Origin of the sequence: Streptomyces sp. NPDC056527, assembly GCF_042794475.1 — a bacterium.
Classification (GTDB): domain Bacteria; phylum Actinomycetota; class Actinomycetes; order Streptomycetales; family Streptomycetaceae; genus Streptomyces.
Genome location: NZ_JBHTTQ010000009.1, coordinates 1 through 54618 on the forward strand (window position 1 = coordinate 1; position 54618 = coordinate 54618).

At 71.3% G+C, this 54618-nt stretch carries 58 protein-coding genes and 1 riboswitch (1 of these 59 only partly in view); of the genes, 30 read left to right on the forward strand and 28 right to left on the reverse strand.

All coding sequences use genetic code 11. The annotated features are described in order from the left end of the window. A partial coding sequence (locus ACFQ7Q_RS07375) for an FAD binding domain-containing protein (protein ID WP_383550928.1) occupies nt 1-293 on the reverse strand: 293 nt, incomplete at its 3' end. A gap of 368 nt (nt 294-661) precedes the next feature. On the opposite strand from ACFQ7Q_RS07375, the gene ACFQ7Q_RS07380 reads away from it, so the two are divergent. The 4 genes from ACFQ7Q_RS07380 (at nt 662) to ACFQ7Q_RS07395 (ending at nt 3654) form a co-directional block, all read left to right on the forward strand. Then, nucleotides 662-1498, forward strand: a complete 837-nt coding sequence (locus tag ACFQ7Q_RS07380; RefSeq protein ID WP_383550930.1) for a PucR family transcriptional regulator ligand-binding domain-containing protein — start codon at nt 662-664, stop codon at nt 1496-1498. After that, complete coding sequence (locus ACFQ7Q_RS07385; RefSeq protein ID WP_383550932.1) at nt 1489-2319, forward strand: PucR family transcriptional regulator; 831 nt, start codon at nt 1489-1491, stop codon at nt 2317-2319. The genes ACFQ7Q_RS07380 and ACFQ7Q_RS07385 overlap by 10 nt, the downstream gene beginning before the upstream one ends. Before the next feature lie 82 nt (nt 2320-2401). After that, the gene (locus ACFQ7Q_RS07390) at nt 2402-2950 is read left to right on the forward strand and encodes an isochorismatase family protein (RefSeq protein WP_383550934.1); all 549 of its coding nucleotides are present in this window, start codon (nt 2402-2404) and stop codon (nt 2948-2950) included. A gap of 80 nt (nt 2951-3030) precedes the next feature. Further along, nucleotides 3031-3654: a class I SAM-dependent methyltransferase gene (locus tag ACFQ7Q_RS07395; protein WP_383550936.1), complete on the forward strand. Its 624-nt coding sequence runs from the start codon at nt 3031-3033 to the stop codon at nt 3652-3654. On the opposite strand, the gene ACFQ7Q_RS07400 is transcribed toward ACFQ7Q_RS07395, so the two are convergent. Then, nucleotides 3651-5348, reverse strand: a complete 1698-nt coding sequence (locus ACFQ7Q_RS07400) for a hypothetical protein (protein ID WP_383550938.1) — start codon at nt 5346-5348, stop codon at nt 3651-3653. The genes ACFQ7Q_RS07395 and ACFQ7Q_RS07400 overlap by 4 nt on opposite strands. A gap of 275 nt (nt 5349-5623) precedes the next feature. Here ACFQ7Q_RS07400 and ACFQ7Q_RS07405 point away from each other — a divergent pair, with 275 nt between their 5' ends. The 3 genes from ACFQ7Q_RS07405 to ACFQ7Q_RS07415 all read left to right on the forward strand — a co-directional run bounded on the left by ACFQ7Q_RS07405 (nt 5624) and on the right by ACFQ7Q_RS07415 (nt 8521). Then, on the forward strand, nt 5624-6490 hold the full coding sequence (locus ACFQ7Q_RS07405; RefSeq protein ID WP_383550940.1) for an N-acetylmuramoyl-L-alanine amidase: 867 nt from the start codon (nt 5624-5626) through the stop codon (nt 6488-6490). A 90-nt stretch (nt 6491-6580) separates the two neighbouring features. Continuing rightward, the gene (locus ACFQ7Q_RS07410) at nt 6581-7411 is read left to right on the forward strand and encodes a DUF5336 domain-containing protein (RefSeq protein WP_383550942.1); all 831 of its coding nucleotides are present in this window, start codon (nt 6581-6583) and stop codon (nt 7409-7411) included. A gap of 99 nt (nt 7412-7510) precedes the next feature. Then, the gene (locus ACFQ7Q_RS07415; RefSeq protein WP_383550944.1) at nt 7511-8521 is read left to right on the forward strand and encodes an LLM class F420-dependent oxidoreductase; all 1011 of its coding nucleotides are present in this window, start codon (nt 7511-7513) and stop codon (nt 8519-8521) included. Nucleotides 8522-8568: 47 nt separating this feature from the next. Here ACFQ7Q_RS07415 and ACFQ7Q_RS07420 read toward each other — a convergent pair whose 3' ends face one another. The 6 genes from ACFQ7Q_RS07420 to ACFQ7Q_RS07445 all read right to left on the reverse strand — a co-directional run bounded on the left by ACFQ7Q_RS07420 (nt 8569) and on the right by ACFQ7Q_RS07445 (nt 14511). Further along, a complete protein-coding gene (locus ACFQ7Q_RS07420) occupies nt 8569-9111 on the reverse strand; it encodes a hypothetical protein (protein ID WP_383550946.1) in 543 nt (180 codons plus the stop codon). A gap of 253 nt (nt 9112-9364) precedes the next feature. After that, nucleotides 9365-10576: an MFS transporter gene (locus tag ACFQ7Q_RS07425; protein ID WP_383550948.1), complete on the reverse strand. Its 1212-nt coding sequence runs from the start codon at nt 10574-10576 to the stop codon at nt 9365-9367. A gap of 92 nt (nt 10577-10668) precedes the next feature. Then, nucleotides 10669-11151 (reverse strand): RrF2 family transcriptional regulator, encoded by a 483-nt coding sequence (locus ACFQ7Q_RS07430; RefSeq protein ID WP_383550950.1) that lies wholly within the window; start codon nt 11149-11151, stop codon nt 10669-10671. Nucleotides 11152-11283: 132 nt separating this feature from the next. Then, nucleotides 11284-12360, reverse strand: a complete 1077-nt coding sequence (locus ACFQ7Q_RS07435; protein WP_383550952.1) for a prenyltransferase — start codon at nt 12358-12360, stop codon at nt 11284-11286. After that, on the reverse strand, nt 12357-13106 hold the full coding sequence (locus ACFQ7Q_RS07440) for a class I SAM-dependent methyltransferase (RefSeq protein ID WP_383550954.1): 750 nt from the start codon (nt 13104-13106) through the stop codon (nt 12357-12359). Before ACFQ7Q_RS07440 ends, ACFQ7Q_RS07435 begins: the two co-directional genes overlap by 4 nt. A 61-nt stretch (nt 13107-13167) precedes the next feature. Further along, nucleotides 13168-14511 (reverse strand): glycosyltransferase family 4 protein, encoded by a 1344-nt coding sequence (locus tag ACFQ7Q_RS07445; RefSeq protein ID WP_383550956.1) that lies wholly within the window; start codon nt 14509-14511, stop codon nt 13168-13170. Nucleotides 14512-14718: 207 nt separating this feature from the next. Between ACFQ7Q_RS07445 and ACFQ7Q_RS07450 the strand changes: the two genes are divergently transcribed. Next, on the forward strand, nt 14719-15387 hold the full coding sequence (locus ACFQ7Q_RS07450) for a TetR family transcriptional regulator (protein ID WP_383550958.1): 669 nt from the start codon (nt 14719-14721) through the stop codon (nt 15385-15387). An 8-nt stretch (nt 15388-15395) separates the two neighbouring features. Here the strand turns inward: ACFQ7Q_RS07450 and ACFQ7Q_RS07455 are convergent, their stop codons facing one another. From ACFQ7Q_RS07455 to ACFQ7Q_RS07490, 8 genes are all read right to left on the reverse strand, one after another. Then, nucleotides 15396-15932, reverse strand: a complete 537-nt coding sequence (locus ACFQ7Q_RS07455; protein ID WP_383550960.1) for a hypothetical protein — start codon at nt 15930-15932, stop codon at nt 15396-15398. A gap of 102 nt (nt 15933-16034) precedes the next feature. Further along, nucleotides 16035-16625 (reverse strand): hypothetical protein, encoded by a 591-nt coding sequence (locus ACFQ7Q_RS07460; protein WP_383550962.1) that lies wholly within the window; start codon nt 16623-16625, stop codon nt 16035-16037. A gap of 63 nt (nt 16626-16688) precedes the next feature. Beyond that, nucleotides 16689-16925 (reverse strand): ferredoxin, encoded by a 237-nt coding sequence (locus tag ACFQ7Q_RS07465; RefSeq protein WP_383550964.1) that lies wholly within the window; start codon nt 16923-16925, stop codon nt 16689-16691. Further along, complete coding sequence (locus ACFQ7Q_RS07470; protein ID WP_383550966.1) at nt 16925-18394, reverse strand: aldehyde dehydrogenase; 1470 nt, start codon at nt 18392-18394, stop codon at nt 16925-16927. The genes ACFQ7Q_RS07465 and ACFQ7Q_RS07470 overlap by 1 nt, the downstream gene beginning before the upstream one ends. Nucleotides 18395-18553: 159 nt before the next feature. Further along, on the reverse strand, nt 18554-18700 hold the full coding sequence (locus tag ACFQ7Q_RS07475) for a hypothetical protein (protein WP_383550968.1): 147 nt from the start codon (nt 18698-18700) through the stop codon (nt 18554-18556). 10 nt (nt 18701-18710) lie between these two features. Continuing rightward, nucleotides 18711-19241 (reverse strand): hypothetical protein, encoded by a 531-nt coding sequence (locus ACFQ7Q_RS07480; RefSeq protein WP_383550970.1) that lies wholly within the window; start codon nt 19239-19241, stop codon nt 18711-18713. Beyond that, nucleotides 19238-20683, reverse strand: coding sequence for a hypothetical protein (locus ACFQ7Q_RS07485; RefSeq protein ID WP_383550972.1), 1446 nt, complete (start codon nt 20681-20683; stop codon nt 19238-19240). Before ACFQ7Q_RS07485 ends, ACFQ7Q_RS07480 begins: the two co-directional genes overlap by 4 nt. Before the next feature lie 12 nt (nt 20684-20695). Beyond that, on the reverse strand, nt 20696-21169 hold the full coding sequence (locus ACFQ7Q_RS07490) for a hypothetical protein (RefSeq protein ID WP_383550974.1): 474 nt from the start codon (nt 21167-21169) through the stop codon (nt 20696-20698). A gap of 412 nt (nt 21170-21581) precedes the next feature. Here ACFQ7Q_RS07490 and ACFQ7Q_RS07495 point away from each other — a divergent pair, with 412 nt between their 5' ends. After that, the gene (locus tag ACFQ7Q_RS07495) at nt 21582-22619 is read left to right on the forward strand and encodes an MBL fold metallo-hydrolase (protein ID WP_383550976.1); all 1038 of its coding nucleotides are present in this window, start codon (nt 21582-21584) and stop codon (nt 22617-22619) included. A 19-nt stretch (nt 22620-22638) separates the two neighbouring features. On the opposite strand, the gene ACFQ7Q_RS07500 is transcribed toward ACFQ7Q_RS07495, so the two are convergent. Next, nucleotides 22639-24225 (reverse strand): serine/threonine-protein kinase, encoded by a 1587-nt coding sequence (locus ACFQ7Q_RS07500; RefSeq protein WP_383550978.1) that lies wholly within the window; start codon nt 24223-24225, stop codon nt 22639-22641. 180 nt (nt 24226-24405) lie between these two features. Beyond that, nucleotides 24406-24485, forward strand: a riboswitch (cobalamin riboswitch). A 95-nt stretch (nt 24486-24580) separates the two neighbouring features. On the opposite strand from ACFQ7Q_RS07500, the gene ACFQ7Q_RS07505 reads away from it, so the two are divergent. The 6 genes from ACFQ7Q_RS07505 (at nt 24581) to ACFQ7Q_RS07530 (ending at nt 30966) form a co-directional block, all read left to right on the forward strand. Next, entirely contained in the window at nt 24581-25837 is a 1257-nt protein-coding gene (locus tag ACFQ7Q_RS07505) for a prenyltransferase/squalene oxidase repeat-containing protein (RefSeq protein WP_383550980.1), read from the forward strand. A 38-nt stretch (nt 25838-25875) separates the two neighbouring features. Further along, on the forward strand, nt 25876-26574 hold the full coding sequence (locus ACFQ7Q_RS07510; RefSeq protein ID WP_383550982.1) for an SCO2322 family protein: 699 nt from the start codon (nt 25876-25878) through the stop codon (nt 26572-26574). Then, nucleotides 26571-27662 (forward strand): energy-coupling factor transporter transmembrane component T, encoded by a 1092-nt coding sequence (locus tag ACFQ7Q_RS07515; protein ID WP_383550984.1) that lies wholly within the window; start codon nt 26571-26573, stop codon nt 27660-27662. The genes ACFQ7Q_RS07510 and ACFQ7Q_RS07515 overlap by 4 nt, the downstream gene beginning before the upstream one ends. Next, complete coding sequence (locus ACFQ7Q_RS07520) at nt 27659-29377, forward strand: ABC transporter ATP-binding protein (RefSeq protein ID WP_383550986.1); 1719 nt, start codon at nt 27659-27661, stop codon at nt 29375-29377. Before ACFQ7Q_RS07515 ends, ACFQ7Q_RS07520 begins: the two co-directional genes overlap by 4 nt. Further along, nucleotides 29341-30273, forward strand: coding sequence for an ECF transporter S component (locus ACFQ7Q_RS07525; RefSeq protein WP_383550988.1), 933 nt, complete (start codon nt 29341-29343; stop codon nt 30271-30273). The genes ACFQ7Q_RS07520 and ACFQ7Q_RS07525 overlap by 37 nt, the downstream gene beginning before the upstream one ends. A 285-nt stretch (nt 30274-30558) precedes the next feature. Further along, nucleotides 30559-30966 (forward strand): transglycosylase SLT domain-containing protein, encoded by a 408-nt coding sequence (locus tag ACFQ7Q_RS07530; protein ID WP_352188225.1) that lies wholly within the window; start codon nt 30559-30561, stop codon nt 30964-30966. Nucleotides 30967-31116: 150 nt separating this feature from the next. Here the strand turns inward: ACFQ7Q_RS07530 and ACFQ7Q_RS07535 are convergent, their stop codons facing one another. Beyond that, the gene (locus tag ACFQ7Q_RS07535; RefSeq protein ID WP_383550990.1) at nt 31117-32286 is read right to left on the reverse strand and encodes a steroid 3-ketoacyl-CoA thiolase; all 1170 of its coding nucleotides are present in this window, start codon (nt 32284-32286) and stop codon (nt 31117-31119) included. A 275-nt stretch (nt 32287-32561) separates the two neighbouring features. Here ACFQ7Q_RS07535 and ACFQ7Q_RS07540 point away from each other — a divergent pair, with 275 nt between their 5' ends. The 5 genes from ACFQ7Q_RS07540 to ACFQ7Q_RS07560 all read left to right on the forward strand — a co-directional run bounded on the left by ACFQ7Q_RS07540 (nt 32562) and on the right by ACFQ7Q_RS07560 (nt 36590). After that, nucleotides 32562-33809, forward strand: coding sequence for a cytochrome P450 (locus ACFQ7Q_RS07540; RefSeq protein WP_383550992.1), 1248 nt, complete (start codon nt 32562-32564; stop codon nt 33807-33809). A 154-nt stretch (nt 33810-33963) separates the two neighbouring features. Then, on the forward strand, nt 33964-35025 hold the full coding sequence (locus ACFQ7Q_RS07545) for a DUF2330 domain-containing protein (RefSeq protein WP_383550994.1): 1062 nt from the start codon (nt 33964-33966) through the stop codon (nt 35023-35025). After that, nucleotides 35022-35690 carry an O-methyltransferase gene (locus ACFQ7Q_RS07550; protein WP_383550996.1) on the forward strand — a complete coding sequence of 223 codons (669 nt, stop codon included), beginning with the start codon at nt 35022-35024 and terminating at the stop codon, nt 35688-35690. Before ACFQ7Q_RS07545 ends, ACFQ7Q_RS07550 begins: the two co-directional genes overlap by 4 nt. A 31-nt stretch (nt 35691-35721) precedes the next feature. After that, nucleotides 35722-36057: an antibiotic biosynthesis monooxygenase gene (locus ACFQ7Q_RS07555; RefSeq protein ID WP_329121071.1), complete on the forward strand. Its 336-nt coding sequence runs from the start codon at nt 35722-35724 to the stop codon at nt 36055-36057. 47 nt (nt 36058-36104) lie between these two features. After that, nucleotides 36105-36590, forward strand: coding sequence for a GNAT family N-acetyltransferase (locus ACFQ7Q_RS07560; RefSeq protein ID WP_383550999.1), 486 nt, complete (start codon nt 36105-36107; stop codon nt 36588-36590). Between the two features lie 165 nt (nt 36591-36755). On the opposite strand, the gene ACFQ7Q_RS07565 is transcribed toward ACFQ7Q_RS07560, so the two are convergent. Next, nucleotides 36756-38810: a DHA2 family efflux MFS transporter permease subunit gene (locus ACFQ7Q_RS07565; protein ID WP_383551001.1), complete on the reverse strand. Its 2055-nt coding sequence runs from the start codon at nt 38808-38810 to the stop codon at nt 36756-36758. Between the two features lie 150 nt (nt 38811-38960). Here ACFQ7Q_RS07565 and ACFQ7Q_RS07570 point away from each other — a divergent pair, with 150 nt between their 5' ends. Both ACFQ7Q_RS07570 and ACFQ7Q_RS07575 read left to right on the forward strand, forming a co-directional pair. Further along, nucleotides 38961-40037 (forward strand): peptidoglycan-binding protein, encoded by a 1077-nt coding sequence (locus ACFQ7Q_RS07570; protein ID WP_383551002.1) that lies wholly within the window; start codon nt 38961-38963, stop codon nt 40035-40037. A gap of 178 nt (nt 40038-40215) precedes the next feature. Beyond that, nucleotides 40216-40884 carry an HAD-IA family hydrolase gene (locus ACFQ7Q_RS07575; RefSeq protein ID WP_383551004.1) on the forward strand — a complete coding sequence of 223 codons (669 nt, stop codon included), beginning with the start codon at nt 40216-40218 and terminating at the stop codon, nt 40882-40884. A gap of 65 nt (nt 40885-40949) precedes the next feature. On the opposite strand, the gene ACFQ7Q_RS07580 is transcribed toward ACFQ7Q_RS07575, so the two are convergent. Beyond that, nucleotides 40950-41690, reverse strand: a complete 741-nt coding sequence (locus ACFQ7Q_RS07580; RefSeq protein WP_383551006.1) for an ABC transporter permease — start codon at nt 41688-41690, stop codon at nt 40950-40952. A gap of 185 nt (nt 41691-41875) precedes the next feature. On the opposite strand from ACFQ7Q_RS07580, the gene ACFQ7Q_RS07585 reads away from it, so the two are divergent. The 4 genes from ACFQ7Q_RS07585 to ACFQ7Q_RS07600 all read left to right on the forward strand — a co-directional run bounded on the left by ACFQ7Q_RS07585 (nt 41876) and on the right by ACFQ7Q_RS07600 (nt 45606). Next, the gene (locus tag ACFQ7Q_RS07585) at nt 41876-42538 is read left to right on the forward strand and encodes an HNH endonuclease family protein (protein ID WP_383551008.1); all 663 of its coding nucleotides are present in this window, start codon (nt 41876-41878) and stop codon (nt 42536-42538) included. Between the two features lie 63 nt (nt 42539-42601). After that, nucleotides 42602-44251, forward strand: a complete 1650-nt coding sequence (locus ACFQ7Q_RS07590; protein WP_383551010.1) for an alkaline phosphatase D family protein — start codon at nt 42602-42604, stop codon at nt 44249-44251. A gap of 182 nt (nt 44252-44433) precedes the next feature. Beyond that, complete coding sequence (locus tag ACFQ7Q_RS07595; protein ID WP_383551182.1) at nt 44434-44886, forward strand: DoxX family protein; 453 nt, start codon at nt 44434-44436, stop codon at nt 44884-44886. 96 nt (nt 44887-44982) lie between these two features. Then, nucleotides 44983-45606 carry a DedA family protein gene (locus tag ACFQ7Q_RS07600; RefSeq protein WP_383551184.1) on the forward strand — a complete coding sequence of 208 codons (624 nt, stop codon included), beginning with the start codon at nt 44983-44985 and terminating at the stop codon, nt 45604-45606. On the opposite strand, the gene ACFQ7Q_RS07605 is transcribed toward ACFQ7Q_RS07600, so the two are convergent. Beyond that, a complete protein-coding gene (locus ACFQ7Q_RS07605) occupies nt 45566-45814 on the reverse strand; it encodes a DUF2277 domain-containing protein (RefSeq protein ID WP_383551012.1) in 249 nt (82 codons plus the stop codon). The genes ACFQ7Q_RS07600 and ACFQ7Q_RS07605 overlap by 41 nt on opposite strands. Nucleotides 45815-45942: 128 nt before the next feature. After that, on the reverse strand, nt 45943-46167 hold the full coding sequence (locus ACFQ7Q_RS07610; protein WP_329121053.1) for a hypothetical protein: 225 nt from the start codon (nt 46165-46167) through the stop codon (nt 45943-45945). Between the two features lie 191 nt (nt 46168-46358). Here ACFQ7Q_RS07610 and ACFQ7Q_RS07615 point away from each other — a divergent pair, with 191 nt between their 5' ends. Beyond that, entirely contained in the window at nt 46359-47117 is a 759-nt protein-coding gene (locus tag ACFQ7Q_RS07615) for a GntR family transcriptional regulator (RefSeq protein WP_383551014.1), read from the forward strand. On the opposite strand, the gene ACFQ7Q_RS07620 is transcribed toward ACFQ7Q_RS07615, so the two are convergent. Then, the gene (locus ACFQ7Q_RS07620) at nt 47059-47868 is read right to left on the reverse strand and encodes an MBL fold metallo-hydrolase (RefSeq protein ID WP_383551016.1); all 810 of its coding nucleotides are present in this window, start codon (nt 47866-47868) and stop codon (nt 47059-47061) included. The two genes, ACFQ7Q_RS07615 and ACFQ7Q_RS07620, sit on opposite strands and share 59 nt — an antisense overlap. Then, complete coding sequence (locus ACFQ7Q_RS07625) at nt 47868-48365, reverse strand: DUF4231 domain-containing protein (protein ID WP_383551018.1); 498 nt, start codon at nt 48363-48365, stop codon at nt 47868-47870. The genes ACFQ7Q_RS07620 and ACFQ7Q_RS07625 overlap by 1 nt, the downstream gene beginning before the upstream one ends. A gap of 199 nt (nt 48366-48564) precedes the next feature. On the opposite strand from ACFQ7Q_RS07625, the gene ACFQ7Q_RS07630 reads away from it, so the two are divergent. Further along, the gene (locus ACFQ7Q_RS07630; protein ID WP_383551020.1) at nt 48565-49530 is read left to right on the forward strand and encodes a DNA adenine methylase; all 966 of its coding nucleotides are present in this window, start codon (nt 48565-48567) and stop codon (nt 49528-49530) included. A 32-nt stretch (nt 49531-49562) separates the two neighbouring features. Next, nucleotides 49563-50258, forward strand: a complete 696-nt coding sequence (locus ACFQ7Q_RS07635) for a hypothetical protein (protein WP_383551022.1) — start codon at nt 49563-49565, stop codon at nt 50256-50258. Nucleotides 50259-50595: 337 nt separating this feature from the next. On the opposite strand, the gene ACFQ7Q_RS07640 is transcribed toward ACFQ7Q_RS07635, so the two are convergent. The 4 genes from ACFQ7Q_RS07640 to ACFQ7Q_RS07655 all read right to left on the reverse strand — a co-directional run bounded on the left by ACFQ7Q_RS07640 (nt 50596) and on the right by ACFQ7Q_RS07655 (nt 53392). Beyond that, a complete protein-coding gene (locus ACFQ7Q_RS07640; protein WP_383551024.1) occupies nt 50596-51135 on the reverse strand; it encodes a flavoprotein in 540 nt (179 codons plus the stop codon). Between the two features lie 203 nt (nt 51136-51338). Continuing rightward, on the reverse strand, nt 51339-51518 hold the full coding sequence (locus ACFQ7Q_RS07645; RefSeq protein ID WP_383551026.1) for a hypothetical protein: 180 nt from the start codon (nt 51516-51518) through the stop codon (nt 51339-51341). A 311-nt stretch (nt 51519-51829) separates the two neighbouring features. Further along, the gene (locus ACFQ7Q_RS07650; protein ID WP_383551028.1) at nt 51830-52486 is read right to left on the reverse strand and encodes a hypothetical protein; all 657 of its coding nucleotides are present in this window, start codon (nt 52484-52486) and stop codon (nt 51830-51832) included. A 345-nt stretch (nt 52487-52831) separates the two neighbouring features. Continuing rightward, complete coding sequence (locus ACFQ7Q_RS07655; RefSeq protein ID WP_383551030.1) at nt 52832-53392, reverse strand: tyrosine-type recombinase/integrase; 561 nt, start codon at nt 53390-53392, stop codon at nt 52832-52834. A gap of 722 nt (nt 53393-54114) precedes the next feature. Here ACFQ7Q_RS07655 and ACFQ7Q_RS07660 point away from each other — a divergent pair. Continuing rightward, nucleotides 54115-54618, forward strand: the 5' portion of a protein-coding gene (locus ACFQ7Q_RS07660) for a hypothetical protein (protein WP_383551032.1). The gene runs 165 nt beyond the window's last position; 504 of the gene's 669 nt are visible here — the first part of the coding sequence; it begins with the start codon at nt 54115-54117; the stop codon falls past the right edge of the window.

Here is a 54618-nt window from a genome sequence, read left to right on the forward strand (position 1 = left end):
ATCTGCGGAGAGGCCACGGTGTGCGAGGCCAGCGCGAGACCCGGCAACTCGGCCCGCAGGCTCTCCATGATCTCGGTGTACGGAACGGACGCGCCCAGCTGGACGGTCTCCTCGCCGACGTGCCATTCCCGGAGTTCGGCGATGCGGTTCAGATCAAGGAGGTGACCGGGGCGCCGATGGTCGAAGTTGATCTCGACCATCACATCGGTGCCACCCGCGATCGGTACGGCAGTGGGGTGCTCGGCCTTGGCGGCGAGCGCCTCCTCCCAGCCGGCGGGGCGAAGGAAGTCCATGGATGGCGCTCTCCTCTTCGTGTCGGGTCGTTCATGGCGAGTGGTCTGTGGCGCGTGGTTCGTGGCGCGTGGTTCGTGGCGGGTCGTCCGTGGCGCGTGGTTCGTGGTGAGTCGCCCGTGGCGGGTCGTTCGTGAGGCGAGCGCCCCGGGGCCCGAAGCCCTCGATCGACTCGTTCACGCGCTGTCGGCCGGACCCGTAGAAGTAGACCGAGCGATCAAGCGGACGCGGCAGTCACCGATCCCCCAGAACCGGCTTCCGCATCGCCTGTGGACCACCGTGCTTTCCCACCGCGGCACGCCTTTGACCTGGGCGGACTCATGTCATGGAGAGTGAAGTGGCCACGTGAGGGCGTGAGAGGGTGGCGATCATGCGGATACGCGAACTCCTGGACGAACTGGGGCTGTTCCTGCTCGTGGACCAGGACGCCGGCGACAGCGCTCTCGATCGAGAGGTACGCGCCGTCCTGACCACCGACCTGGCCGACCCCGGTCGCTTCCTCGCCGGAGGCGAACTCGTCCTCACCGGGCTCGCCTGGTGGCGGGAGGACGGAGACGCCGAGTCGTTCGTGCGCATCCTCGACCGCGCGGGCGTCACGGTCCTCGCCGCCGGAGAAGCCGAACACGGGCTCGTCCCCGACGACCTCGTGCATGCCTGCCGACGCCACGGCCTCCCACTCGTCGCCGTGAAACCGGACATCTCATTCAGCTCGATCACCGAGCACGTCCTGCGTCGTCTGCAACCCCGGCACGTCGGCGGCCTCGCCGCCGTGGTCGAACGCCATCGACGGCTCCTCACCGGGCAAGGCGGCCCGGAAGCCGTACTGGAGCTCCTGCAGCACAGCCTCGGCCTCGACGCGCACGTCCTGTCCCCGACCGGGCGCCAGATCGCCGGGGCCCACCCACCGCTCCGCGCCAGGACGGCGGTGGCGCTGGCCGGGAGGTACCTCGCCGCGCGCCGGTCGGGCGAGGCGGCTCCCCACGGGGTCACGATCGGGGATCGGCACTACTCGCTCGTGCCGGTACGCGGCACCACGGACGCGTCGACGCCGTCCGCCGCGACGGAGGAGGCGGACGAGCTGGGCGACTGGCTTCTCGTCGTGGCGGCCGACACGTCGGACCGGCCCGCGGCGGACGGGGAACTCCTCGGCCGGTCGAACTGGCCGTCGACGCGCGATCCGCGCACGAGCGGACGAAGGTGGCGCTGAACGACCTGGCCCGGCAACTCCTCGACCTGCTGCACAGTCGCGTCCCACCCGCCGAGATCCCCGTCCGGCTGAGCAGCACCGCGCAGGCCGTCGTCAGCCGGAAGGACACCTGGCAGCGCTGCCAGTTCGTGGTCGCCGAGGGAGAGTGGCGCGGGACCGGCCCCATACCCGCCTCGGCCCTGCGCGTCCTGCTGGAGGAGGCCCTGATCCAGCAGGACGGCCCCGTGCCGGTCTCGCCGCAGGACATCGCCGCCACCGTCGACCACGATCGGGCCGTGCTCTTCGTCCTGGTGCCCGAGCCCGCGGAGGGACACCCCGAACCGGCCCTCGACCACGTCGCCCTGCAGCAGAGGATCGCCGCGGTACTCACGCGCTGGCTCGGCCCCACGGGCAGTGTCTCCATCGGTGTCAGCTCTCCGGTGGGAGCGCCCGAGCACGCACGCCGAGCGCTCGACACGGCCCGCACCGCGCTGCGGATCGCCCAGGACCACCCGGACCGAGTGGCCGTGCGCGGCCCTGACGACCTCACCTCGCACATCCTGACGCTGCTGCCACTCATCCCGGCCGAGACCCGGCGAGCCTTCTCCTCCCGTCTGCTCGGCCCCCTGCGTGATCACGACAGCCGCCACCGGACCGACCTGCTGCCCACGCTGGAGAAGTTCCTCGAGTGCGACGCGTCCTGGACCACCTGCGCCGCCCAACTCCGTCTGCACGTCAACTCGTTGCGCCATCGCATCGCCCGCATCGAGCAGATCACCGGCCGGGACCTGGCCAGACTGGAGACCCGACTGGACTTCCTCGCGGCCCTCAAGGCCGGCTGAGTCGCCGGCCGGTGCCCGCCCGCCTCCCGCCGGACGAGCCGCACCCCTTCGGACGGGCCGCCCGGGCCGCTACCGTTGCCGTATGCCGAACGCCACCGCGCTTCTCGTCATCGACATGCAGAACGCCCTGATGGCCATCGCCCACCGCCCCGCCGAGACCGTCGCCGCCATCGCGGGCCTCCGGGCCCGGGCCAGGGCAGCCGGGGCGCCGATCGTGACCGTCCAGCACCAGGACGACACCGAACTGCCGGCCGGTACCGAAGGATGGCGGATCGTCGCCGGCCTCGAACCCGGTCCCGACGAGACCGTCCTCCCGAAGAACAGCGCCGACAGCTTCCTCGACACCGGCCTCGACGCGGCCCTGCGGGAGCTGGGCGTCACCGAGGTCGTCGTCACCGGCTTCGCCACCGAGATGTGCGTCGACACGACGGCCCGGCAGGCGCTGAGCCACCGCTACGACCTGGTGCTCGTCGAGGACGGCCACACCACGTCCCTGCGCCCCGACGGCGGCGGCCCCTTCGTCCCGGCCGACCAGTCGATCGCCCACCACAACGAGATCTTCCGCAACATCCGCTTCGCCGGCCGCCGCACCCGCGTCCTGCGCGCGGCCGAGGTGGACTTCACCGCCTGACGGGAAGCGGGTGTGGTCCGTATGCGAGGCGTAGGGCACCATGGCTGCCCGTACGTGCGTACCGACCAGTAGGAGCATCCATGCCCGCGCCCGAGATCCTCGCCGCCTTCGAGGCCGCCAAGGGCTTCATGCCCCTCGACGAGGGGCGCGCGCTGCACGCGGCCGCCACCGAGGCCGCGAAGCTGGGGCTGCCGCTGCTCGAGGTCGGCACGTACTGCGGGCGCTCCACCATCCTGCTCGCGGACGTGGCCCGGGAGGCCGGGACCCTCGCGGTGACCGTGGACCACCACCGGGGCAGCGAGGAGCAGCAGCCGGGGTGGGAGTACCACGACCCGACCGTCGTGGACCCCGAGGTCGGCCTGATGGACACCCTGCCGACCTTCCGCCGGACGCTGCGCAAGGCAGGTCTGGAGGAGCACGTCATCGCGGTCGTCGGGCGGTCCCCCCAGGTGGCGAAGGTGTGGACCGGCGAGCTGGGGTTCGTCTTCATCGACGGCGGGCACACAGACGAGCACGCGACGGCGGACTACGAGGGGTGGGCACCGAAGGTCGCCGAGGGCGGCCTCCTCGTCATCCACGACGTCTTCCCGAACCCGGAGGACGGCGGCCAGGCGCCGTACCGCATCTACCTCCGGGCCCTGGAGTCCGGCGACTTCGAGGAGGTCTCGGTGACCGACTCCCTGCGTGTCCTGAGGCGCCGCTAGAAGCCGTATCCCGAGGTCACGTACAGGCAGTTCGTGTAGCTGTAGCCCGGTTCGACCTTGGCCGTGCTCGCCTTGTCCGCCGCGGACCCGGTGCCCGTCGCCGTGGACCGCTTCTGGAGGAAGTGGTAGGTGCCGGCGGGCAGCAGGAGCGTCGCCTTCGGGTACTTCGACGACGGTCCCGAACACGCCTTGGTCTTGGGCGGGTCGAGGGCGAGGCTGCCGGGATAGGCCGTGCAGGTGGCGCATGCCTTCAGGGTGACCCGGCCCGTGATCGGTCCGGTGTAGAGGAGTTCGACCTCTCCCGGGCCGTCGTTGCTGACGACCATGACCATCCTGGAGCCGCCGGGAGCCGCGGCCGGGGGCAGCTGCTTCCCGGCCGCCGGGGTCTCGCCCGCGATCTCGGCCGCGATGGCGATGCTCCGCGCGTGCCCGGCCTGCGGGCTGCTCGGGTGGTCCTTGGCGTACTGCGTCATCGTCTCGACGGCCCGCGTGTACTCCTTGTCCTTGAACTGGTCGACCCCGCAGGCGAAATCGCCCTTCTGCACCGCCTCTCCGTGCTGCCGCGAGACCGCGGCGAAGCTCGCCTTGGGCAGCAGGTCGACCGTGGTGCCGTAGCGTCGCAGTTCGGTCACTCCGGTGCACGGGTCGTCGGAGCCCGAGATCGCGGCGGAGCGGGTCCTGATGCCCTCCGCGACCTTGGGCTCGACCTGCCGCGCGTACGAGGACTCGGGGAAGGTCGACAGGAGCGCGTTCAGGTGCTCACCGGCCGCCGTCTCGACCCCCGCGACGCCGAGTCCGCCGATGCCGCACTCGTACCAGGAGTGGGCGAGCGGGTCGTCCGCCTTGCCGATCAGCCCGTCGAGCAGTCCGCGGTCCACCGCCTGCGGCAGCGCGCGCAGATGCTCGAGGGCCGGGACGGCCTCGCAGTACTTCTTCTGCTCGTACGGCGCGGACACCGACCGGTAGTACTCCCCGAGCCGGTCGGGGACGAGCCGGCCCGCCCGCGAGCCGGCGTGCTTGGTGCCGAGGTCCTGATAGACGGCGAGCGCCTTGCGGTAGGTGTGCTCGGCTCCGCCGAAGCTCTGGCCCGCCACGGACTTCACCTGGGTGTCGGCGGCGGCGAGGCGCTCCAGGAGCGACTGCTCCACGGCCTCGTCGCGCGCCACGCCGTAGGCGACCGAGCCGCCCACCGGCACGACGAGCAGGACGAGCGCCAGGGCAAGCGGGAGCGCGAGGCGCCGGGGCGCGGCGCCCGATCCGGCGCCGAGGGCGAGCGGGGCGCGCAGCCCGCGCCGCGCGCCGTCGGCGGCCGCGGCCAGCAGGAACACGCCGTATCCGGCGAGGAGGCCGGCGGGGACGCCGTCCACGTCGGCGGGCAGTGCGACAAGGAGCAGGACGGCCGTGGCGACCCAGCAGACGGCGGCGGGGACCCACTGCTTGAGCAGTGCGTACCCGAGCCCCAGGCAGGACAGATTGAGCAGCCCGGCCAGGACGGCCTGCGCCGGGTTCGATTCGGGCGGCGGCGCGGGCGGTCCGGTGTCCTGCACCGGCGCCCCGTAGGGCTGCGGCGGCATTCCGGGCGGCTGCGCGGGCGGCGGCGGTAACGCCGACCACGGCTCCTGTCCGGCCCCGGCGGGCGTGCCCGAGGAACCGGGCGTCCCCGGCGCCCCGTACGCCCAAGGCGTCTCCGACACCCCGGGCCTCGTCGGCTCCCCCGGAGGTCCCGGCCGGGTCGGCTCCGCGGGCCCGGCCGGCAACGTCGGCTCCCCCGGCCCTCCCGGCCAGGTCGGCTCCCCCGGCTCCCCCGACGGACGTGCGTCGTTCGGCTCTTCCCCCACCACAGTGCCCCCCGTGGTCCGTGCGCGATGCCCCTCACCACGCACTCGCCTTCCTCATACCCGCCACAGTCCCTTCACAGTCGCCCCGCGTCGGCGGACTGTCCGGCGGCGCCTCCCATTAGAGTCGCAAGGTGCCGTACGACCACCGGAAGATCCCCACTCGCGCGAGCGCCCTCGCCGGCGCCCTCGCCGCCTGCGCCGTGCTCGCCGGCTGCGGTGGGGCCTCGCAGCCCCCCAAGGCCGCCAACGCGAAGGCGACGAGCTCCCCCACGCCCGCTCCCACCGCCACCCCCGAGCCCACGCGGGACAAGCCCCGGGCCGCCCGCCTGCTCTCCGGGCGTACGGTGGTCATCGACCCCGGCCACAATCCCGACAATGTCCAGCACTCCCGGGAAATCAACCAAAAGGTTGATATCGGCACAACCCGCAAGGAATGCGACACCACCGGCACCTCCACGAACGCCGGATACACAGAAGCCGCGTTCACCCTCGATGTTTCACATCGACTGCGCGATCTCCTCAAGGCCCAGGGCGCGAAGGTCGTCCTCACCCATGACGCCGAGCGCCCCTACGGCCCCTGCATCGACGAGCGCGCCCGGATCGGCAACGCGGCCCGCGCCGACGCCGTCGTCTCGGTGCATGCCGACGGCTCCGGCACCGGCAACCGCGGATTCCATGTGATCCTGCCCGCACGCGTCGCCTCCGGCGCCGCAAACACCTCGAAGATCGTCGGCCCCTCCCGTACGCTCGGCGAGGCGATCGCCCGCCACTTCGCTCTCGCGACCGGCACCGCGCCCGCCAACTACCTCGGTTCCGGCAGCGGGTTGGACGTGCGCAAGGATCTCGGGGGACTCAATCTCTCAACCGTTCCCAAGGTCTTCGTCGAATGCGGCAATATGCGTGATCCGAAGGATGCCGCACTCCTCACCGATGCGGCGTGGCGGCAGAAAGCGGCGCAGGGGATCGCGGACGGCATCGGGACCTACCTCAAGGGGTAGAACCCGCGGGCGATAGATTCGCTCCGTACGATGGGGCCGCCCCCGTGCTTCGCGCCACCCCGACGAGACGACCCGACGAAGGACTCTTACGTGAATATCCGCTCCCTCACTCGAGGCGATGGCGTGCTGATCGGTGCAGCGGTGGTGCTGTTCATCGCCTCGTTCCTCAGCACCAGCAGCTGCGAGGGCAGCTTCTGTGCGAACGTCGACTCCCCGAACTCCTGGGAGTTCTCCCCGCTCGGCTGGGGCGCCTTCCTTCTCGGCATCGCGGGCGCCGCCCTGGTCGTCCTCTCCCGCGCGCTGCCGCAGCCGCGCAAGGTCGTCGGTCTCGAGCTGGGCCAGGTCGGTGTCGCGTTCACCGTGGCCACCGCCTGGAACCTGCTGATGTGGATCTTCGAGTCGGAGAACGCCGGCGCGGGCCTCATCCTCGGCCTGATCGCCTCGCTGGTCCTGGCCGGCGCCGCTGTCGCCGCGCCGCTGGTCCCGGCCCTGAAGGCACCGCTGGTCGGCGCCCCGCGTCCGCAGACTCCGCAGCCGTACGGCGTCCAGCCGGGCCAGCCCGGCCAGCCGGGCGTTCCCGGTGGCTACGGCTACCCGGGCGCCCAGCAGCAGCCGTTCGGCGCGCAGCCGCAGCCGTACCCCGGCCAGCAGCAGCCCGACCCGCAGGCCGCCGCCCCGGCCGCCCCGCAGCCGACGCAGGCGCAGGCGCAGCAGCCCGCGGGCGACTTCGCACCGTTCTGGTTCGCGGTCCCGGTGGCCCGCCCGCTGTACGCGGAGGACGGCTCGCCGACCCCGATCGCGGAACTGGCCCCCGGCACCTGGTACCTGGCCGTCGAGCAGCGCGGCCCGGGCCTGATCGCCCAGACCCAGGACGGCCGTCGCGGCGTCCTCCAGGACACCACCGGCATCCAGCGCGGCTGAGCGTTCCACCCCAGCGGCCCCTCGCCCTTCCGGGCGGGGGGCCGTTGTCGTACAGTCCCCGAGAAGTGATCTGACGGATCGTCAGGAAGGCATCGCGCCATGCGTCTCGGACTCGCCCTCGGTTACTGGGGACGCGGCCCCTCGCCCGCGCACCTCGAACTCGCCCGGGAGGCCGAGCGGCTCGGGTACGACTCCGTGTGGACCGCCGAGGCGTGGGGGTCCGACGCGTTCACCGCGCTGACCTGGATCGCCGCGCACACCTCGCGCATCGGGCTCGGGACCGCCGTGGCGCAGATGGCCGCCCGGACGCCCACCGCCACCGCGATGCACGCGCTCACGCTCGACCATCTCTCCGGCGGCCGGATGATGCTCGGGCTCGGGCTCTCCGGGCCGCAGGTCGTCGAGGGGTGGTACGGGCGGCCGTTCCCGCGCAGTCCGCTGACGGCGACCCGCGAGTACGTGGAGGTGATCCGCCAGGTGCTGCGGCGCGAGGGCCCCGTCGCGCTCGACGGGCGCTTCCACTCCCATCCGTACACCGGGGCGGACGGCACCGGGCTCGGGAAGCCCCTCAAGCCGATCACCCACCCCCTCCGGGCGGATCTGCCGGTGCTGCTCGGCGCCGAAGGGCCCAAGAACATCGCCCAGACGCTCCGGATCGCCGACGGCTGGCTTCCGCTCTACTGGTCACCGACCCGCTACGCGGAGGTCTACGCCCTCCCCGACCGGCTGCCGGAGTCCTTCCTCGTCGCCCCCATGGTCCGCGCCCAGCTCTGTGACGACCCGGCCGAGGGGCTGTTGCCGGTCAAGGCGATGCTCGGCTTCTACATCGGCGGCATGGGGCACACGGCCCGGAACTTCCACGCCGATCTGATGGCGCGGATGGGGTACGAGTCCGAGGCCCGGCACATCCAGGACCTGTTCGCCGCCGGGCGGCGCGAGGAGGCCGTGCTCGCCGTGCCGGACGCCTTCGCGGACGAGATCTCGCTCGTCGGGCCCAGGGAACGGATCGCCGAACGCCTGGAGGCATGGCGGAAGGGGCCGGTCACCCATCTGCTGGTCACAGCCCCGGACCTCGCCACGCTGAGGCTGCTCGCGGAGCTCAACTCGTAGTCCGCGGCACCCCTTTCAGCCTCCCGGGCCCGCAGCCGCCGAGGCGGTCAACCGCCCAGCTGGGACGTGCTGGGCACCTGGTCGGTCACCACGGCGCCCGCGCTCCTCCCGGCGTCCTTCACGTCGTTGATGACGTCCTCGAACGCCCCGACGTCCGCCTCGCTCGCCTCGCCCTTACGGAGCTTGGTACCGAGGTCCTTCAGCTTGTCGATGCCCGCCGTCAGCGGCGCGACCGCCTTCGAGAGCAGCTCGTCGCCCTTCGCGTTGTTCACCGCAGCCTTGAGCCTGTTGTACGCGAACGCTCCGGCGAGACCCGCCTTGACCAGCGCGAACTTCTGACCCTCGGCGCCCTTCTTGAACTTGCCCTCGCGGTACGGCTTGACGATCCATTGGTACGTCGCGCCGGCCGCCAGGCCCGCGTTGGCGACGAACCGGGTCTTGGCGAGCCGCTGCTGCTCGACCGTGCCCGACGGCGACGCGCCGCCGCCCGCGCTCTCGTCGTCGCCGCCGCAGGCCGCGGTCGTCAGGAGCAGCGCGCAGGACAGGACGAACGCCACGACCCCGCGGCGTATCGGAACGGGACTGGGCACGACGTGACCTCCCTCGGAGCTTCGGCCTCAGCCTCGCGTCGGCCCCACCGCTCCGCCACCCGGGCGACTCCGTCCGGGCGAAGGAACCCGTTCCGGGGCCCGGCCCGGTGGCGAGATCACCCCTCGGCCTCCGTAGAGCCGGACGGCGTCCGCGATGGCCGTGACCAGGTTGGTGACGCCGGGCCGTCGGGCGCGGGGTCTAACGCGGGTTCCGGTGCCGGGCCGGTTGCGACGGTCATCGTTGTGGCCCCCTTCACGGGCGCTTCATGAGCAGGGCGCCGGCGCGGAGCCAGACGAGCGAGGCGAGGGCGAGGATCCCGCCGGCCAGAAAGACCAGCCAGACGCCGGTGGGCAGGGCGAGTCCGCCGATGACCGTGCCGAGGCCGATGCCGAGGTAGATGCCGGAGGAGTTGAGCGACACCACGAGGGCCGCCTCCTGCGGCGCGGCGGAGATCAGGCGGTGCTGCTGCGGGGGTGTCTGGCACCAGCTGCTCGCCCCCCAGGCCAGGGCGAGCACCCCGACCAGGACGGGGAGCTGCGCCGAGGCTCCGGCGAGCCAGGCCAGGATGCCGAAGGTGGCGGCCATGACGACATAGCCGACGGTGAGCACACGGACGGAGCCGACCCGGTCGGTGGCCTGTCCGGCGACGAAGTTGCCGACGACGGCGCCCACTCCGTACAGGAAGAGCATCAGCACCACGCCGGACTGCGGCACACCGACGGCCTTCAGAGTGGGCACGCTGTAGGCGTACGCGGTGTAGCAGGCGGCCATGCCGAGGACGGTCAGCGGCAGCACGCCGATCACTCCGGGCCTGCGCAGGACGGCGAGCCGCGTGGCGAGCGGGACCCGGGCGCCGCCGGGCAGGTGCGGCATGACGAGCAGGACGCCGAGTGCGCAGATCAGGCCGAGTGCGGCGACGGCACCGAGCGCGACGCGCCAACTCGTCGACTGCGAGGCGGCGTTGCCGAGCGGGACGCCGAGCGCCGTGGCGATGGTCAGGCCGCCGATCACGACCGCGAGGGCGCGGGCGCGCAGTTCGGGGCGGACCAGGGCGGCGCTGACGGCACCGGCGTTGGGTGTGTACGCGGCGGCACCGGCTGCCGCGAGGACCCGGCTGATCAGCAGCGTGGGGTAGTCCTGGGCGAGCGCGGAGAGCAGGTTGGCCAGGGCGAGGACGACCAGTGCCGAGACGAGCAGGGTGCGTCGCGGGATGCGCGCGGTGAGGGTGGCGAGGACGGGCGAGAGGACCGCGTAGGCCGCGGCGAAGAGGGTGACGGACTGGCCCGCCGCGGACGTGGAGACGTCCAGCGAGTGGGCCATGGAGGGCAGGAAGCCGGCCACGACGAAGGCGTCGGTGCCGACGGCGAAGGTGCCGAGCGCGAGGACGAAGGTGGGGCCGAGTCCTCGACTCCCCGCCTCCTGGTCCGTCGGGTTCCGCCGTTCCTTATTCAGGATAGGTTTCATCTCGAATCTCCCGCTGGGAGGGTCAGGTCAAGGTCGGGGGCGAGTCGGAGCGAGGGCGGCCTGAAGAGCCCGCGCCGGAAGTGCTCGCGTCCTCAGGTGGAGATGCGGTCGTAACTCCTGCGGATCCTGCGCGGCGTTGCGGCCGGGGCGGATGCCATCAGATCGGCAAGGGTCTGGCCGGCGAGTTCGCGTCGCCATGCCATCTCGGCCCGGCGCATCACGGTGGCGATGCCGCACGGTTGCAGGGACTCGGATGCGGGGATCTCCGCACCGCTCGCCCCCCGCTGCCTCAACTCCGTGCAGCGGAAGAGTTCGTCACGGCCCTCCAGGGCCGAGACGATGTCCATGACTGTGATGGCTTCGGGGGCCTTCGCCAGGCGCACGCCCCCACGGGGTCCGGAGGTGGAGGTCAGAATCCCCGCCCGGACCAGGCGTTGCAAGCACTTGTTGAGGTACGAGGGCGACAGGTCGAACACCGCCGCCAGCTTCGCCGACGGCGCCGGCTGCTTCTCGTCGAGCCAGGCCAGTGTCAGGCAGCAGTGCAGGCCCCACTCGACGACTTCACCCGTACGCATAATCCTGGAGTCTAACTATCCAGGTTTGGGTGCGCCAGAACAGCGGACCGATGTGTCACGTTACGAGGCGCAGGCGCGGGCCCGGCCCGCGGACCGGGCCGGCCACGCTGACCGGCCGCCCGGAGCCGACGACTACCGGCAGCAGTCGGGCTCCAGGCCCGTCGGCAGCCGCTCCCCGCCGAAGACCGCCACCGTCGCCTCGTCGCCGCCGAGCGCCGCCACGGCGAGCAGCAGGGAGCCGGCGGTCCAGGTCGTGAGCTCCTCCGGCCACACGGCCTTGTCGCCCTCGAAGACGTACCCCGTCCAGTACATGCCGCCCTCGGCGCGCAGATGCTGGATGGACTGGAGGATCTCCAGGGCCCGGTCGGACTCCCCCATCGCCCAGAGGGTGAGGGCCAGTTCGCAGCTCTCGCCGCCGGTCACCCACGGGTTGGGCAGCACGCACCGCACCCCGAGCCCGGGGACCACGAACTCGTCCCAGCGCGCGTCGATTCGGGCCTGCGCGGCGGCGCCCGTCACCGCACCGCCGAGGACCGGGTAGTACCAGTCCATCGAGTAGCGGGACTTGTCGAGGAAGCGCTCGGGGTGGTTGCGGATCGCGTGGCCGAGCGCGCCGGCGGCGAGCTCCCAGTCGGGCTGGGGCTCCTCGCGGGCCTCGGCGATGGCGAGCGCGCAGCGCAGCGCGTGGTGGATGGAGGAACTCCCGGTGAGGAGCGCGTCGTTCACCGGCGTGCCGTCCTCCTCGCGCTTCCAGCCGATCTGCCCGCCGGGCTGCTGGAGGGCGAGGACGAACTCGACGGCGGCGTAGACGACCGGCCACATCCGGTCGAGGAAGGCGTCGTCGCCGGTGGCGAGGTGGTGGTGCCAGACGCCGACGGCGACGTAGGCGACGAAGTTGGTCTCGCGGCCCCGGTCGGTGACGTCCGCGTGGTCGCCGTCCTGGTAGGCCGCATGCCAGGAGCCGTCGGCGTTCTGGTGGCGGGCCAGCCACTCGTAGGCACGGGCGGCGGCGGCGTGCTCGCCGGCGGTGTCCAGGGCCATGGCGGCCTCGGTGTGGTCCCACGGGTCGAGGTGGTGGCCCCGGAACCACGGGATCGCGCCGTCCTCGCGCTGGACGGCGAGTATCCCGGCGACGGTCTCGGCGGCCTGATCGGCGGTGAGGACCCCGGGCAGGAGCAGGTGCTCCGCGATCTGTTCGGGAGAGGTCACTTGGCGTCCGCCGTGCGCGTGGCGTCCACGGGCAGGTGCGGCTTGGTCGCGTACGCCACGAAGCTCTTGCCGACGACCGGGTTGAGCAGCTGCTCGGCGACCCGGGTGAGGGCGGGCTTCTTCATGATGTCCCAGACCAGGAGCTTGTGGTACGCCCGCACCGGCAGCGCCTTGTCGTTGTCCACGCCGAAGGCGCACTTCAGCCACCAGTACGGCGAGTGCAGCGCGTGCGCGTGGTGGGTGCCGTACGGCTTGAGGCCGGCCTGGCGCATCTTGGCCAGGAGCTCGTCCGCCTTGTAGATGCGGATGTGGCCGCCCTCGACCTCGTGGTACTCGTCGGAGAGCGCCCAGCAGATCTTCTCGGGGCCGTAACGCGGGACGGTCACGGCGATCCGGCCGCCGGGCTTGAGCACCCGGACCATCTCGGCGAGGACGCCCTTGTCGTCCGGGATGTGCTCCATGACCTCGGAGATGATCACGACGTCGAACGACTCGTCGGGGAACGGCAGGTTCAGCGCGTCGCCCTCCATCGCGGTGGCGGTCGCGCCGGCCGGGGCCTCGCCGGCCTCCTTCATCGCCGCGAACCACTTGGCGACCTCGCGGATCTCCTCGCCGTTCTGGTCGAGGGCCACGACCTGGGCGCCGCGCCGGTAGCACTCGAAGGCGTGCCGGCCCGCTCCGCAGCCCAGGTCGAGCACGCGGTCGCCGGGGGCGAGCGGGAAGCGGGTGAAGTCGACGGTCAGCACGGGGTCTGCCCTTCCGGAGGGGTGGCGGTGCGGGGGTGGGGGCGGTGGAGGCGATGCGCGGTCACCGAACGGCTCCGGCGCGGGCGGCGCTCCCTCGTGAGGCGATCGCTTCACGGTAGAGGTCCGCGGTGCCCTGGGCGGCGCGCGCCCAGGTGAAGTTGGCGAGAACCCGTGCCCGCCCGGCGGCCCCCAGGCGCGTGCGGAGTTCCGCGTCGCCCAGCACCCGGCCGAGCGCGGCCGCCAGGGCGCCCGCGTCGCCGGGCGGCACGGCCAGGCAGGTCTCGCCGTCGCGACCGGCGACCTCGGGGATCGCACCACCGGTGGTGGCGACGAGCGGGGTCCCGGTGGCCATGGCCTCGGCGGCCGGCAGCGAGAACCCCTCGTACAGCGAGGGCACGCAGGAGACCTGGGCGGAGCGCACGAGGTCGACGAGCTCGGCGTCCGAGATCCCCTTGACGAACTCGACGGCGTCCTCGAGTCCGTACCGTTCGATGGCCTGCGCGACCGGCCCGTCCTCGGCGCGCCTGCCGACGACGACGAGGTGGGCGGCGGGGTTCTCGGTGCGGAGCTTGGCGAGGGCCTCGACGAGGTGGATGAGGCCCTTGAGCGGGACGTCGGCGCTGGAGGTGGTGACGATGCGGCCGGGGATCTCGGCCACGGACGGGTCGGGGGACCACAGGTCGGTGTCGGCGCCGATGTGGACGACGCGGATGCGGTCGTCGCGCACGCCGAGGTGCTCGACGATCTCCTGCCGGGAGGTGCCGGAGACGGTCAGCACGGACGGCATCCGGCGGGCGACCCGCTTCTGCATCCGGGTGAAGGCGTACCAGCGGCGGACCGAGACGCGGCGCTTCCAGTCGGCGGCGGCGTCGAGTTCGAGCTGCCGGTCGACGGTGATGGGGTGGTGGATCGTCGTGACGAGCGGGGCGCCGAGAGCCCTGGGGCCGCCGAGGAGCCCGTACCCGAGCGTCTGGTTGTCGTGGACGACGTCGAAGTCCCCGCGCCGGGCGGCGAGCATCCGCCGGGCGCGCAGGGAGAAGGTGAGGGGCTCGGGGAAGCCGCCGGTCCACATGGTGGCGACCTCGAGGGCGTCGATCCAGTCGCGGTACTCGTCCCGCTTCGGTGTGCGGAAGGGGTCCGGCGAGCGGTAGAGGTCGAGGCTGGCGATCTCGGTGAGCGGGACACCCTCGTCGAGGGTGGGGTACGGCTGCGAGCCGATGACCTCGACGTGGTGTCCGAGGCGGGCGAGCTCACGGGAGAGATGCCGGACGTAGACGCCCTGGCCGCCGCAGAACGGATTCCCCTTGTACGTGAGGAGAGCGATCCGCAACGGACCGTCACCGTCGGTGGGAGCATCTGGGGCGGTGCCCCGGCGGGGGCCTGCTTCTATGGCCTCAGCGGTCACTCGCGGCCCCCTTCGAGCTTGCGTTTCGCGGGAGCGTAACCGCTCGCGCTAATCTAGAACAAGTTTCAGACTTGATCGTTCTTGATCGTTCAAGGAGCACAGAATCTACCGGCAGGTAGCCCCGTCGTAAGAGCCGGATCAGGTGATTCGCGCCACGGCCGGAGCCCCGCCATACTGTCGCTCCCCCACCGCACGGAACGGGACCTCATGACGTCGGAAGACAGACCCGCCTCGCCACCCCTGACAGAGCGCCAGGAGGCGCGTCGCCGCCGCATCCTGCATGCCAGCGCGCAGCTCGCCGGGCGGGGCGGATTCGACGCCGTACAGATGCGTGAGGTCGCCGAGGCGGCCGGGGTGGCGCTCGGCACGCTGTACCGCTACTTCCCGTCCAAGATCCATCTGCTGGTCGCGACGATGCAGGACCAGCTCCAGCACATGCACACGACCCTGCGGAAGCGTCCGCCGGCGGGCGAGAGCTCGGCGGAGCGGGTCGCGGAGACGCTGATGCGGGCGTTCCGGGCGCTCCAGCGGGAGCCGCAGTTGGCGGACGCGATGGTGCGGGCGCTGACGTTCGCGGACCGGAGCGTGAGCCCCGAGGTGGACACGGTCTCGCGGCTGACGACGGCGATCATCCTGGACGCGATGGGTCTGGAGCATCCGACGCCGCAGCAGCTGTCGGCGGTGCGGGTGATCGAGCACACCTGGCACTCGGCCCTGATCACCTGGCTGTCGGGACGGGCCTCGATCGCCCAGGTGAAGATCGACATCGAGACGGTCTGCCGACTGATCGACCTGACCGCGCCGAGCGCGCCCGCGCGGCCCCCGGCCGCCGCACCCACCGCGTCCGCGGCCCCGGAGGGCCGCGGGACGGTGTGAGTGAGCCGTTACGGCTTCTTGTTCTTCTCCAGGTCGGCCTTGAACAGGGCCTCGCACGTCGCGGTGTTGTCCGTGCCGATGAACATCACGATCGAGAAGCCCGCGGCGCCGTGGTTGCTGGCCTTGAGCGACCAGGTGCCCTTGTTCAGCGTCTTGATGGTGGACCCGGCCTGCTCCGTGCCCTGGCCTTCCTTCCAGCCGCCGCCGGACAGCGTCTTCACCGTGGCGTCGTAGGACTTCTTCGGGTCGGCGACCTTCTTCGTGTCGGCCGTCCAGGAGACCATGCAGTCCTTGAGCTCCGCCGGGACGTCCTCGCCCGAGGCGTCCTGGACGAAGCCCGCCGCCGTGGCGGCGGCCTCGATCTCCTTCTCCACTGCGGCCGCGTTCGGGCTGTCGCCACCGCCCGCCTCCGAACCCCCGGTCGTGGAGCCCGAGGAGGAGGACGATCCGCCCTTGTCCTTGCCCGAACTGCCACCCTCGCCGCCGCATCCCGCGACCAGCAGCACCACACCCGCGGCCGCGGCCACCCACTTCGCCTTGCGCACAACTCTCCCAATCCTGGGCGCACGCGGGCCTGTTGCCCCCGTGACCAGGGGTAGATTTTTGCACGTGAGAACGGTCGGGCGAAGCACCTCCGGCCCGCACCGCTACTCGTCGGCGCTCAGCATCAGCTCCCAGTCCGCTTCGGTGAACTCGTTCATGCAGGCGTCCTCCGTCGCCTGGAAGGACACCATGTCCAGCGCTCCCGCAGTGTGACGGCCCATCAGCGACCAGCCCGACTTCTTGAGCGTGAGGCTGACCATGGTGCCCTCCTTGCCGAGCTGTTCCTCGCGGGGTTCCCTCGTCACCCGCCAGCCGCGCTCCCCCAGCGCGGCGACGGTCGCGTCGAACTTCGCCCGGGGATCGCCGCCTTCGCCCAGCTCCAGGCCGGCAGCCATCCAATGGGCCGAGCATGCCGCGGCCCGCGCCTTGAGCCTGTCCTTCTCCGTGGCCACGGCCGGGGTGGAGGACGTCAGCGGCTCGGGCCGTCCCGAGGCCGGCAGACCGGCGGCGGAGGTGGCCGCGTCGATGTCGGCCTGTGCCGCGGCCCTGCCGAACCCCTTCCCCTCGCCCGGAGGCGATCCCGCGGCGGAGGACGCGGGCGGCCCGTCCTCCTCCGCCGCGCCGCAGCCCGTCGTCGTCAGCGCCAGAATCGCCGCCGCGGCCCCGCAGACGGTCGCCCGCCAGATCCTTCGCATGTGCCCCACCCCTGTCGTCCGTGTGCCGGAGGAGTGTCACACAGGCCCGGGAATCCGGGGACATCACTCCTCGGGCGGGAAAACCGGCTTCTCCCCGCCGTCGAGGAGCGTGATCAGGATGGCCTCCACCGGACAGCCCTCGGCAGCCGCGAGCACCTTCTCGTTCGCGTCCGACTCCGGTTCGCGCGGGTGGGACTGACGGGCCGTGTCGAGGCGGAAGCCGTCCGGGGCATGGTTCACGCACATGCCGGAGCCGATGCACACCCCCCGGTCGACCTCGACGTGCCAGCGGTCGCCCATCAGGCGCCACCCTGCCCCTCGTAACCGGCGGGCAGGTGGATCATCTTGTGCTCCAGGTACTCGCCGAAGCCCTCCGGGCCGAACTCCCGTCCCAGGCCGGAGTTCTTGTAGCCGCCGAACGGCCCCAGCATGTCCAGGCTGAAGGTGTTCACGTTGAACGTGCCCGTCCGCACCTGCCGGGCGAAGTCGATGCCGTGCTCCACGTCCCCGGTCCAGACGCTGCCGCTGAGCCCGTAGTCGGAGTCGTTGGCGATCCTGAGCGCCTCGCTCTCGTCCCCGTACGGAAGCAGACAGATGACCGGCCCGAAGATCTCCTCGCGGGCGATCCGCATCGTGTTGTCGACGCCTCCGAAGAGGGTCGGCTCGACGTACCAGCCGCGGTCGAGGCCGGCCGGACGGCCACCGCCCGACAGGATCTTGGCGCCTTCCTCCTGGCCGATCCCGATGTAGTCGAGCGAGCGCTGCTGCTGCCTCCTGGCCACCAGCGGACCGACCTGGGTCGCCGGGTCGAGCGGGTCGCCGACCACGAGCGCGCCCGCTGCGGCGGCGAACGCCTCGGCGATCTCGTCGTACCGGCTGCGCGGGGCGAGGATGCGGGTCTGCGCGACGCATGCCTGCCCGTTGTTCATCCAGGCGGCCGGGACGATCCCGGCGACCGCCGTCGCCACGTCGGCGTCGGGCAGGATCACGGCCGCGGACTTGCCGCCGAGTTCGAGGGTGACCCGGGTGAGGTTGCGGGAGGCGACCTCCATGACGCGCTTTCCGGCCGCGACCGATCCGGTGAAGGAGACCTTGTCGACGCCCGGGTGCCCCACCAGGTACTCGCTGACCTCCCGGTCGGCAGGGAGGATCGACAGGACGCCCTCCGGCAGCCCGGCCTCGGTCGCGATCTCGGCGAGGATGTACGAGTCCAGCGGGGACTCGGGGGACGGCTTGAGGACCACGGTGCAGCCGGCGAGGAGCGCGGGTCCGAGCTTGGCGGCGGCGGTGAACTGCGGGACGTTCCACGGCACGACCGCCGCGACCACGCCCACCGGCTCGCGCCGCACGAGGATCGGCCCGAGGACACCGGCGCGCCGGGTCTCGTACGGGTAGTCGCGCGCGACGGTGATCGCCGCGTCCCACACCATCATCGCGCCGAGCGCCTGCGCGAGGACGCTCCAGGAGTACGGGGAGCCGTTCTGCGCGCTGATCGAGCGGGCGATCTCCTCGTGGCGTACGGCGATGGCGTCCTTGATCCGGGTGACGACCTCGATCCGCTCCTCGACGCTCATCCGGGGCCAGGGCCCCCGGTCGAAGGCCGCGCGGGCGGCGGCGACGGCCCGGTCGACATCGGCCTCGGAGGCGTGCGGCACCCGGCCGATGACCTCCTCGGTGTGGGGCGAGATCACCTCGATGACGTCGCCGCCGAGCGGATCGGTCAACTCCCCGCCGATGAACAGCTTTCCGTGCTCCACAAGCTCGGTCATGACCGACTGCCTCCCGGAACCCGCGATGTTTCTGACTGTGTATCAGAACTGATATCAGTTCTAGTTATAGGGGGCAATGCCCAGGACGAGATGGGCCCCCACCAGCCGCTTTGCCGCTGATGGGGCCTACGTCATGCCGCCTGGGCCGTCTCTGGGCCGTCAGACGCTCCACTGCCCCTTGGCCTCTCGGGTCCGGGAGCTCGGCCAGTGGCCACGCCACCCCAGCAGTTCCACGCCCACCAGGGCGAGGGGCGCACCACGGTGCCAGTCGGCGATGTACCGCCCTTCGGGGTGGCGGCCGTTCACCGGTCGGCGGTCAGTCGGCGCCGATGAGATAGACCCGGCTGGTGCGGTCGTCGACCTGCGCCACCGCGACCTTCAGCCAGTTGAGGTCGCCCTCGCACGGCGCGCACACCTGGCCCTCGCGGACACCCGCCAACAGATCGGGCTCCGGCAGTCCCAGGTGCGAGAAAGGCGTCGACGGGTTCGTGATGCGGGGCAGCGGCTGAGCCCGCAGCCTGAGCGGTTCCTCCGGCTTCAGCTGCGCGACGAACTTGTCCGCCTCGCCCGTAGGGAGGGCGAAAGCCATGATCAGGCCATCGTCCTGCAGCCCTTGCAAGTGCGCGGCCTTCGCCCCGGTTGCCGCCTCGGGCACCTGTACATGCAGCGTCCTGGCGATCGACTCCACGGTCGCCCCGTCCACCCAGTGCGACGCCTGCCCCGACGAGCGGTCCGCCGCCGGAGTGCCGTTCCCCGTCGCCCCCGAGCACCCGGCCACGAGCCCGGCGAGCAGGGCCACCCCGGCGACCAACGCGGGATCCCACCTGCCTCGCGGCTCCATGCTCATCGAGCGTCCTCGTTCCGGCCGATGTCGGTACGCGTGCCGTCGCGTCCCGGTTCCTTCGGACCGGGCCAGGCGCCACCGGAACTCATGTCGTGCTGCTGCACCGAACTGCTCCCCCTCATGTCGAATTCCTTGGCCTGCCCCGTCGTGTGCATTCGAGCCATGTCGGCGTCCGTCACCGTGGTCGGACCGATGGGCGTGAACTTCCCGGGGTCCCAGTTGTACCGGTCCCACACATTGACCTGATAGTCGATGCCGACCTGCGGCTTACCGTCCGGGCCCGGCACCGCCGTCACAACACCCGTGGTGTTCGTCATCCCGCTGCCCACGGCCAGGAACCAGTTCGCCGTGCCATCGGGCCCCTTGTCGTGGGTGTAACCCTCCCCGATGGTCTCCACGGGGATCGCGACGGGTTTGCCGCCCGACTTCTCGAAGGCGTCAAGCGCCTGGCGGCGCCATTCGTCCTCGTGGTCGGAGCGCGTCTTCGCCGACACGTCACGCAGAACCGTGTCGCCCTCGTCGCTCAGCATCCTGTCGACATCGAGGTCGATGGTGTTGCCGGTCCCGTTCAGGTAGTGATCCATGTGCCGGGCCGCGTCCGTCTTGCCGATGAAGTCACCGGTGTTCGAGATCCCGTTGGCCTGGAGCTCCTTCCAGTAGTCCTCGAGACCGGGTGAATCGACGTCGTACGGTCCCGCCCCGTTGTCCGCGGCCACGCGCTTGACCGAAGGGGTCAACAGACCGGCCGCCAACAGCTCGTCCTTGTTCTGTGTCCACAGCTGTGCCCGGCTCTCGGGACTCAGTGACTGCCACAGCCGCCGCAGCTCCGCGCGCTGCTTGTCGTTGGCGTCTTCTCCCAGACCGGCGAGTTTCACGGCGCGGGGCAGCATGTCCTCGTCGAGCGACGTGTACGACGCGTGGCCGGCGTTGGTCGGATCACCGCCGTGGCTGGCGCGCAGCGCCCGTACCGCAGCTGCGTCCACCTCGGTGGCGTGGCTGACGATCCCGGTCAGTGTGTCGGCGTACCACTGCATCGTTTCGCGCTTCTTCTGCCCGGGGCCGTCCACCTCGCAGATGAGAGCATCGGCGATCACCACGGTTCCGTCCTTGCGCCCTGTGACGCTGAAGCCCCTCTCCTTGGCCTCGGCGGCGACGCCCCTGGCCTGCTGCTGGATGCTCTTCAGCTCGCTGTACGCGTCATCAAGGACCCCGAATATGCTCTGTGCCTCCTTGTGGAGGTCCTCGAACTCCTTCACCGTCTTGCCGACGAAGTCCCGGGTCACACCCGCGTTGACGCCCTCCCAACGGGCCTTGCCGGCCTTCGCCTTCATCCCGTCGCGGGCTTCACCGCCGAGCCGCTGCATCGCCCCGGCCACGCGCTTCCAGTCGGCGACCGCCGTCCCCAGCTTGGCGAGGTCGATTTCGATGAGCTCGTCGTAGTTCACGAGGTGCTCCCTCTACTTGAAGTACTCGGCGAGGCGGGAGACGGTCACGGCCGAGCCGTCCCGGTTCCGGAGCGACGCGGCGATCGCGGCGTCGTTCTCAGCGTGTGTCTTCTTCGAGTAGTCCAGGTGGTTCGATATGTGTGCGCAGGCCTGAAGGACGCTCTTGACCTGTGAGGTCCAGACGGACACCGTCGCCTCCAGTTCGCCCCCGAGAGCGAAGTTGCTGCCCTTCAACGCTGCTGCTGCCTGCATCGTGGAGCCGGCTCCCTCCTTGTCGGAGCCGGCGCCGGCGATGTCAGCCCCCTTCTGTAACCGGCTGTGCAGCATGAAGGCCTCATGGCCGACACCGCCGAGGTCGTCCTGGTTCACGACGAGGTTGGCCTGCCCCTCGCCTCCCGGGCCGTCCGGCAATTGGTTGAGTCGCATGGAGGTTTGCCGCTGGGCTGTCACGTCCGCTTTCGCGTTGTCCCACTCATCCCACGTCATCACTCCATTGGATCACGGCGTGTAACGGCCCGATCGACCGGAAAGGGGAGGGAGTTGGGGCCTCATGAGGGGGCGATAGAGCCCGTTTCCACCATCACGCGTCGGGCGGTCAGCCCCTCGTGGATACCACTTGCCTCGGTGACGCCCCGGCGGACGACCAGCCGTCAGCTGCTACGACACCACGAGTCCGACCTCAGTGACGCATGAGGTCCGCACCGGCCGCCGCCGGGCCATCTCCAGGCCGTCCGAAGGGGCACAGAGGCGGCCACCGACAACCACCCACGACGGCCCGACCTCAGGTCGGAGTCGGGGTGAGGTCAATGCGACGCAGGACACTCTGACGGATCGTCAGTTCTCGTTATAGTGGCCATGGTCGAGCAAGCGCCGTGCCGTCGCTAGGAGATGAGGGCCCATGAGCCAGGTGACCGAACACGGCGGAGGCGTCTGGTCGATCCAGGTCCCCATCCCCGACAACCCGCTCGGCCACACCCTGGTCCACGTCCTCGACACCGACCGCGGCCCCGTGCTGATCGACACCGGCTGGGACGACCCCGCCTCCTGGACCGAACTGTCCGACGGACTCATCGCGTTGGGCACCTCCGTACGGGACGTCCACGGGGTGGTCATCACCCACCACCACCCCGACCACCACGGTCTGTCGGGGCAGGTCCGCGAGGCGTCCGGCGCGTGGATCGCGATGCACGCCGCCGACACCGCCGTCGTCCGCCGCACCCGCGAGTCCGAGCCCGCCACCTGGCTGGAGTACCTCGCCCGCAAGCTGACCACCGTCGGCGCCCCCGAGGAACACATCGCCCCGCTCCTCGCCGCCCGCTCGGGCGGCCGGACCCGGACGCTGCCCGGACTCCGCTCGGCCGTCCCCGACCGCGAGATCGTCCCGGGCGAGCTCCTCGACCTCGCCGGACGACGGCTGCGCGCGATCTGGACCCCCGGCCACACCCCCGGCCATGTCTGCCTCCACCTGGAGGAGGAGCACCCCGCCCGGCTGCCCGGCCACGGCCGGCTCTTCTCCGGCGACCATCTGCTGCCCGGGATCTCCCCGCACATCGGCCTGTACGAGGACCCGGACGATGCCACCGTCACCGACCCCCTCGGCGACTACCTGGACTCGCTGGAGCGGATCGGGAGGCTCGGCGTCGCCGAGGTTCTCCCCGCCCACCAGTACGCCTTCGCGGACGCGGCAGGCCGGGTACGGGAGCTGCTCGACCACCACGAGGAGCGGCTGACCGGCCTCCTCGGCCTGCTCGCCACCCCGCTGACGCCGTGGCAGCTCGCCGAGCGCATGGAGTGGAACAGGCCCTGGGAGCAGATCCCGTACGGCTCCAGGAACATCGCCGTCAGCGAGGCCGAGGCCCATGTGCGACGACTGGTGAAGCTGGGCCGGGCCGAGGCCGCGGAGGGCACCGACCCGGTCGCGTACGTGGCGGTCTGACGTTCGCGCGGAGGCGGGATCAGGCCTTGGCGATCCGGATGCAGGACATCACCAGGATCAGCGGAGCGGTGCCGCCGCCGAGGATGATCATGGGAACGGCCACCCACATCAGGAAGGGCTCGCCGCCGTCGTAGGCCGCGCCGTTGTACACGAAGATGAACCAGAGCACGTGCAGGACGCTCACGACGCACAGCGCGATCCAGTAGACGCCGACCCCGGCCGCCCACAGCCGGACCCTGCCGGGCGGGACGGTCACCAGACGCCGCCTGTAGCGGTGGAGCCCCACCATCGCCGCGAACAGGAGCAGCGTGCCCGGGACACGCCACCAGTCGTTCAGCGCCCACTGGTAGGGGCCCTGCTGCTGGTCCGAGAGCGACGGGTAGCGGACCGCCCGGTCCATGAGGTCGATCCCGCCGATGAGGAAGGCGAACATCGGCACCAGGAAGAACAGTCCGTACAGCGGTCTGCCCAGCCCTGTCGTCAGGGCCTTGACGGCACGCACGCGGGCGAGCGGGCGTCCCGACTCGGCCCGGGCGCGCGGCACGCTCGCCGTCCCGGTCCTGCTCCTCGCGCGCCCCGGCAGGACCGCCGTGGGAGCCGGGGTGTGCGCGGGCAGGACGGTGGTGACCGACTCGCCCCCCTCCACGGCCGGCTCCACCCCCTCCGCCGGCGCGGCCGTCGACACCTCGGCCGCCGTCCGCGGTTCCGCCTCCGCCTCCTCCTCCGCCTCCGCGTTGAGCAGCTCCTCCGCCTTCTGCGCGATGGCGGCGACGACCGGCGCCGGCAGCCAGGAGCCGTGAGCGGCCCGATGCCCGTCGGCGACCGCGGCGAGTTCGGCGACCGCCGGCCGGTCCTCGGGCCGTTTGGCCAGACACTCCCGCGCGAGCTCCCCGAAGCGGCCCCCGACCCCGTCGAGGTCCGGCTCGTGGTGCACGAGCCGGTAGAGCAGCTCGGCCACCGATCCGCCGCCGAACGGGCCGCGCCCGGTCGCCGCGAAGGCGAGGACCGCGCCGAGGGAGAAGACGTCGGCGGCCGAGCCGATGGTCCTGCCCTCCGCCTGCTCGGGTGACATGTAGCCGGGCGAGCCGACCACGAGGCCGGTCCCGGTCAGCGCCGTCTCGTCGGCCGAGCGCGCGATGCCGAAGTCGATGAGCAGGGGTCCGGACTGCGAGAGCAGGACATTGGACGGTTTGACGTCCCGGTGCACCAGGTCCGCGCGGTGCACGCCGTCGAGGGTGTGGGCGAGTCCGGAGAGAAGGCGCCACAGGGCGTCCTGGGGCAGCGGCCCGTGCGCGATCACGGCCTCGGAGAGCGCGGGCCCGGGGACGTACGCGGTCGCCAGCCAGGGCACCGCCGCCTCGGGGTCGGCGTCCAGGACGGGCACCGTCCCCGCCCCCCGTAACGACTGCGCGGCCCTGACCTCGCGGGCGAACCTCTTCCGGAAGCCGGAATCACCGGCCAGCGCGCCGTGGACGACCTTGAGGGCGACCGTCCGCCCGTCCGGCGAGCGGCCCAGGTAGACGCAGCCCATGCCGCCCTCCCCCAGGCGGTACAGCAGCCGGTACGCGCCGACCCGGCGCGGATCGGTCTCGGTCAACGGCCGCATTCAGCCCACCCCCGTGAGACGCCGTCCACGTCGCACACGTGAACAACGGTCACGTGAGCAGCAGTCAGCATGGCACAGCCGCCGGGGGCCCGTGCAGGCTCCGTGTGAGGCGCCTCGCACCCACCGTTCGCGAGGTGTACGGGCCGGTAGAGTGTGCGAGTCGTCATCATGCCCGTACGGGGGGAAGCCGGTGCAATTCCGGCACTGACCCGCAACCGTGAACCGTCGCCTCAAGCCGTCGACGGTGAGTCGGAATGCCCCGTCGGGACGTGACCGCCGGCACCGTCGAGGAATACGGAGCCGAGCCTGGTGCCTTGTGCGTGCCGGTGCCCGGCCGCAGGAGAGGCCAGCACGCATGACCACCGTCCGCCGCGGCGCCGCCGCGTTCGCCACCGCCGCCGTGCTCTGCACCGCGCTGGCACCCGCCGCGTCAGCCGCGCCCTCTCCGACCCCCACGCCCGCACCGGTGATCCCCGCCGGTCTCTACGGCACGAAGGACCCGACGTACGACGGTGTCTGGCGCCAGTCGGTCGCCTTCATCGCCCAGCGGATCAGTGGTGTGCAGCCCTCCGAGCAGGCCGTGACCTGGCTGAAGGGGCAGCAGTGCGAGAGCGGCGCGTTCTCCTCGTACCGGCCGGACCCCGCCAAGCCGTGCACCCCGGCCACGATGCTGGACACCAACGCCACGGCCGTCGCCCTCCACGCCCTCACCGCCGTCCAGGCGCAGAGCGCCGACCCGGCGGCGGTGTCCAAGGCCGTCGAGGCGGGCTCCGGCTGGCTGAAGGGCATCCAGAACAAGGACGGCGGCTGGGGCTACAACCCCGGCAGCCCCAGCGACGCCAACTCGACCTCCATCGTGGTCAGCGCGCTCGCCGCCCTCGGTGACAAGCCGGGCGAGGTGAAGTCGGCCGAGGGCCGGTCGCCGTACGACGCGCTGCTCACCTTCGCGACCCCCTGCGCCACGAAGGACGGCCCGGGCGCCTTCGCGTACCAGCCGGACAAGGACGGGCGGCTGTTCGCGAACGCCGACGCGACCGCGGCCGCCACCATCGCCGGTCTGGGCAAGGGCATCACCGCCGGCGGTGTGAAGCCCGCGCAGTCCCCGACCTGCAAGGACCTTCCGAAGCCCACCGCCGAGCGGGCCGCGCTCAACGGCGCCTCCTATCTGGCCGGCGCGCTGGCCCGGACCGGCCACCTGAACACCCCGCCGATGCCCGGCGCCACCGACCCGACCGAGCTGCCCGACTTCGGCAACACCGCCGACGCCGTCGTCGCGCTCGCAGCGACCGGTGCCACCAAGGAGGCGACCGGGGCGCTGACCTGGCTGCAGCAGAACTCCGCGACCTGGGCCAAGGAGAGCGGCCCGGCCGCCTGGGCCCAGCTGGTCTTCGCCGCGAACGCGATGGGTGTCGACCCGCGCGCCTTCGGCTCGACCGACCTCGTCAAGGAGCTGAACGCCACCGGCCCCGCGCCGCAGAGCACGCCGTCCCCGAGCGCCTCGCCGAGCGAGGAGGACGGGGACTCCGGCTCCTTCGACCTGTGGTGGATCATCGGCATCGGCATGGTGGTCGGTGTCGGGATCGGCTTCCTGCTGAGCGGGCGCAAGAAGTGAGGACGCCCCGGCTCCGGACGCCCCGGCGTCTCGGCTCCGTGGCCGGGGACCCCGGACGCCGCGCCGCCCGTGTCGTGGCCGGCGCGGCGACGGGTGTCGTACTGACGCTGGCCGTCGCCGCTCCCGCCCAGGCCGCGGGCTACCGGTACTGGTCGTTCTGGGAGAGCGACGGCGGCGGGAAGTGGACGTACGCGACGCAGGGTCCGGCGACCGCCCGGCCCGGTGACGGGGACGCGATCGGTTTCCGCTTCGCCCTCAGCAACGACACCAGCGACTCCTCCCGGCCCTCCGCCGCCCCCTCCTTCACGACGATCTGCGCCGGCGTCGAGGAGAAGGCGGACACCAAGCGGATCGCCGTCGTCGTCGACTACGGCGACGCCGACGACGCACCGCCCGGGGAGAGCCCGCCGGCGCAGCGGCTGAAGGTCGGCTGCGCGCAGGTCCGCGAGTCCGCGACGGGCGCGGAGGCGCTGGCCGCCGTGGTGAAGCCGCTGCGGTACGACAGCGCCGCCCTGCTCTGCGGGATCGCCGGGTATCCGGCGAAGGGCTGCGGCGAGCAGGTGGCGGAGGCGAAGCCGTCGTCCCCGGCGGGGACGCCCACCACGGATCCCACGCCGTCCGCCGCTCACAAGGCCGACGGCGACGACGGCGGGCCCTCCGCCGGGATCGTCGTGGGCGGGGCTGCCGTACTCGCGCTCGGCGGCGCCGCGGTCTGGAAGGCACGCCGCCGCGCATGATCCGTGCCCCCGAGGCGAACCGCTCCAACGCCTTGCACGCCGGCGCCTGGTGGCTCTGGGCGCTGGGGCTTGCCGTGGCCGCCTCCCGTACCACCAACCTGCTCCTCCTCGGCCTGATCGTCGCGGTAGCGGGTTATGTCGTCGCGGCCCGCCGCACGGACGCCCCCTGGGCACGCTCGTACGGCGCGTTCGTGAAGCTGGGCCTGTTCGTGGTGGCCCTGCGGGTGGCGTTCTCGATCGTGCTCGGTTCGGCGATCCCGGGGACGTACGAGCTGTTCACGCTGCCCGAGGTGCCGATGCCGGACTGGGCGCAGGGTGTGCGGATCGGTGGCCGGGTGACGGCGGAGCAGGTCGTCTTCGCGGTGTACGACGGGGCGAAGCTGGCGACCCTGCTGATCTGTGTGGGCGCGGCGAACGCGCTCGCCAACCCGGCGCGGCTGCTCAAGTCGCTGCCGGGCGCGCTGTACGAGGCCGGGGTCGCCGTCGTCGTGGCGATGACCTTCGCGCCGAACATGGTCGCGGACGTGATGCGGTTGCGGACGGCCCGGCGGCTGCGGGGGCGGCCGACGGGCGGGGTGCGGGCGGTGCTCCAGATCGGGCTGCCGGTGCTGGAGGGCGCGCTGGAGCGGTCGATCGCGGTGGCGGCCTCGATGGACGCGCGCGGATACGGGCGTACGGCGCAGGTGCCGGCGGCCGTGCGGCGGACGACGAACGTCCTGACGCTGGGCGGGCTGCTCGGAGTGTGCGCCGGTTCGTACGGTCTGCTGGCGGCGCAGGGCGCGGGGTACGGGCTGCCGCTGGTCGTCGCCGGTCTCGTCGCGGCGATGGCCGGGCTCCGGCTCGGCGGGCGCCGGACGGTACGCACCCGGTACCGGCCGGACCGGTGGGGGGTGCGGGCGTGGCTCGTCGCCGGTTCGGGGGTGGCCGTGGCGGCGCTGATGATCTGGGCGAACGTCTACGCGTACGAGGCGCTGCACCCCGGCGTCGTCCCGCTCGTCGCGCCGGAGCTTCCGCTCTGGCCGGCCGTGTCGTTGCTGGTGGGCCTGGTGCCCGCGTTCGTGGCCCCCGTACCGAAGGAGTCGTCGTGATCCGGTTCGAGAACGTCTCGGTGCGGTACGGGGACGCGTCGGAGCCCACGCTGCGCAACCTCGACCTGACGATCCCGGAAGGCGAACTGGTCCTGCTGGTCGGTCCGTCGGGGGTCGGCAAGTCGACCCTGCTCGGCGCGGTGTCGGGGCTCGTCCCGCACTTCACGGGCGGGACGCTGACCGGCCGTGTCACGGTCGCGGGCCGGGACACGCGGACGCACCGGCCCCGCGAGCTGGCGGACGTGGTCGGCACGGTCGGGCAGGACCCGCTGGCGCACTTCGTCACGGACACGGTCGAGGACGAGCTGGCCTACGGGATGGAGTCGCTGGGCCTCGCGCCCGAGGTGATGCGGCGCCGGGTGGAGGAGACCCTGGACCTGCTGGGCCTCGCGGAGCTCCGCGACCGGCCGATCGCCACGCTCTCCGGCGGCCAGCAGCAGCGGGTGGCGATCGGCTCCGTGCTGACCCCGCACCCCGAGGTCCTCGTCCTCGACGAGCCGACGTCCGCGCTGGACCCGGCGGCGGCGGAGGACGTCCTCGCGGTGCTCCAGCGCCTGGTGCACGACCTGGGCACGACGGTCCTGCTGGCGGAGCACCGCCTGGAGCGGGTGGTCCAGTACGCGGACCGGGTGCTCCTCCTGCCGGAGGGCACCATGGGCCCACCGGCCGAGATCATGTCGATCTCACCGGTACACCCGCCGGTGGTGGCACTGGGCCGCCTGGCGGGCTGGAAGCCGCTGCCCTTGACGGTCCGCGACGCCCGCCGCACGGCGGGTGACCTGCGGTCCCGCCTGGAGGCCCGGCTCACGGAGAGGGCCCCGGAGGAGCCCCTCCTTCCCCACTCCGCCCCTGCCCGCACCCCCGCCGACCCTCCGCGGCCGGGCGTGGACACCGCAGGGAGGGGGTGGGCCGGGCGCATCCCCAAGCTCTGGCGGCGCGGCACCGACACCCACGCCCCCGTGTCCGACCGGCTCGTAGACGTCGACGCCCTCGGTGTCCGGCGCGGGCGCGTCGAGGCGCTTCGCCGTGTGGACCTGCGGGTCCGGGCCGGTGAGACCGTCGCGCTCATGGGGCGTAACGGCGCCGGCAAGTCCACGCTGCTCAACGCGCTGGTCGGCACCGTCACCCCTACCTCCGGGGCCGTCCTCGTCTCCGGCCGCGTCCCCCACCGGACCGACCCGCGCGAGCTGATCCGGCAGGTGGGACTCGTACCGCAGGAGCCGCGCGATCTGCTGTACGCCGACACCGTCGCCGCCGAGTGCTCCGCCGCCGACTCCGACGCGGGCGCCGCACCCGGCACCTGCCGCGCCCTGGTCTCCGAGCTGCTGCCGGGCGTCGCGGACGACACGCACCCCCGCGACCTGTCCGAGGGCCAGCGCCTCGCGCTCGCGCTGGCCGTCGTGCTCACCGGACGCCCCCCGCTCCTGCTCCTCGACGAGCCGACCCGCGGTCTCGACTACGCGGCCAAGGCCCGTCTCGTCACGCATCTGCGTGAGCTCGCCACCGACGGCCACGCCATCGTGCTCGCCACGCACGACGTGGAGCTGGCCGCGGAGCTGGCGCACCGGGTGGTGATCCTGGCGGGCGGCGAGGTCGTCGCGGACGGTCCGACGGCCGAGGTCGTCGTCTCCTCCCCCGCCTTCTCCCCTCAGGTCGCCAAGATCCTCGCCCCGCAGCCGTGGCTCACGGTCGAGCAGGTCAGGGAGGCGCTGTGAGCAGCGGAGGACCCGTCCGGCTCGGTCCGCGTTCGGTCGCCGCGCTCGTCCTGGTCTCCCTGATCGGGTTGGCCGCCATCGGCTGGCCCCTCTTCGCGGACGCCTCCTCGGCCGTGACGACGCACGCCGCCGACGCCCCCTGGTTCTTCGCCGCCCTCCTCCCCCTGCTGATCGCGGTCGTGGTCGCCACGATCGCCGACTGCGGGATGGACGCGAAGGCGGTCGCGATGCTGGGCGTGCTGGCCGCCGTGGGCGCGGCGCTGCGCCCGCTCGGGGCGGGGACGGCGGGCCTGGAGCCGATGTTCTTCCTGATGGTGCTGAGCGGCCGGGTCCTCGGGCCGGGGTTCGGTTTCGTGCTCGGCGCGGTGACGATGTTCGCGTCCGCCCTGCTCACGGGCGGTGTGGGTCCGTGGATGCCGGTCCAGATGCTGGCGATGGGCTGGTTCACGATGGGCGCGGGCCTGCTACCGGGGCCGGTGGGGGGCACCCCTGCTCGAGCGAAGCCGAGAGCTTGGGTCCGGGGCCGGGGCGAGCTGCTGATGCTGTCGGCGTACGGGTTCCTGGCGGCGTTCGCCTACGGCACGGTCACCAATCTCTACGGCTGGGTCACCGTCGGCGGCCTGGGGACGGGGATCTCCTTCGTCCCCGGCGACCCGGTCCACGAGAACCTGGTCCGCTTCCTCGCGTACGTCCTCGCCACCTCCCTCGGCTGGGACCTCGGCCGGGCCGCCCTCACGGTGGTCCTCACGCTGACCGTCGGCCGGACGCTCCTCAAGGCGCTTCGGCGGGCCACGCGGCGGGCGAACTTCGAGGCCCAGGTCACATTCGAGGCCCCGGACGGGCCCCCTCGGGGTGAGGCGCCCCACAGGACCTACGTCACGTACGAAGCGAAATAGGAGAGGGTTCAGACCCTCCCAAATCACCCCATAGCCCTACGTGAGCTGCGAAAACGCCGGAGACCCCGCCAAGGGACGTTCGGCGCGAGTCCGAGTCCGCCTCGTACCGGGGGTCGTTGCGTCGCTGTTCCGGCCCTGGTTGTCTGGTGGACGTCGCCAGGCAGCAGCGCTCAGCGCAGCGCCTCGGACAGGCCGATTCCCCACAGGATCCGGGTTCCCCGGGCTCTGGTTCCGGCTTGCCGAAAACGCCCGGCGCACCCCATGTCCCCGACGTTAGGTCGCTTCGTGTTCCGCTCCATCGCCACCCGTGCCAACTCCCGCAAGAAGACCCTGGCCGTCTCCGCAGCCGTGCTGCTGGGTGCCTCGGGCGCGGTTCTGGGCACGACGGCTTCGGCCTCGGCCGCTCCCAGCGACGCCAAGGCGATCGCCAAGCAGATCGTTCCGGCTTCGCAGTTCGCGTCGTTCAGCAAGATCGTGGAGCACGAGTCCGGCTGGAACCCCTCCGCCACCAACTCGTCCAGCGGCGCCTACGGCCTGGTCCAGGCCCTCCCGGCCTCGAAGATGTCCTCGGCCGGCTCGGACTGGAAGACCAACCCGGCCACCCAGATCAAGTGGGGTCTCGACTACATGAACGACCGCTACGGCAGCCCGAACGGCGCCTGGGCGTTCTGGCAGGCCAACGGCTGGTACTAAGAGTCACCCCCAGCCGCCGGCTGCCCCTCGCAAGGCCCCGCCCTCCTCACGGAGGGGCGGGGCCTGCGGCGTTTCCCGGGCACCGGCCGACCCGGCGGCAGTGACGGCGGATGCCGGAGTCGCGGACACGGGCGCGGAGAAGGAGAAGCGCTACAGCCGCTGGATGATGGTGCCGGTGGCCAGCGCCCCGCCCGCGCACATCGTGATGAGCGCGAACTCCTTGTCGGTACGTTCCAGTTCGTGCAGCGCGGTGGTGATCAGCCGCGCCCCCGTCGCGCCGACGGGGTGACCGAGCGCGATGGCGCCGCCGTTGACGTTGACCTTGTCGAGGTCCTGGTCGAAGACCTGGGCCCAGCTGAGGACCACGGAGGCGAAGGCCTCGTTGATCTCGACGAGGTCGATGTCCTTGAGGGACATCCCGGCCTTGCCGAGGACGGCGCGGGTGGCGTCGATCGGCCCGTCCAGGTGGAAGTGCGGATCGGAGCCGACGAGGGCCTGGGCGACGATCCGGGCGCGCGGCCTGAGCTTCAGCGCGCGGGCCATCCGCTTGGAGGCCCACATCAGCGCGCAGGCGCCGTCGGAGATCTGGGAGGAGTTGCCGGCGGTGTGGACGGCCGTCGGCATGACCGGCTTGAGCCGGGCGAGCGCCTCCATGCTGGTGTCGCGCAGCCCCTCGTCCCGGTCGACGAGCCGCCACATGCCCTGCCCGGCGGCCTGCTCCTCCTCCGTCGTCGGTACCTGGACGGCGAAGGTCTCGCGCTTGAAGCGCTCCTCGGACCAGGCGTTCGCGGCCCGTTCCTGGGAGAGCAGGCCGAGCGAGTCGACCCGTTCGCGGGTGAGGCCCCGGTGCCGGGCGATGCGCTCGGCGGCCTCGAACTGGTTGGGCAGGTCGACGTTCCACTCGTCCGGCCAGGGCTTTCCGGGCCCGTGCTTGGAGCCCGAGCCCAGCGGGACGCGCGACATCGCCTCGACACCGCAACTGATGCCGATGTCGATGACCCCCGAGGCGATCATGTTGGCGACCATGTGGCTCGCCTGCTGCGAGGAGCCGCACTGACAGTCGACGGTGGTGGCAGCGGTCTCGTACGGAAGACCCATGGTGAGCCAGGCGTTGCGCGCCGGGTTCATGGACTGCTCGCCGGCGTGCGTGACGGTGCCGCCGACGATCTGCTCGACGCAGTCGGCGTGGATGCCGGTGCGTCCGAGGAGTTCGCGATAGGTCTCGCCCAGAAGGTAGGCGGGGTGCAGATTGGCGAGCGCGCCTCCACGCTTGCCGATGGGGGTGCGTACTGCTTCGACGATGACGGGTTCCGCGGCCATGAGCTCGTCCTCTCCTCGCCCGGGCGGGGTGTCCCGGCACTCCGCGACGGGGGCGGTACGGGGAACTAGTACGCGTTCTAGTTCTGAGTGAAGTCTTATGACTGCTACCGCCGGTACGCAAGGGTTGTGCACGCACCCGCGTGCGCCGACCACCCGCAACAGTTCCCGTCGCATCCCTTGCGAGTTGTAGAACCCGTTACTACCTTGCGGTCAACTTCTGATGGACCGTCAGACATGCTGTCAGGCACGCGTGTCTCAGACATGGAGTGTTGCCGATGCCCTGCCCTCACCTCCCCGAAGGGTTCGACGCCACCGACCCCGATCTGCTCCAGAGCCGCATCCCCTTCCCGGAGTTCGCGCGACTGCGACAGACCGCGCCCGTCTGGTGGTGCCCCCAGCCGCGCGGCATCACCGGCTTCGACGACGAGGGCTACTGGGCCGTCACCCGGCATGCGGACGTCAAGTACGTCTCCACCCACCCCGAGTTGTTCTCCTCCACCGAGAACACGGCCGTCATCCGCTTCAACGAGCACATCACCCGGGACCAGATCGAGGTCCAGAAGCTGATCATGCTCAACATGGACCCGCCCGAGCACACCCGGGTCCGCCAGATCGTCCAGCGCGGCTTCACCCCCCGCGCGATCCGCACCCTGGAGGCGGCGCTGCGCGAGCGCGCCCGGGCGATCGTCGAGGAGGCGAAGCGGAACGCCTCGTCCGACGGCTCCTTCGACTTCGTCACCCAGGTCGCTGTCGAGCTCCCGCTCCAGGCGATCGCCGAACTCATCGGTGTGCCGCAGGAGGACCGCGCCCGGATCTTCGACTGGTCGAACAAGATGGTCGCCTACGACGACCCCGAGTACGCCATCACCGAGGAGATCGGCGCCGAGGCCGCCATGGAGCTCATCGGGTACTCGATGAACCTCGCCGCGGCACGCAAGGAGTGTCCGGCCAAGGACATCGTGACCCAGCTCGTCGCCGCCGAGGGCCAGGGCAACCTCTCCTCGGACGAGTTCGGCTTCTTCGTGCTCCTGCTCGCAGTGGCCGGCAACGAGACCACCCGTAACGCCATCAGCCACGGCATGTACGCCTTCCTCACCCACCCCGAGCAGTGGGAGCTGTTCAAGCGGGAGCGGCCGGCGACCGCCGCCGAGGAGATCGTGCGCTGGGCGACCCCTGTGGTCTCCTTCCAGCGGACGGCCACCCAGGACACCGAGATCAGCGGCCAGAAGATCCGCAAGGGCGACCGCGTCGGGCTCTTCTACTCCTCCGCCAACAACGACCCCGAGGTCTTCGAGAACCCCGAGACCTTCGACATCACCCGCGACCCGAACCCGCACCTCGGCTTCGGCGGCGGAGGCCCGCACTTCTGCCTCGGCAAGTCGCTCGCCATCAACGAGATCGAGCTGATCTTCAACGCGCTCGCGGACGTCCTGCCCGAACTGACGCTCGTGGGCGAGCCGCGCCGACTGCGCGCGGCCTGGCTGAACGGGATCAAGGAGTTGCAGGTCCGGGTCGGCTCCTGACAGACCGGAAGGCGGGAGCCCATCCCCCTACGCCTGGGGCTCCCGCCTCCCGCCCCCCTCGACCCATGGGCGCACCTCGGCCTTCGGTACCCGGAACCGGAACCTCGCGCCCCGCGTCTGAGCGCACATGCGGGGGACACAGAGAATTCTGGCCATGATCGTCGCGCTGCTCGCGCTCCAGCTCGGCTCACTGATCGCACCGGCCTACGCGTGCGGCTGCGGGGCGATGATCCCGGACGCGAACCAGCGCATCGGCGTCGACCGGGAGACCTCGGCGGTGCGCTGGGACGGCCGTACGGAACAGATCGTCATGCGCTTCACCGTGCGCGGGAACGCCGAGCGGGCCGCCTGGATCATGCCGGTGCCCGGCCGGGCCGACGTCACGCTCGGCGACCCGGAGCTGTTCGACGCGCTGGAGGACCTCACCCGGCCCGAGCACAAGGACCGGTACTACTTCTGGCCGCGCAACGGCGACTGGCCCTTCGACCTCAGCACCGGGGACGGCGCCGCGGGCGCCGCGCCCGGGAGCAGCGCCCCGGACGTCGGTGTCGTCGGGCGCGAACGGCTCGGCCCCTTCGACGTGGCGCGGCTGACCGCCACCGACCCGAAGGCCCTGAGCGGCTGGCTGGAGAAGAACGGCTTCGAGCTCTCCGACCGGCTCTCGACCGAACTGCGGCCGTACGTCGAGCGGAAGTGGGAGTACGTCGCGGTGCGCCTCGCGCCCGACGCCACCGGCACGGCGCTCATGGGCGATCTCACCCCGCTCAGGATCAGCTTCGCCAGCGACCGTCTCGTCTACCCGATGCGGCTCTCCCGCCTGGCGAAGACCCCGCAGTCCCTCGGCCTGTACGTCCTCGCCGACCACCGCATGGAGCCCCGCGACGACATCGGCGGAGCCGCCCCCGAGGTGACGTTCGCCGGCGGGATCGAGGAGAAGGAGGGCGCGGTCGCCGCGCTCACCGGCGGGCGCCCGGTCTATCTGACCGCCCTCGACCAGGAGTTCCCCGAGCCGTCGCGGATCGACGGCGACCACGAACTGAGGACGGTCGCCGACACCCCGTACCGGGAGGTGATCTACACCGGCCGGCTGCTCACGGTCGGCGACGGGATCCCCGTCTGGTTCCTGACGGTCTCCGGTGTGCTGCTCGCGGCGGTCGGAACGGCCGTGGCGGTACGCGCCCGGCGCGGGCGCGCTGCGGTACGTTCGGCCGCATGACCAATGACCAATGGGCTTCCGTAGACAGCTACTTCACCGACCTGCTCGCCCCGGACGACGAGGCGCTCGCCGCCACGCTCGCCGACTCCACGGCTGCCGGGCTCCCCGAGATCGCCGTCGCCCCCAACCAGGGCAAGCTGCTGAACCTGCTCGTCGCGACGCGGGGCGCGCGCACGGTTCTGGAGATCGGCACGCTCGGCGGCTACAGCACCATCTGGATGGCCAGGGCGCTGCCGGCCGACGGCCGGATGATCAGCCTGGAGTACAACCCGGCCCACGCGGACGTGGCCCGCGCCAACATCGCCCGCGCCGGCCTCGACTCGATCGTCGAGGTCCGGACGGGCGCGGCCCTCGACACCCTGCCGAAGCTGGAGGCGGAGGGCGCGGGCCCGTTCGACTTCGTCTTCATCGACGCCGACAAGGCGAACAACCCCCACTACGTGGAGTGGGCGCTGAGGCTCTCCCGCCCCGGCACGGTCATCGTCGTCGACAACGTGGTGCGCGGCGGCAAGGTGGCCGAGGAGAACCCGAACGACGCGGCGATCACCGGCACCCGCGCGATGTTCGAACTGATCTCGCGCGAGCCGCGGTTGGACGCGACGGCGTTCCAGACGGTGGGCGTGCGGGGGTACGACGGGCTGCTCCTTGCCCGGGTCGTGGACTAGAGGCGCCCGTACCGGTCATATCCTGCCCTTCATGAGCATCGTGAAGATCAACGTCCTGACCGTTCCGGCCGAGCAGCGCGAAGTCCTGGAGCAGCGCTTCGCGTCCCGCGCCGGTGCCGTGGAGGGCTCCGACGGCTTCGAGTGGTTCGAGCTGCTGCGGCCGCTGGAGGGGACGGACCAGTACCTGGTCTACACCCGCTGGCGCAGCGAGGAGGACTTCCAGAACTGGATGAGCGGCTCCATGAAGGCGGCCCACCAGGGCACCTCCGGCGGCCCCGAGGGTGAGGGTCGCCCGAAGCCGGCGGCGACCGGCTCCACGCTGTGGTCCTTCGAGGTCGTCCAGCAGGCCGCGCCCAAGCAGGGCTGAGGCGCCGCTCGAAAAAGCAGGCGACGGGTCCGGGTCGTGCGCCCACAATGGCGCGTATGACCTGGACCTTCACCCCCGAGCGTGTCGACACCCCGGACGCCACCGCCTTGCGCCGCGACTACTACGACGACGTGGCGAGCCGCTACTGGCAGCGGCCCGCGACCGAGGCGGAGATCGACGAGGGGCTGACGAACGACGGGGTGGAGCTTCTGACGCCGCCGACCGGTCGGTTCCTGGTGGCCCGGTACGAGGGCAAGGCGGCCGGCTGCGGTGGTGTGCTGCTCCTCGACGGGGAACGCGCCGAGCTGACCCGGGTGTTCGTGCGCCACGCCTTCCGGGGCACGGGCGGCGCCGGTTCCCTGCTCGGGCACCTGGAGGACGCGGCCCGTGGGCTGGGCGCGCGGCGGATGGTCCTCAACACCCGCCTGGACCTGGTCGAGGCACGCGCCCTGTACGCCCGCCACGGCTACACGGAGATCCCGGCGTACTGCGAGGGCCCGTACATGGACATCTGGTACGGCAAGGACCTCTGACGACGCGTCGGCTGTGCGTGGCGGCTGTTGCGTGGCCGGCGGGCGGTTGTGCGCGCCGGGCGGCTGTTGCGTGGCCACGGGTCGGCTACGCGTGGGGGCTGTGCGTGGCCGCCGGGCGGTTACGCGCGCGCTGGTCACGGGCGGTTGTGCGTCGCCGCCGGGCGGCTACGCCTGGTGGTCGCGCGGTGGCTCCGGCAGGCGTGGTCGCTCCTCGTCCGAGCCGTTCAGCTCCGCCGTCAGCTCCTCCACCAGCTGCACCAGATCCGTCGGCCGGTCCGGCCCCCACCAGTCCCCCAGCAGCTCGGCGAGCGAATCCTCACGTGCCTTCGCCAGCTTCGCCGCGGCCTCGACCCCGTCGTCGGTGAGGATCAGCTGCAGCCCCTCCCGGCGCGCGAGGCGGCGCTCCTCGACCTGCCGGGACGCCTCGGTGATGGCCCGCAGCGGTACGGGCGTGGTCTCGGCGAGGCAGGCCGGTTCCACGGTCCCGTGGCGGCGGATCCGCAGCAGCAGCCAGCTCGCGGCCGGCAGCAGATCGAGCCCGGCCCTCGCGGTGATCTTCTCGTAGATCTCCCTGCGCCCCTTGCGTGAACCGAGCACGGACAGGGCGCGGGCGCACTCCTCGTAGGAGGACCGCTCCACCGGGTTGGAGGCCAGGGTCTGGCTGGCGTCGGGGGCGGTGACCGAGCCGCGCAGCTTGTCCTCCTTGAGGAACCACGCGACCACGAACGCGACGAAGACCACCGGCGCCGCGTAGAGGAAGACGTCGGTGATCGAGGTCGCGTACGCGTGCACGACCGACGGCTGCAGTTCGGGCGGGAGCGCGGCGATCGCGCGCGGATCGGCGGCGATCTGTTCGGGGCCGGTCCCCGGCGGCAGCGGCTGTCCGGCGAGGACCCCCTCCAACTGGGTGTTGAGCCCGCTGGTGAAGATCGCGCCGAAGACGGCGACGCCGAACGAGGCCCCGATGGACCGGAAGAAGGTCGCGCCCGCGGTGGCGACGCCGAGGTCCTGGTAGGAGACGGCGTTCTGCACGACGAGGACGAGGACCTGGATGACCAGGCCGAGTCCGACGCCGAAGACGAAGAAGTCGACGCTCATCTGCCAGGTGGAGCTGTGTTCCGTCAGCCTGTGGAGGAGCAGCAGCCCGAGGGCGGTGACGGCGGTGCCCGCGATGGGGAAGACCTTCCAGCGGCCGGTGCGGGAGACGATCTGACCGGACGTCGTCGAGGCGATGAACATGCCGACGACCATGGGCAGCATATGGACGCCGGACGCGGTCGGGGTGACGTCCTGGACGACCTGGAGGAAGGTCGGCAGATAGGTCATCGCGCCGAACATGGCGAAGCCCACGACGAAGCTGATGACCGAGACGAGGGTGAAGGTCCGGATCCGGAACAGCTTCAGCGGCAGTACGGGTTCGGCCGCGCGCCGCTCGACGTACACGAAGCAGACGAGGAGTACGGCTCCGAGGACGGCGAGCCCGATGATCTGCGGGGAGCCCCAGTCCCAGGTGGTGCCGCCGAGGCTGGCCACGAGCACGAGGCAGGTGGCGACCGAGGCGATGAGGAGGGTCCCGAGGTAGTCGATGGTGTGCCGGGTGCCGCGTACGGGGATGTGCAGCACGGCGGCGATCACGAAGAGGGCGACGATGCCGATGGGCAGGTTGATGTAGAAGACCCAGCGCCAGGAGAGGTGCTGGGTGAACAGCCCGCCGAGCAGCGGGCCGAGGACGCTGCTGCCGCCGAAGGCCAGGCCGAACATCCCCTGGTACCTGCCGCGTTCCCGGGGCGGGACGAGGTCGCCGACGATGGCCATCGACAGGACGATGAGCCCGCCGCCGCCGAGCCCTTGGAGGGCGCGGAAGCCGATGAGCTGCGGCATGTTCTGCGCGATGCCGCAGAGGGCGGAACCGACGAGGAAGATGACGATGGCGGCCTGGAAGAGCTTCTTGCGGCCGTACTGGTCGCCGAGCTTGCCCCACAGCGGAGTCCCCGCCGTCGACGCGAGGATGTACGCCGTGACGACCCAGGAGAGGTGCTCCATCCCGCCGAGCTCGCTGACGATGGTCGGCAGGGCGGTGGAGACGATGGTCTGATCGAGTGCGGCGAGCAACATGCCGAGCAGCAGCGCACTGATCGCGACGACAATGCTTCGGCGACTCCGCCCCTCCCCAGGAGCGGGGTCGCCGCCGAGGTCCGGCGAGCGTACTTCCTGGGCCATAAGCATCTCCGGGCGTGTCCTCAGGGGTCCGTATCCCCTCATCCTGATCGTTGTGCCCCCTTATGTCCTCCCGAGGGGAACGGCTGTTCAGGTGACGGACAGGGGCGGCCTGCATAATCGCTGCCAGTTGAACTGGGGAGGGGATCCACCATGACCGGACACGACTGTCCTGAATGTGGCGTACAGAGAAGACCGGGCTGCGCCTGCGTCCAGGCGGAGATCGCCGCGGCGGAGGACTTCGACCCGCTGCGGATCAGGCCGTACGTGACCTTGGACGCGCCGGAGCGCGGCGCGCACGAGGTGCCGCCGCCTCTGATTCCGGTTCCGGCTCCGCTTCCGGCTCCTGTTCCGGTTTCCGTGCCGCGTCCGGCGGCGGATCCGGTGCAGGGACCGGTGGCGCCCGCGGCCGAACCCGTACCGCCGACGGTGGCGCACTCGACCGGGGACGGCCCCGAGACCATGCCGCTGCTGCTGCCAGGGATCGGCGCGGCGCCCGCCCCGGACGGTGTCGGCGCGTACGACGGGTACACCGGGAATGACGGCCACCACCCCATCGACGGGCCCGAAGGGCACTACGAGACCGACGGGGTCGAAGGGCAGTACGAGTACGACAGGTACGACGAGCCCGAGCCGCGGCCGGCCACGCGCCGGCGGGGCGCGATCGTGGCGCTCGCGGCGGCGGTCGCGGTCGCGGTCGTCACCACGGCGGCCGTCGCCGCCAGCCTGCTGGACGGCGGGGACGAGACGGACGACCGCGCGGCCGTGCCCACGGTGACCACGAGCGCGTCGGAGAACGTCGCCGTATCGGAGGAGCCGACACCCACGCCCTCCACGTCGTCCTCGACCTCGGCGTCGGCCTCCGCTTCGCGCTCCGCTTCGGCTTCGGCCTCGCCCTCCGCCGTCCGGACCACGAACGCCGCCACCGCACCGGCCGTACCGCCGCCGCCCACGGCCACCCGGACCACGTCCGCGCCCACTCCCACGCCCACCCGTGAGACGGCGCCCCCGACGCTGCGCCAAGGGGACTCCGGGGCCGAGGTCGCGGAACTGCAGCGACGGCTCACGGAGGCGTGGGGGGTCTACGACGGCCCGATCGACGGCGAGTACTCCAGGCAGGTGAGGCGAGCGGTGGAGAGGTTCCAGGAGTACCACTCCATCGAGGACGACGAGGAAGGCGTGTACGGGCCCGAGACGCGCCGCGCCCTGGAGGCGATCACGACCGGCTGACGTCCCCACCGGGCGCCGGACGACCTACGGAGCCCGCCCGAGGTCCGGGATGCGGGACGGATTGGCGTAGACGGCTCGGCGTTTTGTATCGTGGAGAAACAAAGTGGCTCCCGCTCGCACTCCCTGACCGGTGGGCGGGACCACTCTGTTCTCCTCCCACCCCTTTTGGAGACCGTCGATGCCCGCCACCACCCCGGCAACGCTCACGACCCGCGCCCTCCTGCTCGACATGGACGGCACCCTCGTCAACTCGGACGCCGTCGTCGAGCGCTGCTGGCGCCGATGGGCGATACGGCACGGGCTGGACCCGGAGCAGGCGCTGAAGGTGGTCCACGGCCGCCAGGGGTACGCGACGATGGCCGTCCTCCTCCCGGACCGGCCCATGGAGCAGAACTACGCGGACAACCGCGTGATGCTGGCCGAGGAGACCGCCGACGTCGACGGCGTCGTCCCCGTCCCGGGCGCCCCGGCCTTCATGGACGCCATCGCCGGTCTCCCGCATGCCCTGGTGACCTCGGCGGACGAGGCCCTCGCCCAGGCCCGGATGGGCGCGGCGGGGCTGCGCATGCCGGAGACCCGCGTCACGGCGGAGCTGGTCGGCGCGAGCAAGCCGGACCCGGAGGGCTTCCTCAAGGGCGCGGCGGAACTGGGCTTCGACCCGGCGGACTGCGTGGTCTTCGAGGACTCCGAGGCCGGGATACAGGCGGGACGCGCGGCCGGGATGCGGGTCGTGGGCGTGGGCCCGAGGGCGGCGGCCTTCGCCCCGGACGTCCACGTCATGGACCTCACGACGCTCACGGTGACACAGACGGCCGACGGCACCCTCCACCTGACGTTCTCGGCGTAACGCCCGGCGCCCGCCCGACGGCGCCCGCCGAGCGCCCACACGAAGGCGCCGCCCCGCCGGCCCGGTCAGCCGCGCGCCAAGGCCCCCCGCGCCACCAGCTCCAGGACCACGGCCACCGCCACCGCCTGGACCACCAACAGCGCCACCAGCACGAACAGTTGCACCGCCCCCGCCTCCCACGGTGACGCACCGCCCAGCAGCATCCCCACGAACGCGCCCGGCAGCGTGACGAGCCCCACCGTCCGCGTCTGATCGAGACCCGGCAGCAGCGCGTCCGACGCCGCCCGCCGCGCCACCTCCAGGCGCGCCTCCCGCTCGGCGAGGCCCAGGGCGAGTCCCGCCTCCACCTCGCCGCGCCGCGTCTCCAGTTCGTCCAGCGCGCGCCGCCCGCCCAGCACCGTGGCCGTCAGCGCGCCGCCGATGAGGATGCCGGTCACCGGGATGAGCGCGATACCCCGCACCGGTACGAGGCCGGTGAGCACGAGCGCTCCGACGACCGGCACCACACCCGCCGCGATCGGCACACCGGCCCACCACCAGCCGCGCCCAGGGGCCGGCACCACCCGTCGCCCGGCCGTCCACACCGCCACCCCGTACATCAGCAGCAGGAACCCCAGCAGCAGCGGCAGATACCGCATCACCCAGCCGATCACGAGGGACACCGCGATCAGCTGGACCGCCGCACGCCCACCGGCGATCAGCGTGTCGCGGGCGCGGCCGAGCCGGGCGAGCGCGACGACGCCCGCGGCGACGGCAAGCAGAACAGCCAGAACCACCGCAAAGGTGATGTTCACGTCCAGAAGCACATGCCAACCCTAGGGCCGAGAAACGGAACTGTCGTTCCATCACCCTTGATATGACGTGCCCATGTCGCCACCCTGTTACCTGGCGCACCCCCCACCGAAACCTGGCGCCATCACGCTGACCTGGCCGCCCGGCACCCCGCCCGGGGACGGCGTGGCCAAGGTCCCCCCATTCCCAGGGAGTTCACATGCTTGCCGCAAGTGTCTACGCGCGTCGAATAGGCCGCCGCACGACCGTTCTCGCCGCCACCGCCGCCCTCTCCGTCACGGGTCTCCTCGCCACCGCCCCCACCGCGCAGGCCGCCATGCCCACGCCGGTCAGCGCGGCCACCGCCCGTACCTACCTCGCCTCCCTCACCGTGAAGGCGGAAGGTTCCTCCACCGGCTACAGCCGTGATCTCTTCCCGCACTGGATCACCCAGTCCGGCGCCTGCAACACCCGCGAGGTCGTCCTGAAGCGCGACGGCGTGAACGTCGTCCAGGACTCCAGCTGCGCCGCGGTCAGCGGCAGTTGGTTCTCCGAGTACGACGGCGCGACCTGGACCGTCGCCTCCGACCTCGACATCGACCACATGGTGCCGCTCGCCGAGGCATGGCGCTCGGGAGCGAACTCCTGGACGACGGCCAAGCGCCAGCAGTTCGCCAACGACCTGACCCGTCCGCAGCTCATCGCCGTCACGGACAACGTCAACCAGTCCAAGGGCGACCAGGACCCCGCCGAGTGGCTGCCGTCGCGCACCTCGTACCGCTGCACCTACGTCCGCGCCTGGGTCCACACGAAGTACTACTGGGGCCTGAGCGTCGACTCGGCCGAGAAGAGCGCCCTCCAGTCCGTCCTGAACGGCTGCTGAGAACGCTTCCTGCGCCCCTCCGTCGTTCCGTACCGTACGGCGGGACGACGGAGGGGGATCACGATGGCGGCCGGGCTCAGAATCGGACCACTGCTGCGGTACGTCGACGGGGTGACGGGCGACTCCGCGACGATCTGGATCGAGGCCGACCGCCCGTGTACGGCGGAGGCCCGGTGCGCGTCCGGCGCCGGCGGCAGCACGCGTACGTTCCAGATCGCCGGCCACCACTACGCCCTGATCCCGGTGACCGGCCTGACGCCGGGCACGGCGACGGAGTACGAGATACGGCTGGACGGCCGCCGGGTCTGGCCCCTGCCCGACTCCCGCTTCCCCCCGAGCGCCATCCGCACACCCGCCCCCGGTGACGGGGTCTCCGTGGCCTTCGGATCGTGCCGCTGGGCGGCGAAGCCCGCGACCGGCCACGACCCGGTCGGCCCGGACGCCCTCGACACCCTCGCCACGCACCTGGCCGACCGTCCGGATGCCGAACGCCCCGACGTGCTCCTGCTCCTGGGCGACCAGGTGTACGCGGACGAGACCTCGGCCGACACCCGCCGCTGGCTCGCCGCCCGCCGGGATCCGCGCGACCCTCCGGGCTCGGAGGTCGGCGAGTACGAGGAGTACACCCGGCTCTACGACGAGTCCTGGCAGGACCCCGAGGTCCGCTGGCTGCTCTCCACCGTCCCGAGCTGCATGATCTTCGACGATCACGACATCATCGACGACTGGAACACCAGCGCCGCCTGGCTGACGCGGATGCGTGCCACGCACTGGTGGAGCGAGCGGGTGCTGAGCGGACTGATGTCGTACTGGGTCTACCAGCACCTCGGCAACCTCTCCCCCGCGGAGCTCGCCGCCGATCCCCTGTACGCCGAGGTGTGCGGCTCGCCCGACGGCACGGACGCGCTGCGGCGGTTCGTGGCCGAGGCGGACGCCGATCCGGCGCGCGTGCGCTGGAGTTACCGTCGTGACTTCGGCCGGACCCGGCTGCTGATGATCGACACCCGGGCGGCCCGCGTCCTGCGGGAGGACGGACGGGCGATGCTGGACGAGGCCGAGGCGGCCTGGGTCCGTGAACAGGCGCTGGCCGACCGGGGCTCGTACGACCACCTCCTCGTGGGCACTTCTCTTCCCTGGCTGCTGCCGCCGCTGATCCATGACGCGGAGACCTGGAACGCGGCACTGTGCCGAGGTGTACGGAGCGGGCCGGGCGGGCGATGGGCGCGGTTCGCGGAGGACCTGCGGCAGCGGGCGGACCTGGAGCACTGGGCGGCGTTCCCGTCGTCCTTCGAGGCCCTGACCCGCCTGCTGGCGGAGGCGGGCAGCGGTCCACAGGCCCCGGCGACCGTGTGCGTCCTGTCCGGGGACGTCCACCACGCGTATGTGGCGGAGCCCCGATGGCCCGACGGCGAACCCGAGGCACGGGTGACACAGCTGACCTGCTCGCCGCTCCACAACGCGATTCCGCTCTCGGTACGTCTGGGCTTCCGCTTCGGCTGGAGCCGCCCGGGCCGCTGGCTGGGCCGCGTCCTCGCGCGGCACGCCCACGCGGGCCCCGCGCCGGTCGGCTGGCGCAGAACGGGCGGCCCCTGGTTCGGCAACCAGCTGATGACCCTCGCCCTGCGCGGCCGCTCGGCCCACCTGACGCTCACTCAGGCCCGCCGGGGAGGCCGCCTGGTGACCGTGGACGAACGGACCCTCAGCGGAAGTTGAGCACCGGCCCCGCCGCCGCCCGGGGCCGCGTGACGATCGCCACAGATCTTCGAATGACTGAATGTTGAACTTGCAAGTACTACTGAGGGGTGCCTAACCTGACGGCCTCATCGGTTCCGTCCCCCACGTTCCGTTTCCCCGGAAGCGGACCCGACCGAAGGAGTCCCGTCCCCATGAACAACCTGTCGAACCGCCTGAATCAGGTGCAGCCGTACGCGCTCGGCCTGTTCCGGATCGTCATAGGCCTGCTCTTCGCCTGCCACGGCGCCGCCTCGCTCTTCGGTGTCCTCGGCGGCGCGATGGGCGGTGGCACCGTGCCCACCGGCACCTGGCCGGGCTGGTACGCGGCCGTGATCCAGCTGGTCGCGGGCGTGCTGGTCCTCGTCGGCCTGGGCACCCGTACCGCCGCGTTCCTCGCCTCCGGCTCGATGGCGTACGCGTACTTCAAGGTCCACCAGCCCGAGGCGCTCTTCCCGCTCCAGAACAGCGGCGAGTCCGCGGCGCTGTTCTGCTGGGCGTTCCTCCTGCTCGTCTTCACCGGCCCGGGCGCGCTGGCGCTCGACCGGCTCTTCGGCGCCCCCCGCGGCGCCGAGGCGGCGCAGCGCGAGAAGCAGGGTGCTCCGGTCGCGGCCTGACTTCCCGTAGGACAGGGGCCGGATTCCGCTTGTGCGGTTTCCGGCCCCTGCCCCGTTTTCGGACACCGCGCCCGCGTAGGCTCTGGCGCTGTGAATGTGCTCGACAGCATCGGGTCACTGCGGTCGCTGACCGCGGGCCCGTGGATCTACGCGGTGGTGGCCACGTCGGTGCTTCTCGACGTCTTCCTGCCGGTGCTGCCGAGCGGGGTCCTCGTGATCACGGCCGCGACGGCGGCGGCGACCGCCACGGCGGCCTCCCCCGACGTCCCCTCCGTGCTCCCCCTCCTCCTCTGCGCGGCCACGGCCTCCGTACTCGGTGACTTCGTCGCGTACCGACTGGCCTGGCGCGGCGGAGCCAGGCTCGACCGGGCCATCGCGCGCTCACGTCGGCTGACCGTCGCGCAGGAACGTCTCGGCGTGGCTCTGGCACGCGGCGGAGGGTTGCTCGTGGTGATCGCCCGCTTCGCCCCCGCGGGCCGCTCGGTGGTCTCCTTGGGCGCGGGCGCGGCCAGGCGCCGGATCGTGGAGTTCCTGCCGTGGTCGGCGCTCGCGGGCGTGGCCTGGGCGGGCTACAGCGTGGCACTCGGCTGGTTCGGCGGGCTGTGGCTGGGCGCGACCTGGATCGGCGCGGGGGTCTCGATCCTCGCGCTCTTCCTGGCGGGTGCCCTCGCGGCCTATGTCATACGGCGTCCGGCTGCGGCTCCCGCGCCGGCTTCCTGAGCCCGCGCACCTCCAGGCCGTCGAGGAGCCGCTCGGTCGCGGCGGCGATCTCGTCCACGGCCCGGTCGAACACCTCGCGGTTGTGCGCGGCGGGGTGGTGGAAGCCGGAGACCTTGCGTACGTACTGCAGGGAGGCGGCGCGGATGTCCTCCTCGGTGGCCTCTTCGGGCAGGGCAGGCGGTCGGAGAGTCTTGATGCTGCGGCACATGTCTCCAGTGTGACGCGCCCCACTGACAACGCCAGATCCCGTCATGCCTTGGCGGGCCCGGGCGGCGTGGCGGCCCGGATGGTGAAGCGGGTCCGGGCGGCAGGGCCGGCCGTCGCGACGTCGGCGGGTCAGGTCCCGAGACCCCGTCTGCTCCGCGCGTTGATCTCGGCGGCGCGGGCCCGCAGCTCCCGCATGGGCGTGGCGAGCTGTACGTCCCCGGGTTCGGCCTCCCACTCGCAGCCGCCGTGGACGGGCCGGATCAGAAACCGGCCGGCGACGCTGTCCACATAGAAACCGACCCGCCCGGTGGCGGCGTCACGGACGAGGTCACCGACCTCGGGCAGTGGTTGCACGCATCCCCTCCGTCCCGGAGCTCCAGATCTCTAGAGATACACCCAGAGAAACCCGCCGACTCCTCCCTGTCAACGTATCTCTAGAGATGTCCCCCGATGGATGGATCGACCGCACGGGTCGGCGCGCACACGTGCATCCGCTCGTCCGAGCGCGCCGTAGGGTGTCCCGCAACGAAGGGAGTGGTCCACCCATGACTGACCAGGACAGCGGTCGTCGGCCCAAGTACCAGCGCATCGCCGACGAGTTGAGAACCGCCATCCAGTCAGGCGCCTTCGCCCCCGGCGACCGGCTCCCCGGCGAGAACGATCTGATGACCACGTACGACGTGGCCCGGATGACGGCCCGCCAGGCCCTGTCCGTCCTCCGCAACGAGGGTCTGGCCGAGGCGCGCAAGGGCGCCGGGGTCTTCGTCCGCTCCTTCCGCCCGCTGCGCCGGCGGGGCATCCCCCGGCTCGCGCAGGACCACTGGGGCACGGGCCGCTCGGTCTGGTCGGCGGACATCGAGGACCGGGCTCTGGTCGTGGACCAGATCGAGGTCGGCGAGGCGGTGGCGAACACGCGGGTGGCCACGGCGCTGGGCCTGCCGCCGGACTCCCCGGTCTGCGTCCGCAGCCGCCGCTTCGTCCTGGACGACAAGCCGGTCCTGCTCTCCGTCTCCTACCTGTCGGCCACCCTCGCCCAGGGCACCCCGATCACGGCTCCGGACACGGGCCCGGGAGGCACCTACGCCCGGCTGACCGAACTCGGTCACCAGCCGGTCCACTTCCGCGAGGAGATCCGCTGCCGGATGCCCACGGCCGACGAGTCCACCCGCCTCTCCCTGGGGTTCGGGACGCCGGTGATCCTGATCGGCCGTACCGCCTTCACGGACAAGGGGGTTGCGGTGGAGCTCAACGAGATGACGCTGGACTCGGCGTCGTACGTCCTGGAGTACGACTTCGACGCCTGACGGCGAACACGGCGCCGGGCGCGGCGTACTCGACCTCGCCCGCGAAGACCCGGCCGGCGACGGCCACGGCGTGCTCGGGCTCGATACCGGGCCCCACGTGGGTCACGACCAGCCTGCCGACGCCCGCGTCGACGGCCGTCCTCCCCGCCTGCTCGGCCGAGTGGTGCCCGGCCCCCTCGCCGTCGGCCTCGCAGACGAACAGCTCGCAGTCGCGGGCGAGTTCGGTGAGGGCGGGGCCGGGTTCGCAGTCGCCGGAGTACGCGATCCGGCGCCCGTCCCGGTCCTCGATCCGGAGCGCGAAGGCGGGCATCCCACCGTGTTCGACGGCGCGGGCAAACAGACCGAGGCCGCCGATCCGAGCCTCATGCCCGTCGTACAACTCCTCGACGGCGAAGGCGTCCTCGACGGGACTGCGCCGCGGCCCGTTGGTCAGGAACGCGGCGAGCCGATCGGCGATGCCGGCCGGACCGTAGAGGGGAATCGGCGCATCGAGCCGGATGTCGGCGTAGAGGAGCGCGTAGTACGCGGTGAGCAGGTCGGAGCAGTGATCGGCATGCAGATGGGAGATCCACACGGCATCGATCCGGCCGAGCCCGGTGTACCGCTGCAGCTCCCCGAGCGATCCACTGCCGGCGTCCACCCATACGCGGACGTCGCCGCCCTCGACGAGATATCCGGAGCAGGGGTTCCCCGGCCTGGGGTAGGGCGTGGCGGATCCGAGCACGGTGATCCGCAGCGCGTCGTCGTCCATCAGCCTCCGCCTGCCGCGGTCCCGGCCTCGGGCCTGGGTGCCGGCACACCGTTCTGCTGCATGTCGGCGTTGACCTGCCCGCCGAGGGTCATGACGTTGAGGGTCGCGGAATTCTCGTTGGCGATGGCCTTCTCGACGCGGGCGACCAGCGTGGTGAAGGAATCCCGCTCGGTGAGGTTCCGGTAGGGCCCGACTTTGGCCTGGAAATAGACCCGCTCGTGCCCGAGCAGCTGCTCGGTCGACCGATAGTTCTTCCACTGCTCGCGGTACCGGTACACGCTCTCCAGCGAGACGGAGGCGACGACGATCAGACTGAGCGCGGTGGCCGTGATTCTCGCGAACGACAGATCGAGATTGACCAGCACGGGCACGAGCGCGCCGCCGACGACGGAGACGGTCCGCATCCGCAGATGCATGGCCTTCATCCTGGTGGCCTTGCGGTCGTACCACTCCTGGTACTGCACGAGCCGGCTCTCGATGTACCCCTGTGGAGTCATGGCTCCACCCTCGACCCCGGCGTCCGGAGCGTCCCCCACCTCATCCATACCGGGAGTACACCGCCCCCGGACGCGCAGGGTCAACTCCCCACCCACCGCCGCCTCGCCGCTCCCCGAGGGCCTCCCGGAATGCGGCGCGGTCCGATCGGTGTTCTCGCGCACACCAGGGGCGGATACGCCGGACGGTAGACTGCCGCCCATGACCCTGGCCTCCCTGGACACCCCGCACACCCCCTGGAAAACAGAGGGCCCGCGCACCGTGGTCCAGGCGTTTCCCTATCAGGGAAGCAAGCGAATCCTGGCCGGTCAGATCCTTTCGCTCTTCCCCGACGGGAAACTCCGGCGACTCGTGGAACCATTCGCCGGCTCGGCGGCGATCTCCCTGGCCGCTCGCCATTACGGCATCGCCGACCATGTGAGCATCTCGGACGTCAACGCACCTCTCATGGGCCTTTGGCGGATGATCGCGAGCGAGCCGGACGAGCTCATCGCCTCGTACGTACACATGTGGCACGAGCAGCAGGAGGATCCGCGCGCGTACTACCTGGAGGCGCGGGAGAAGTTCAACCGGACGCAAGAGCCGGATCTCCTTCTGTACCTCCTGTGCCGATGCGTCAAGGCGGCCGTGCGCTACAGCAAGACCGGAGCGTTCAACCAGGGAGCCGATCACCGTCGACTGGGCGCGCGCCCGAAGGTGATGTCGGAACGCATTCTCGCCGCGTCGAATCTGATGAGGACGGCGGAGATCGTCACCGGTTCCTACGAGGATCCCCTCGTGAACGCGGACGCTGAGGACCTCGTCTACATGGACCCCCCGTACCAGGGAACGAGCGACGTCCCGGACCACCGCTACCTCAAGGGCCTCACCCGCGACACCTTCACGGACTCGCTCCGGAAGGCCGTCGACAACGACGTGTCCTTCATCGTCTCGTACGACGTGGTCACGGCGGACAACAAGTACGGCTTCGCGCTGCCGGACGAACTCGGACTGACCCACCGCCACATCGTCGCCGGCGTGTCTTCGCAGGCCACGCTGCAGGGCAAGAAGAAGACGACGGTGGAGTCCCTCTACCTCTCCCCCGCGCTGGTACGGCGCCTCGGCGGTGCCGAGGAACTCGACAGGCGGATGGGACAGACGGCGTGGCACCAGGACAGCCTGGTCTAGCCTCATGATCATCTTCGCTCTATAGTCTCGCCATGGCGAGCTACAGCGAAGAATTCGTTGCGTGGATCACAGCACTGCCCATGACGTCACGCGCCCGAAAAGCGTGCGATCACCTGCTCGAATTCGGCTCGCTGACCACGGAACAATTGGCCGAAATGGGCTACAACCACGCCCCTCGCGCGATCGGGGACTTGAAGGACGCGGGAGCGACCGTCGCGAAGGACAATGTCAAGAGTTCCACCGGCAGAACGATCGCGCGCTACACGCTGGTGGAGGAGATGACGGTCGGCAAAGCCGGCCGCATCAATATTCCGAAGAAGTTCAGGGAGACCTTGAACAAGGAATTCGGAAACAAATGCGGGATATGCGACGGCGAGTTCGAGAGCAGGGAACTCCAGGCCGACCACCGGGTCCCCTTCCTGATCGGCGGAGACAAGTCGGAGCTGCGGCTGGAGGACTACATGCCAGTATGCGCCTCCGACAACCGCTCGAAGTCCTGGTCGTGCGAACACTGCCCGAACCTCGCGGCCAAGGACGAGTCGATCTGCGGGACCTGCTTCTGGGCCTTCCCCCTCACCCACACCCACGTGGCCACCCGCGAGGAGCGAAGGCTGTCCATCACCTTCCAGGGCGCGGAGATCGAGACCTACGAATCCCTGAAGGCCCAGGCGACCCACGAGGCTTCCTCGGTCGCAGACGTAGCCAAACACCACCTCGGCACCCCCTGACGCACCGGCCTGCCACGGCGACTCGACGGGACGAGGTGCCGTGGCTTGAGCCGGCGGCTTGATCGGACGGCTTGATCGGACGGCTTGATCGGACGGCTTGATCGGACGGCTTGAGCGGACGGCTTGATCGGGGCCGCGGTAGCCGCCACTGAGCGACGCCGCCCCTCCCGTCCCTCCCCAGGGCGGCATCGGCATGGAAAGGCCAGCTCGGAGCGGAAGGGGGCGGCGTGGGCGCCGGAGGAGCAGCTCGGGGCGGCCTCGGCGTGGGAGGAGCGCCGCTCCGCCGCCGGCGGGTGCGGCTGGGGGCTGACGGGGGCGGCTTGATCGCGCCCGGGAGTCAGGGGCGGGGCGGCAGGCCCCGTACGGCGTCCAGCGCCGCCCGCCACGGGTACGCCGCCGGATCGCCCTGGCCCGGCTGGTTCGGCACGAACCCTCCGTCCCCGTACAGCACGGTCACCCCGGCGCCGCGAAGCGTCTCCACCGACCGCTCGAACTGCGGGTGCTGGACGTAGGCCGCGTTCACGCACGGCATCACCACCATCGGGATCCGCTTCCCGATCCCCTCGGCGACGACCCCCACCACGAACTTGTCCGTGATCCCGAGCGCCCAGGCGTTGAACGTGGAGAACGTGGCCGGCGCGAAGAGGATCGCGTCCGCCTCCGGCCACACGTCGGGCTCGCCCGGCAGCCTGTAGTCCCAGCGCACGGGATGCCCGGTGAGCGCGGCGAGGCCGTCGAGGGACCTGTCGAGCCAGCGGGCGGCGGTCGGCGTCAGGCCGAGGCAGACGTCCCATCCGTCGGCCTGGGCATCCTCGACGACGCGGGCGATGTCGAAAACGGGCGACGCGGCGCTGCTGAACAGGTACAGAGTCCTCATGCGCCTATCCGATCACACGCAACCGCCCCCGCTCGGAGTGGAGTCGGGGGCGGAGGATGCGCGACGCACGAGCCGCCACCCGAACACGCGCCGCAGGCACACACGGACCCGAGCAGGGCAGGTGTGACCTGCCCCCTCCCCAGGCCATCAGGAGAGCGAACCTCGCACAGCACAGGGCCCCTTCCGATCGCGCGTGATCGGTGTCAGCCCTGATGAGGCAGGGGGCCTTTCCCCTGCTTGTCTATCGCGGCGGCGAGGGCGAGGAGCGCCTCGACTTGAGCCATCCGTACGCGTGTCTCGGCAGAGAGCCGGCCCTTCTCTCCCCGCTCGGCAGCGTCGAGCAGCTCCTGAGCCTTGTGCGCATGTGCGGCGTAGTCAGCCATGAGACCTCCGGTGTGGGTGATCCGAACCGTAGCGCCCACAGACGCCCCGCCCCCGCGGCCGAGCAACGAACAAGGCTCAGGCTCCCGTTTCGATCCCGGCGATCTGAGGCATTCGTCGCGCGTACCAGCACGGACACTGGCATCGTCTCGCCGGCCACGCATGGATGCTCAAGATCACGCGCGTGAATGAGGCACACGCGGCTTACGCGAAAGGCGCGCAGCCGGGTACCCGCCGTTCCTCCTCGGATGCGTCCCGGCCTCCGCCCCGGCCCGGCGGCCGCGCGGGGCCGGGGCTTTGGAGGCTGGGCCGATCACGCGTCGGGGTTCATGCCCTGGGCGGTCTTCTTCAGCCGGTCGATCTGGAGTTTCGCGAACTCGTTGTAGTTCGGCTTCTCCACGAAGGTGCCGTCGCCGTTCACCACGGCGACGACGCTGCCGATCCGCATCATGACCATGGTCTCGCCGTCGGCGTCCTCGAAGGCTTCGGTCTCCTCGGCGCCCGCGTCGACCTCCACCGGCTTCACCTTCTTTCCGCCCTTCTCGGCCTTGCTGCGCTCCTCGGTGACCAGGGCTTTGTACGTGGCGCTGGCGTCGCCCGGGCTCTGGAAGGCCAGGATGCCGAAGACGACCTCACCGTTGTACTCGGAGCTGTCGCTCCGGCCGCTGTCATCCGTGTCGAAGTCGGTGCCGCCCATACTGAGCAGCCCGCCGCAGTTGGACTCGGTCGATCCGGTGCACGCCTCGACGGCCTCGTCGCCGACCTCGACCTCGATGTCGTCGCCCTCGAAGCCCTTGGGGGCGCTCGCCTTGCTGGGGAGAGCGGTGCGGACCATGTCCGGCGTCAGCGTGACCGGGGGGTTGTCGCCCTCCCCGCGGAAGGCATCCAGGCCGTCGTCCGAACTACCACACGCCGTCAGTACGGCCATCAGCACCACTCCGGCCACGATCCCCCGTGCTGCCTTACTCAACGTCAACCCCTCGCACTCATCATCGATTTGACGTGGACACTCAAGCGCATGAGGCCTGATCACGCCAAATGCATCTCACCCGTCGCCTGCCGTCGCACCCCGTTCATCTGAAGCGGCGGCTCGTCGCCGGGTTCGTGTCCCCTGTCGTGGTGCCAGTCCGACCTGTTGCGGCTACCGGATGGAGTCACTACATGCGCCGAACTTACAAAGCAGATGTCGGCGGTTCGAAACCGTCCGCGCCCACCAGCAGGAAGCACGACGAAGGCCCAGGTCACCGGCACTGAACCGGGAGCCTGGGCCTTGTTCGTTCCTCAGCCGAGACGGCGGGGAGAGGTGTCGTGCCAGTTACGTGCCAGATGCCTCGCCGGTCTCCGTCGGCCGGACCTTCCTGATCTGCTCGTCGACGTGGGCGGCGATCGCGTGATCACGGCCGTTCACCAAGTGCTGATAGATCAGCGCGGCCCGCACCGACGAGTGCCCCATCCGCTGCATCAGCTCACGCGTTGTGGCGCCGCCGGTCGCGGCGAGGGTGTTCCCGGTGTGGCGCAGATCGTGGAAGTGGACGTCTCCGAGGCCGGTCTTCCTGAGGGCCTGCAGCCACAGACGGCGGAAGTTGTTCCGGCGCAGCTGCCCGCCGCGTGCCCCGGTGAACACCAGCCCGGTGCGACCCTGCTCGGCGTAGACGGCGAGATGAGTGGCCAGGCTCTCCGCCAGGGAGGCCGGGAAGGCGACGGTCCGCACACCGGCCGCGCTCTTGGGTGCCTTGACCAGGATGCCGTCGGTGCGGGTTTCGGCAAGGGCACGCCGAACGGCGACGGTTCGCCGATCGAGGTCGACATCATGGCGCTGAAGCGCGGCGAGCTCCCCGAAGCGAAGGCCGGTGAAGGCCGCCAGCAGGATGAACACCCGAAAGCGGGTAGGTACAGCGTCGGCGAGCTGTAAGACATCGGCAGCATCAAGGCACCCGACGGCTCGGCTTGATGGGTGGTGAACCCCGAGGGTGACCGGGTGAGTTCGCGAAGTTCGGGTCAGGACGATGCCTCCGGCGGGGGCGCTCAGGCTCCGGTACGGCGGGGGCCCGTGGGCGACTGCGGGAAGCGCCGTGGTGAGGGGGCCCATCCCGTCTGCCATCGCCCCTGGACAAGCCGAGCAGACACGAGTCCTGGCGTCCAGGTCGTTCGTAGAGTGGCGCGCTCCACCTGGGAGCCAGGACCCGCGCCTACTCCACATACGTGTGGGTCGACGGCAGACGGGATGGGAGCCAGGGCTAGCCGCGGGCAAGGCCGCCGGGTCAGTGACCCGTGACCGATCCGGCTAGGGCCAAAGCAGGGCGATCAAAGTGTCGGCGGCTGGGGGGCGCGCGTGGCAACGGCACGGGAGCCGCGTCCGCTGCGGATGCCGCAACTCACCAACTCACCAGGTCAGCGGACGCGCCGACGGCCTCCTCCATTCAGCGCAAGAATTGTTTGCACCGATGTCAGTCTCGGGTAGTCAGAAATTCCGATGCGCCGAGTCTCTCGTCTGCCCTGCACTTCGACCCCGTCCGACGCGATGCCATGAACACGGAACTGATTGTCGCTTCCCTATCCGGTGCTGTGGCCCTGGTAAGCGTTGCCTATAGCTCGCGAGTGAACAGGAAGAATTCCTTCCTTAAATCCGATCTGGATCGACAGACCGCTGAACGCAACCGCTTGCAGGAGCGGCAGGACGTCATGAGCCGCTTTCGTGACCCCCTGCTCTGGGCCGCCTTCGACTTCCAGTCCCGCCTCTACAATATCGCCGGGCAGAGATTTCTGAGAGTGTATTTCGTGCACCCTCGCGACCAGTTGTACGCAGTGCGCAGCACCCTGCACGTGCTTGCCGAGTACCTGGGATGGGTCGAGATCCTCAGGCGCCGGATCTATTTCCTTGATCTCGGCAACAAGGAGGCGAACCGGAGAATTGTGGCGCTGCTCGCACGCATTGGAAGTGTTCTGAATGATGACGCCTATCCGGATCGGCACTTGCAATTATTTCGCAGTGACCAGAGGGCCATCGGGGAACTCGTCATCAAGGAGGGGGGAGACGCCGACGGCTGCATCGGATACGCGGAGTTCTGTGCGCGACTCGAATCTGACCCAGAGTTCGCCACT

What these genes read in the sequence shown, in the direction of transcription:
- ACFQ7Q_RS07380 (WP_383550930.1), top strand. Translation starts at nt 662, where the DNA reads ATGCGGATACGCGAACTCCTGGACGAACTGGGGCTGTTCCTGCTCGTG.
- ACFQ7Q_RS07390 (WP_383550934.1), top strand. Translation starts at nt 2,402, where the DNA reads ATGCCGAACGCCACCGCGCTTCTCGTCATCGACATGCAGAACGCCCTG.
- ACFQ7Q_RS07395 (WP_383550936.1), top strand. Translation starts at nt 3,031, where the DNA reads ATGCCCGCGCCCGAGATCCTCGCCGCCTTCGAGGCCGCCAAGGGCTTC.
- ACFQ7Q_RS07415 (WP_383550944.1), top strand. Translation starts at nt 7,511, where the DNA reads ATGCGTCTCGGACTCGCCCTCGGTTACTGGGGACGCGGCCCCTCGCCC.
- ACFQ7Q_RS07425 (WP_383550948.1), bottom strand. Translation starts at nt 10,576, where the DNA reads ATGAAACCTATCCTGAATAAGGAACGGCGGAACCCGACGGACCAGGAG.
- ACFQ7Q_RS07430 (WP_383550950.1), bottom strand. Translation starts at nt 11,151, where the DNA reads ATGCGTACGGGTGAAGTCGTCGAGTGGGGCCTGCACTGCTGCCTGACA.
- ACFQ7Q_RS07450 (WP_383550958.1), top strand. Translation starts at nt 14,719, where the DNA reads ATGACGTCGGAAGACAGACCCGCCTCGCCACCCCTGACAGAGCGCCAG.
- ACFQ7Q_RS07460 (WP_383550962.1), bottom strand. Translation starts at nt 16,625, where the DNA reads ATGCGAAGGATCTGGCGGGCGACCGTCTGCGGGGCCGCGGCGGCGATT.
- ACFQ7Q_RS07465 (WP_383550964.1), bottom strand. Translation starts at nt 16,925, where the DNA reads ATGGGCGACCGCTGGCACGTCGAGGTCGACCGGGGGGTGTGCATCGGC.
- ACFQ7Q_RS07470 (WP_383550966.1), bottom strand. Translation starts at nt 18,394, where the DNA reads ATGACCGAGCTTGTGGAGCACGGAAAGCTGTTCATCGGCGGGGAGTTG.
- ACFQ7Q_RS07480 (WP_383550970.1), bottom strand. Translation starts at nt 19,241, where the DNA reads ATGAGCATGGAGCCGCGAGGCAGGTGGGATCCCGCGTTGGTCGCCGGG.
- ACFQ7Q_RS07490 (WP_383550974.1), bottom strand. Translation starts at nt 21,169, where the DNA reads ATGACGTGGGATGAGTGGGACAACGCGAAAGCGGACGTGACAGCCCAG.
- ACFQ7Q_RS07495 (WP_383550976.1), top strand. Translation starts at nt 21,582, where the DNA reads ATGAGCCAGGTGACCGAACACGGCGGAGGCGTCTGGTCGATCCAGGTC.
- ACFQ7Q_RS07500 (WP_383550978.1), bottom strand. Translation starts at nt 24,225, where the DNA reads ATGCGGCCGTTGACCGAGACCGATCCGCGCCGGGTCGGCGCGTACCGG.
- ACFQ7Q_RS07505 (WP_383550980.1), top strand. Translation starts at nt 24,581, where the DNA reads ATGACCACCGTCCGCCGCGGCGCCGCCGCGTTCGCCACCGCCGCCGTG.
- ACFQ7Q_RS07515 (WP_383550984.1), top strand. Translation starts at nt 26,571, where the DNA reads ATGATCCGTGCCCCCGAGGCGAACCGCTCCAACGCCTTGCACGCCGGC.
- ACFQ7Q_RS07535 (WP_383550990.1), bottom strand. Translation starts at nt 32,286, where the DNA reads ATGGCCGCGGAACCCGTCATCGTCGAAGCAGTACGCACCCCCATCGGC.
- ACFQ7Q_RS07540 (WP_383550992.1), top strand. Translation starts at nt 32,562, where the DNA reads ATGCCCTGCCCTCACCTCCCCGAAGGGTTCGACGCCACCGACCCCGAT.
- ACFQ7Q_RS07545 (WP_383550994.1), top strand. Translation starts at nt 33,964, where the DNA reads ATGATCGTCGCGCTGCTCGCGCTCCAGCTCGGCTCACTGATCGCACCG.
- ACFQ7Q_RS07550 (WP_383550996.1), top strand. Translation starts at nt 35,022, where the DNA reads ATGACCAATGACCAATGGGCTTCCGTAGACAGCTACTTCACCGACCTG.
- ACFQ7Q_RS07555 (WP_329121071.1), top strand. Translation starts at nt 35,722, where the DNA reads ATGAGCATCGTGAAGATCAACGTCCTGACCGTTCCGGCCGAGCAGCGC.
- ACFQ7Q_RS07560 (WP_383550999.1), top strand. Translation starts at nt 36,105, where the DNA reads ATGGCGCGTATGACCTGGACCTTCACCCCCGAGCGTGTCGACACCCCG.
- ACFQ7Q_RS07565 (WP_383551001.1), bottom strand. Translation starts at nt 38,810, where the DNA reads ATGGCCCAGGAAGTACGCTCGCCGGACCTCGGCGGCGACCCCGCTCCT.
- ACFQ7Q_RS07570 (WP_383551002.1), top strand. Translation starts at nt 38,961, where the DNA reads ATGACCGGACACGACTGTCCTGAATGTGGCGTACAGAGAAGACCGGGC.
- ACFQ7Q_RS07575 (WP_383551004.1), top strand. Translation starts at nt 40,216, where the DNA reads ATGCCCGCCACCACCCCGGCAACGCTCACGACCCGCGCCCTCCTGCTC.
- ACFQ7Q_RS07585 (WP_383551008.1), top strand. Translation starts at nt 41,876, where the DNA reads ATGCTTGCCGCAAGTGTCTACGCGCGTCGAATAGGCCGCCGCACGACC.
- ACFQ7Q_RS07590 (WP_383551010.1), top strand. Translation starts at nt 42,602, where the DNA reads ATGGCGGCCGGGCTCAGAATCGGACCACTGCTGCGGTACGTCGACGGG.
- ACFQ7Q_RS07605 (WP_383551012.1), bottom strand. Translation starts at nt 45,814, where the DNA reads ATGTGCCGCAGCATCAAGACTCTCCGACCGCCTGCCCTGCCCGAAGAG.
- ACFQ7Q_RS07615 (WP_383551014.1), top strand. Translation starts at nt 46,359, where the DNA reads ATGACTGACCAGGACAGCGGTCGTCGGCCCAAGTACCAGCGCATCGCC.
- ACFQ7Q_RS07620 (WP_383551016.1), bottom strand. Translation starts at nt 47,868, where the DNA reads ATGGACGACGACGCGCTGCGGATCACCGTGCTCGGATCCGCCACGCCC.
- ACFQ7Q_RS07625 (WP_383551018.1), bottom strand. Translation starts at nt 48,365, where the DNA reads ATGACTCCACAGGGGTACATCGAGAGCCGGCTCGTGCAGTACCAGGAG.
- ACFQ7Q_RS07630 (WP_383551020.1), top strand. Translation starts at nt 48,565, where the DNA reads ATGACCCTGGCCTCCCTGGACACCCCGCACACCCCCTGGAAAACAGAG.
- ACFQ7Q_RS07635 (WP_383551022.1), top strand. Translation starts at nt 49,563, where the DNA reads ATGGCGAGCTACAGCGAAGAATTCGTTGCGTGGATCACAGCACTGCCC.
- ACFQ7Q_RS07640 (WP_383551024.1), bottom strand. Translation starts at nt 51,135, where the DNA reads ATGAGGACTCTGTACCTGTTCAGCAGCGCCGCGTCGCCCGTTTTCGAC.
- ACFQ7Q_RS07645 (WP_383551026.1), bottom strand. Translation starts at nt 51,518, where the DNA reads ATGGCTGACTACGCCGCACATGCGCACAAGGCTCAGGAGCTGCTCGAC.